We start from the raw sequence: 57,671 nt of genomic DNA on the forward strand, positions 1-57,671 counted from the left end.
TGTTCAAATGGCGATTCAGCGTTTAATTGGTTTTGGGAAAAAAGAAGAGTTTAAGGAAATTTTGGCAATTTTAAGAAAGCAGAATCCTGATAGGATAAGGGTTCTGTGAAATTTGTCGTGTACAGAGATAAATCTGATATTTTTCTTCTTTGGTAAGATGAGTGTAATTCATGATGCAATTTTGACTTTAGTCAGTCGGAAACAGCATGCTAGCTCATCTTGCATCTTTCAATGATTTAATCTCTGTTGCACTTCATTTGAGATTCTAAGTTATTTATGTTTGTTCAGAAAATACAGCAGAACAAGGTTCTGTAGAAATGCTGTTGATTTGTTTCCTAAGCTTATAAATATCTTTATAACTCTCTAGAATGCTAGAGAAATATGTATACAGCACAATATTGAAAAATTCAAAGAAAGACTTTTATAAATTGCTTTGATGTCAAAAAACACCTGATCACGCGGCTTAAGAAGAAAATTTCTATTCATATTCTGATAAAGAAAATTTGAATTTACGGGTCATTAAAGATCAATCCGGTTTAAAGAATAAATAACCTGATTTGCTCCAGCAGTATATAGATTTTTCTGAGTCATATCGAAAAACAGGAACCAAAAATTATGCAGCATCGACTTCAATATTTTCCTATAAAAATCGCATTATCCTGTCTAATCGCTTGTCTGACTCAGATGCTTTATGCCGAAAATGCGGTAACAGAAGTACAAAAACTTGCACCGATTATTGTGCAGGCGACCCGTACTGACCGGGAGCGTTTAAGCACACCCGCTTCAGTGTATTATCTCAATCAGGAACAACAGAACAGCCTGAATGTGAATCTTTCGGAAACCTTAAAGGGTGTTCCAGGGCTACAGCTCAATAATCGTGAAAACTATGCCCAAGATTTGCAAATTTCAATGCGTGGCTTTGGTGCCCGTTCCAGTTTTGGGGTACGCGGCGTGCGTTTATATGTCGATGGAATTCCGGCGACCATGCCGGATGGGCAGGGGCAAACCTCGAATATTGACTTGAACAGTCTGGAGCATATTGAAGTTTTAGGCGGTGCATTTTCATCGCTATATGGTAATTCTTCCGGAGGGACAATTTTAACCACCACACGGGAAGGGCAAGGTGCTGATTCGATCGAACTGGGTCATTCTGCCGGCAGTCAACATAAAGGTCAGACCAAGCTGGTTTTGCAGGGCGGTTCAGAAAATGCCAATGAGCCGAGCTATATGATCAGTTCATCCTATTTTGATACTGACGGTTTTCGGGATCATAGCGGTGCGCATAAAGTTCTGAGTAATGCCAAGCTGACTTGGGATCTGGAGGACGGCTCTAAAATTAACTGGATTAATAATTACGTTAAAATTGCTGCGGATGATCCCGGTGGTTTAACTCGCGAACAGTGGCAAGCCAATCCTAAACAGGTCGCTGAGAATGTCCTTTTATATAATGCACGTAAGGAAACTGAACAGCTGCAAACCGGGATAACCTGGAATAAACCGATCAATGATCAGCATGAACTCTACGGGATGGCCTATTGGGGACAACGGGCAGTGACCCAGTACCAGTCGATTCCTCGTACAGCGCAAGGTGGAGTCAATCATGCCGGTGGCGTGATTGATTTTGACCGTCATTTCTACGGCACTGACCTGCGCTGGACAGGTAAAGATATTTTTCCAAATACTAAACTGATTTCTGGTATTGCCGTGGATGCCATGAGCGAAGAGCGCAAAGGCTACCAAAACTTTGTCGGTGATACCTTGGGGGTAAAAGGTGAACTACGCCGGGATGAAGACAATCGCTTGTGGAATCTTGATCCTTATTTACAAGCATCCTATGCATTCTTGCCAAACGGGACATTCGATGCTGGTTTGCGTTATAGCAATGTGCATTTTAAATCTAAAGATAAATTCCTGTCCAATGGCGATAATTCCGGTAAAACCGATTATCAAAAGTTATTGCCCTCTTTAGCTTTAAGCTGGCAGCCCTTACCCGAATTGATGGCTTATGCCAGTTATGCCCAAGGTTTTGAAACCCCCACATTTACCGAAATGTCTTATCCGGCAAATACTGCTGAAAACCGCAGCTTGAGTTTAAAAGCAGCAGAAAGTGAAAGCTATGAAGTGGGTTTGAAATCTGCTAATGCTTGGGGGGATTTCACCGTAGCCGCCTTTCGGACCAGAACCGAAAATGATATTGTTTCTGCGGGAAATGAGGGTGGGCGCGCTACCTTCCGTAATGCAGATAAAACCTTAAGAGAAGGTGTAGAACTTTCCTGGAACAAAAACCTGTGGCGAGATCTGACAGCACAAGCCAGCTATAGCTATATTGATGCCACTTTTGATGCAGATATTCCTGAACTTCGGAATGATGAAGGAGAGGTTGTAGTATCTAGAGTAGCATCGGGGAACTATATTCCGGGGATTGCCAAAAATCAGGCATTTTTAAGTCTAGGCTGGAAGCCTGAAAATGGTTTAAGGGCTGGCTTTGATGTGCGTTACTCCGACAAGATTTATGTGAATGACTTAAATTCTGATACTGCACCAAGCTACACAGTCGCTGGTGCAAATATTGGCTATCACTGGAAAATGCAGGATTGGGCAGTGAATACTTTTGCACGGGTGGACAATCTGTTGGATAAAGACTATTCGGGTTCAGTCATCGTCAATGAAAGTAATGGTCGTTTCTATGAACCGGCAGAAGGGCGTCATTGGAGTGCGGGGGTGAGTATGACAAAAGTATTTTAATTCAAAGCATTAAAAGTTACTTTATTTTTATGTGTCTAGAAAATAAAAAAACGACAGGTGATTGGTATATTTTGAAATCTGGGTCAAAATATATAAAACTTGCCATTCGCATATTGATTATTTTAATAAGTCCATTTTTTACTGACCTGAAATAAATAAACTAATCACTAACAGTCTTTGCTTAACTTAATAAACGCTTTATATATTGCTTAAAAAAACAACTCAAACATTACACTGTTTTTAATCTAATTCACCTATTTTATAAAGGCAAAATTAATCAATAAAACCTTAAAAGGATGCCATTATGAAAGCTATTTTAATGAAGAAGATGATTCAGTGTGCTGCAGTCAGTGGTGTATTGGTTTTTGCTGCAGGCCAAACTATGGCAATGAATCAACAATCTAAGAATACTGCTCAACAGCATTCCCAAGTGTCGAATGACAGTCGTGTGACTTTAACTGACAGTCAGGTGATTAAGGTATTAAGTACAGCGAACAACGGTGAGATTAAGCAGGCAAAAACAGCCCTGCCTAAACTGAAGACAGATGAAGCCCGCAAGTATGCCCAAATGATGATTAATGATCATTCAGCAAATGAGAAAAAAGCTCAAGCCTTGGCAAATCGTTTAAATTTAACGCCACAAACCAGCACTCTCAGTACTGCATTGCAAAATGATAGTGATAAGGTGGTGGCCAAACTGAGTCAGTCATCCGTAACAGATAAGGACTATATGATGAGTCAAGTTGAAGTCCATCGTAAAGTGGTGACAATGCTCGACAAGCAGTTGATTCCAAATGCTAAAAATATAGAGTTAAAGAATATGCTGACGCAAACCCGTACTGCGGTTGCTGCACATTTGAAGAAAGCTGAACAAATCGTTGAAAAGATGAAATAATTTAATAATCATTCAATAAAAAAACCGCCATTAATGGCGGTTTTTTTATTCATAATATTTAATTAAAGTAGAGAAGAAGTAAGTAAATAGAAAATCTTTTTATTTCAATAGTCATTTGAAATATAGTATTTTTTCTATAGTGGAATGCTTATAATTTAACATGTAAATAACACGTAAAAAGAGATAATAATGCAAGGATCTATTTTAGATTATTCAGTGCAGCATAATACCGGTATTATTAGTGGGGATGATCAGAATCGTTATCAATTTACTGGTAGTGAATGGAGAGGCCAAGCGCTACCAGCACGTGGACAACGTGTAGATTTTGAGGTGTTAGGGCAGGGACAAGCCAAAGACGTTTATTTAGTATCGGCTCCTAATCCCTTTACCAATCAAGTCGGGCAAAAAAATCGAATTGTTGCGGCATTGCTCGCATTTTTCTTGGGTGGATTTGGTATACATAAGTTTTATCTAGGTCGTATCGGTTGGGGAATTGTCTATCTAATTTTCTTCTGGACATTTATTCCGGCAATCATTGCATTTATTGAGTTTATTATGTACCTATGTACTTCCGATGAAGATTTTGCACGAAAGTATGGTTAAGTTTTCATTGAGAGAAAGGGCGATATCGCCCTTTCTTTTTGGTCAAGTTATTTGGCAGGCTGCCCCCATTCATTGGTTTCTTGTTTGGTCTCTGTTGCTAGCCAGATAATTAATAAAATACTGCCAATAAGCGGGATAAGTGCAATTAAAAGCCACCAACCGGATTTATTAATATCATGTAAACGACGTATCGTTACTGCTAAGCCTGGAATAAATAACGCTAAAACTACTAAGGCATAAAGTACAAACTCAGTTCCAATGACTGCATCAATAATTTGAGCAATAATTAATAAAATAAATTGGACTAAGGTAAAAAACCAGAATTCTTTACGACGAGCACGCCCTATAAACGTCGCATAATTTTTTAAACACTTTACAAACCAATCAATCATATTGAATTGTTCTTCAGCTTTATTCTGATCAGAAATTTTGTCTAATTGCTTGGAAATATTTTGTACAGGATTGCTGTGACCTAATGCTGTAAAAATTTGAATGGCATTCCCTGTAGGATCGATATCGAAATCCACTTGATCTCCACGAGCAGGCGGATGCTGTCCACGCCATTCTGCACCGGTGAAATTGTACCGATTTTGGTCGTCGCCACTAATCACACCAGCATTATGCTGCACTGAATAATCTAAAATAACCCCTTTCATTTTCACCCTCTTTCTTTGTGTTTAAATTTATAAATTGTTTTTAAATTCATGTGGATAATATCATAATAGTATATTTAGGCACTTATTTTTTATAATATTTTTAATGTAGATGGTCGGTTTTTTTATGCATTGAATAGGCTATATTTCATATAAAAAATCCCGCTACTGGGGCGGGATTTCACTAAACTTTTTCTTTTTGACTTACCAGCTTAAAGCACCGCCGGTCTGATAATCCGTAACACGCGTCTCAAAGAAATTCTTCTCTTTACGCAAGTCCATCATCTCCGACATCCACTGGAACGGGTTATTCACACCAGCGAACTGTTCAGGCAAACCCAACTGCGCTAGACGACGGTTGGCAATAAACTTCAGATATTCTTCCATCATGCCCGCATTCATACCCAATACACCACGTGGCATCGTGTCACGTGCATATTCGATTTCCAGCATTGTGCCTTCAAGAATCATCTGAATGATTTCTTCCTGGAACTCGGTTGTCCATAGACCCGGGTTTTCGATCTTGATCTGGTTAATCATATCAATACCGAAGTTCAGGTGCATGGATTCATCACGCAAAATGTACTGGAATTGCTCGGCAACACCATTCATCTTGTTACGACGGCCCATCGACAGGATCTGGCTGAAACCGCAGTAGAAGAAAATCCCTTCAAGTACACAGTAGAACGCGATCAGGTTGCGCAGCAGGATCTGGTCATTTTCAGGTGTGCCGGTTTTAAAAGTAGGATCACTTAAAGACTGGGTATATTTCAGACCCCACGCTGCTTTACGTGCCACTGACGGAACTTCGCGGTACATGTTGAAGACTTCGCCTTCATCCATACCGAGCGATTCGATACAATACTGGTAAGCGTGTGTATGAATCGCTTCTTCAAATGCCTGACGCAAGATGTACTGACGGCATTCAGGGTTGGTAATGTGACGGTAAATCGCCAGTACCAGGTTGTTTGCAACCAGTGAATCGGCAGTCGAGAAGAAACCGAGTGAACGCATGACAATGGTACGTTCATCTTCAGTCAGGCCGTTTTCAGATTTCCAAAGTGCGATATCATGGTTCATGTTGACTTCTTGCGGCATCCAGTGGTTTGCACATCCATCAAGATACTTCTGCCAAGCCCATTCGTATTTGAACGGAACAAGCTGGTTCAAGTCGGCACGACAGTTGATCATCGCCTTGTCGTCAACCTGTACACGCTGTGCACCCATTTCAAGCTCTTCCAGACCTGGAGCAACATCAAGTTGTTCTAGGGAAGCAGATGCTCTTGCCAGCGAATCGGTTGGATTTGATCCTCGGTTTTGAGTGGCTCTAAGGGGTTGTGCAGCTGCCACATCCGGCGATGTGTTGCCTGCATCAGATACCACCTGTGAATTAGTCGCTTTTTGCGGCTCGACGGGCGCAGGCTGCTGTTCAGGAGCAGCCGGTTTTTGCGAATCATCTTCGAAATCGTCCCAACTTAGGATAGACATATCAATTCTCTCTACGTTGCTTTATATCTTTTATGAGACATTCAGCTTGGCTGAGATGTCTTACTATACGCTTAATTTGTGTAAGCAAAATTAAGTTTTGTCGATGAATGCTGTGAATTTATACAGCAGCGCTATCCCCACTACTTATTTTGTTTACGCTGCTGGCGTAATTTGAACCAGAAATAAGCAAGTGGTGCGTAAAAGGTAATAGCAAAGGAAATCAGCAATGCCGCAAGTCCTAACATGTAGTTGTGGGTCATATGGGGCATTGAGGTTTCCTTTGTTTTTAATTGAAGTTGAAATCCATTAATGAATTTCAACTAAATAAGCTTTTAAAAAAATATACACACCATCCAAATATGCTTACTCCATAGATTTTGTAAGCAAAGGGTGTTGTTAAACCCTTTAGGATGATCAAGCACATTACTAAAAAAACCATAACTGCTTGAAGAAAGTGCATTTCATTTTCGGAAAGTTGGTACTTCCAACCAAAGATATCTATTTTTTCTTTCATAATTATTTTTTCTAAATAACTATGCCAACGTAGCCTTACGTTTCAAAAAACAGAGAGGCTACAGGCGTAGCCTTTATTCTGACGTAGATACCTTTAGTTAATTACTGACAAGCCTCACAATCAGGGTTGTCAATTGAACATGCCATTGGCACTGGTGCTGCTTGCGCAAAACCATCTTCCTCTGCAGGAACTTCAGATTTTTTCGCTTCAACCACCGGAGCAACTGCCGCAGCAGGAGCAGCAACGGTGGTTGCTTTAACCGCATTCAAGGCGCCAGTATTAATAGTCGATTTTTCAGCAGAAGTTGCACCCAATGCACGTAGGTAATAAGTCGTCTTAAGACCACGTAACCAAGCCATTTTGTAAGTGATGTCCAGTTTTTTACCATTTGCACCAGCGATGTAAAGGTTCAGAGATTGAGCCTGATCGATCCATTTTTGACGGCGTGATGCAGCATCTACGATCCAACGTGTATCTACTTCAAATGCAGTCGCGAAGATGGCTTTAAGCTCTTCAGGAATACGGGAAATCTTCTGTACAGAGCCTTCGAAATGTTTCAGGTCGTTGACCATTACTGCATCCCAAAGGTCACGTTCTTTCAACGCACGTACCAGGTACGGGTTAATCACGGTGAACTCGCCAGACAGATTCGATTTCACATACAAGTTCTGGAAAGTAGGCTCAATCGATTGAGACACGCCACAAATGTTAGAAATCGTTGCAGTCGGAGCAATTGCCATCACGTTTGAGTTACGCATACCGTCTTTTTGAACTTTGGCACGTAACGTGTCCCAATCCAAACGTTGAGTGCGGTCTACTTCGAACATACGTTCAGGACGTGTTTTCGCAACCAGATCCAGTGAGTCGATTGGTAAAATACCCTGATCCCACAATGAACCTTTAAATGTCTCATAGGTACCACGTTCAACAGCCAAATCACTTGAAGTTGAAATCGCGTAGTACGAAATCACTTCCATTGATTCATCAGCAAACTCAACCGCCGCGTCAGAACCATAGGCCAGATTCATTTCGTATAAAGCATCCTGGAAGCCCATGATACCCATACCGACTGGACGATGTTTCAGGTTTGAATTACGTGCTTGTGGAACAGCGTAGTAGTTGATGTCAATCACGTTGTCGAGCATACGCACAGCCGTTTTTACTGTACGTGCCAGTTTTTCGCGATCCAGTACACCGCCTTGCACGTGTTGAACCAGGTTGATCGAACCTAAGTTACATACCGCGATTTCTTCTTTGCTGGTGTTCAACGTAATTTCGGTACACAAGTTAGAAGAATGCACTACACCAACGTGTTGCTGTGGTGAACGTAAGTTACATACGTCTTTGAAGGTGATCCATGGGTGACCAGTTTCAAACAACATCGACAGCATTTTGCGCCACAAATCTTTTGCACGGATTTTCTTGTGCAGCATGTTTGTTTCTTTGGCAATACCTTCGTAGTAAGCATAACGCTCAGCGAATTCTGCACCGGTCAAATCATGTAGATCTGGGGTTTCAGAAGGTGTGAACAATGTCCATTCCGCATCTTCAAATACACGTTGCATGAACAGGTCAGGAACCCAGTTCGCTGTGTTCATGTCGTGGGTACGACGACGGTCATCACCGGTGTTTTTACGAAGTTCCAGGAATTCTTCAATGTCCAGGTGCCAGGTTTCAAGATATGCACAAACTGCACCTTTACGCTTGCCACCTTGGTTGACCGCAACAGCCGTATCGTTCGCGACTTTAAGGAATGGAACTACACCTTGCGACTTACCATTGGTGCCTTTGATGTAAGAGTTTAAAGCACGCACTGGTGTCCAGTCGTTACCCAAACCGCCTGCCCATTTAGACAGCATGGCGTTATCACGCATTGCGCCATAAATATCATACAGGTCATCATCAATGGTGGTTAAGTAGCAGCTCGACAATTGTGGACGAAGCGTACCTGAGTTAAACAGGGTAGGCGTCGATGCCATATAGTCGAAGCTAGACAACAAGTTATAGAACTCGATGGCACGTTCTTCACGGTTTTCTTCATTGAGCGACAAGCCCATAGATACACGCATAAAGAACAATTGCGGCAATTCGAAACGTACGCCATCGGAATGGATGAAGTAGCGGTCAAATAAAGTCTGTAGACCTAGGTAGGTAAACTGGTTTGAGCGTTCTGGTTGAATCGCCGCTGCCAGTTTCGCCAGATCAAAGTTAAGCAGTTCTGGTGAAATAAGCTCAAGCTCAATCCCTTTTTTCAGGAAAGTTTCAAGTGCTTCACCTTCATGCGTATCCGTAGGTAGACCCAGGAATTTCAAACCAGTCGCCACCAGATCATCACGCAACAAACGTGCGGTCACATAGGTATAGTTCGGCTCTTGCTCGATCCGGGTACGGGTCGCCATCATCATAGTGGTGGAGATGTCAGACTCTTTTACACCGTTGTACAGGTTTTTCACGGTCTCATCGACAATGGCTTGTACATCAATTCCTTCAAGGCCTTCTGCTGCTTTAGTAACATGCGCAGTTAAAGCACTTAAATCAAGTGGCTTAAGTTGGCCTTCAGCATCGGTAATTTGCAGGGTCGGATGATGGTGTGCACCTAACTGTTTACGTGCTTCAGAACGTTGTTCACGGTAAATGACATAAGAGCGTGCAACTTTCTGTTCGCCCGTACGCATTAGCGCAAGTTCAACTTGGTCTTGAATTTCTTCGATATGAATCGTTCCGCCAGAAGGTAAACGACGTTTAAAGGTATTCAGTACCATTTCCGTCAGTTGCTCGATACGATCATGGATTCGGCTCGAGTCAGCGCTTTGCTGGCCTTCAACCGCCAAAAACGCTTTACCAATTGCGACAGAAATTTTTTCTGCATCAAAAGCGGCAACATCACCGGTGCGTTTAATCACCTGAAGTTGACCAGGAGTTGAAGTGATTACGCTCATGTTAGCATAGCTCCATTGTCATCTATTTTTATGTTTATGGACCGTTTGAACTGGGCAAGTTTCATGCACAGTGTTTGAGGAATAAACACAAGACCTAGTGGTTTTAAAATTAATTGAACACAAGATACGGGAAAATTTAGGGTAGATCAATATTGACATTTAGCTAAATATTTTTCTTAAGTTTTGCTTTAATCCTTGTAAAAATATCGCTATTTTTATTGATTTTTGTATAAGCCTTATCAGGCAAGGCATAGCATAACAAAGTCCCGGGAAAGTGCTTATAGATAACATTGTGGATAACTAAAAAGTGCTGAATCAAGCAGTCATATTTTGTTCATGTAATAGTTGTGTAAATCACAAATCAGATCTAAATCACTGTTTCAAGCATAGTTGCCCAAAAAATGCACGATAAAATATTACAAAATGCTATCTTGATGTATCAGTTTGGTGAACGTTATCTTGTTTACAATGTAAACGTGTGTATATTGCAAGCATATTAAAAACGTATCTATTGGATTTCAAAAGGATACGCCTATAGCGTAGATCCACCAAATAAGGGGCAATACATGAGCCAAGAAGAAAAGTTACCCAAGATTTTAATTGTTGAAGATGATGAGCGTCTTGCTCGTTTAACGCAAGAATACCTCATTCGTAATGGACTTGAGGTTGGGGTGGAGCCGGATGGTAACCGGGCCATTCGCCGGATTATCGCTGAGCAGCCAGATATGGTGGTGCTGGATGTGATGTTACCAGGAGCGGATGGTTTGACCATTTGTCGTGAAGTGCGCCCGCATTATCATCAACCGATCTTGATGTTGACTGCGCGTACTGAGGACATGGATCAGGTCTTGGGTCTGGAAATGGGTGCCGATGACTATGTCGCTAAACCGGTACAACCACGTGTATTGCTGGCACGTATTCGTGCATTACTGCGTCGTACGGACAAGGTGCCTGAAGATGAAGTGGCACAGCGTATCGAATTTGATGATCTGGTCATCGACAATGGTGGTCGTTCAGTCACTTTAAATGGTGATCTGGTTGATTTTACCAGTGCGGAATATGACCTATTGTGGTTGCTTGCATCAAATGCTGGCCGTATTCTTTCCCGCGAAGATATTTTCGAGCGTTTACGTGGCATCGAATATGATGGTCAGGATCGTTCAATCGATGTGCGTATTTCGCGTATCCGTCCAAAAATTGGTGACGATCCAGAGAATCCGAAGCGTATTAAAACCGTGCGTAGTAAAGGTTATCTATTCGTTAAAGAAACTAATGGTATTTAAGCAAATGTACGTTGTTGCTTGAACGAGCGGGATAAACTATAGGTGTTTAAACACAGTATATTTTTGCGTATATACGCAGGACTCGTCATCCTTGTCGTGTTGGTGGCTGTGTTCGGCTATCTGTTGGTACAGATTATCAACTATCAGCGTGCGCAAGAATATCGTGAGTCTCTGACTGATGGTATGGCCTATATCATCAGTGAGGGGGTCGCGCGCCAGCCAAATCTTCAGCAAAAGATGGATTGGGTTTCCGATGCTTCTGATTTGCTGGAATTGCCAATTCACTATGTAGAAGCCAGTAAGGTGGATATCACCCGTGCTGAAGGTCGCCGTATTGCCGATCGTAAAGCCGTGGTGCGCTGGGATGCCAAAACCGGCATTGCCTATATTGTGGTGGGGCTGCGCGATGACCCGAATCATTACCTGTATATAAAGGCCGACAGTATTACCGAGCGCCAGATGAAGGCGCTGCCGGTCTTTATTCTGGATTATCTGGTCTATTATCCGGGTCAGGAAAAAGAATATCTGTCCGCTATTCAGGATCATTTTTCTTATCCGGTATCGATTGAAAACGTACAGAGCTTACCTTTAGATTCCGAGCAGATCGGGCGCTTGCGTCTTGATCACAGTATTATCCTGTATCGGGATAGTGCCTCAATCCGTGGCACCACCATTTCAATTATTTCGCCAATTCCAGGTTCGACCTCACAAGTCTTGGTGATGGGGCCGGTGCCATTGTTTAACTGGATGCCATTCCAGTTAGCGACTGGTATTACCTTATTGAGCCTGTTTGTGCTGAGTCTGGGGGTGTATGGTTTGCTGGTGCCAATGCAGCGCAAGTTGCGTGAAGTCAGCTATGCCTTAAACAAAATGAAAACCGGTAATATGTCATTGCGTCTTCCTGTAGAAGGAAGTGATGAAATGGCAACGCTGGCCTCTAGCTTTAACAATATGTCTGATCATATTCAGCGCCTGATTGAAGCCCAGCGTGAATTGATGCGTGCGGTTTCACATGAACTTCGTACACCAGTGGCGCGGATTCGTTTTGGTGTGGAAATGATGGCAGATGAAGATGATTACGATTATCGTCTGCAACAGGTCGAACAGATTGATAAAGATATTGAGGCGCTGAATACCCTGATTGACGAGATCATGACCTATGCCAAGCTAGAACAGGGCATGCCTTCGATCGAGTTTGAAAAGGTCAATCTGTTTGAAGTGCTGAATCAGGTAGCTCTGGAAACTGAAGCATTAAAAACCCAGAAAATCATTGAGCTACATTCAATGCCTGATGTGGTGGTTGAGGCAGAACGCCGTTATCTGCATCGCGTAATTCAGAATCTGGTCGGCAATGCGGTACGTTATTGCGACAATAAGGTGCTGATCAGTGGTGGTCTGGATCAGGATGGTCAGGCTTATGTCTCTGTTGAAGATGATGGCCCGGGAATTCCGGAAGTGGATCGTGCCCGGGTCTTTGAAGCCTTTGCCCGGCTGGATGACAGCCGCACCCGTGCTTCGGGTGGCTATGGTTTGGGTTTATCCATTGTCAGCCGGATTGCATACTGGTTTGGTGGCAAGATTCATGTGGATCAAAGTCCGAGCTTGGGTGGTGCGCGCTTTATCATGAGCTGGCCTGCACAGCGTTATGTAAAGAAGAGCAAGCGCAAGTTGGCAGAAAAGACTGAGGAAATCAGTGATCATTCAGCTTGATGTTATATAAATGCTTTTGAGTTATAAAAAAAACGATGCCTGAGCATCGTTTTTTTATTGGGGAAGAATTTTATTCCTGAATGGTGGCATCCGGCTCAATCAATGGTTTGCCTTCTTTTAGGCCATGCAGGGCTTCAGGATTGAAGTCGATCATTAGCTTGGTATTTTTTCCATCAATGCTATAGCGCTGGATCAGCCTCTGATCACCAGATAAAGTTTCTACTTTGTATTCATCGGCAATATTCATGATGCCATCCAGATTAATGCTGGAAGAGGCATGATCCTCTTGAAACAGTGCATGGATATCGCGCAAGTCAAAAGCGACCTGACTTATATTGGGGTGTTTCTGGACATAATCTTGGATATGTCGCACCAGTAACTGGGCAAATAAAAAATAATTCGGCTTATGCGAGAAGCGTAGAGACATGCAAGGACTCCTTATTGTTACTTTATTAATGTCATTATGTGGCTTAGAAATACAAATAACATATTCTGAATCAGTCTGTTGGGTGTGTTGCAAAAAGATACAATTGCTTGCCTTGAGTGAGGCTGGGCTTAAAGTGCTTTAATCCAAGTTAAAATGTGAAAATCATGTTAAATATCAAATTAAATCAAAAGCTTTATACGCTGAAAGTTATGGATAGAATAAGTTTTTGTCTGATTTTTCTTTGCTTTGGCCGTGAAAGGGGCTATATCTAAGCCAGAGGCCAAGCAAGAATGATCTGAAATGGATTTATTTTTCAGGAATGCTGTTTATAGAAAAATTAATAGAAAATTAAAACTTAATCCAATAAAACGATTAAATCGGATGTTGAGAGATCAAACGCAAATTAAATGCTGAAATGCCTAAAAAATCATCCGAAAGACTAAGGCTTATAAACTAGCAAGTGAAATCCAAAATCAGGTACAATTGGCGGGATTAATTTTGTGTTTGGTGTATTTGAAGGCCAATACATACATTCTTTGTTAACAAATAGGCCTGCCAGGAGTTATCCCCGCATGAGTGCTATTACTCCATACGAATGGGCAATTATTGCCTTCGTGATCGGCGTTACATTTTTATGCGTCTTTATGCTGACCGTCCCATTACTCCTCGGGGGTAAATCATGGGGCCGTGCCAAGCAGGAGCAGTTTGAGTCAGGTGTTGTTGGTGCAGGTGGGGCTCGTATCCGCTTGTCTGCAAAGTTCTATTTAGTTGCAATTTTCTTCGTGGTGTTTGATTTAGAAGCACTTTATCTATATGCATGGGCGGTTTCTGTTCGTGAAGTAGGTTGGATTGGTTTTGCAACTGCAGCTATCTTTATTTTAGTTTTACTTGTTGGTTTGGTTTACGAATTATCCACAGGCGCACTCAACTGGGCACCTTCAGACAAACGTAAAGCCGCAGGAATTAAAGCTAAGATTGGTTCGCCAAATATGGATCTAGCAGAAATTACGCGCTTTAACTCAATTGAAGAATTGGTAATCGACCCTACAGGTCAAATCCCAGCTCAATCCTCTGGTCGTGTGAAAAGCTCACCGGCTAAATCATCTGATAAGGAGTAAGACGGGATGAAATATACATTAACCCGTGCGAATCCGGATGCTGATCAATATCCACTTCAAGAGCGTATCCTTGTAGAAGATCCGTTACTTGAAGAAGAAGTGAATAAGAATGTATTCATGACTCGTTTAGAGGATGTGGTACATACAGCAGTCAACTGGGGTCGTAAAAACTCAGTTTGGCCGTTTAACTTTGGTACATCATGCTGCTATGTAGAGTATGCGACGACCTTAACCGGTGTGCATGACTTGTCACGTTTTGGTGCCGAGGTGATTCGTGCTTCACCGCGTCAGGCGGATTTAATGATTGTGGCGGGTACCTGCTTTGTGAAAATGGCGCCTGTCATTCAACGTTTGTATGAACAGATGCTTGAACCGAAATGGGTCATTTCAATGGGGGCATGTGCCAACTCAGGTGGGATGTACGACATTTATTCAGTGGTACAAGGTGTGGATAAAATCATCCCGGTCGATGTTTATGTTCCCGGCTGCCCACCACGTCCTGAAGCTTTGATTCAGGCATTAATGCTGTTGCAAGACCAGATTCAACTCGAGCGTCGTCCGCTTTCTGCGGTGATCGGAGATGATCTTAAGCCAGTGTATAAGCCAAAGATGATGCCGGAACGTGACCGTAAGAAAGATCAGCGTGTTGCTGTGAAGAACTTGCGCTCTATGGATGAAATTAAATAATTTAAACGACTGGTCTTTTTTGCTGCACCCGCTATGGGTGTAATTGTCGTTTAGGTTGACTGAATTTGTATTAAATAGGAAGCCAAGCCAATGGCTGAAACTGACATTGCTATGCCAGAATCAACACCAGTTGATTCACGCCCAGCATTTGCCATCATTGAAGAACTCAAAACCAAATTTGGTGAGAACTTCTATGTGCAAACGACTTTCGAGGATTTCCCGACAGTCTGGGTTGAGCGCGCACGTGTACAAGAAGTTTTAATGTTCTTGCGTACAGTATCACGTCCTTACGTGATGTTGTTCGACTTGTCTGCGGTAGATGAGCGTCTGCGTACGCACCGCGACGGTTTACCTGCGTCTGACTTCACAGTGTTCTACCACTTGTTGTCGCTCGAGCGTAATACTGACATTCGTATTAAGGTTGCCTTAGCTGAAAGTGATCTGAATCTTCCGACGGCAACCAACATCTGGCCAAATGCCAACTGGTACGAACGTGAAGCTTACGATATGTTTGGGATCAATTTCGAAGGGCATCCAATGCTCCGTCGTATCTTGTTGCCAACCTATTGGGAAGGTCATCCGCTACGTAAAGAATATTCTGCACGTGCGACTGAATATACCCCGTATTTGCAAGACAAGGCCAAGCAGGACTACGAACAGGAACATCTGCGTTTCGTGCCTGAAGATTGGGGTATGAAGCGCGGTAATGCCGATGAAGACTTCATGTTCCTGAACTTGGGGCCTAACCATCCATCTGCGCACGGTGCATTCCGTGTGATTTTGCAGCTGGACGGCGAAGAAGTGAAAGACTGTGTGCCTGATATCGGTTATCACCACCGTGGTGTGGAAAAGATGGCTGAACGTCAAACCTGGCATTCATTCATTCCGTATACAGACCGTGTCGACTACTTGGGTGGTTGTGCACAAAACATGCCTTATGTGATGGGCGTGGAGCAAATGGCGGGCATTACTGTACCGGACCGTGCGCAATGTATCCGTGTGATGATGTCGGAATTGTTCCGTATCAATAACCACTTGTTGTTTATTGGTACTGCAATTCAGGATGCCGGCGGTATGACCCCAGTATTCTATATGTTCGCTGACCGTCAAAAGATTTATGACGCGATTGAAGCGATCACGGGTTACCGTATGCACCCAGCTTGGTTCCGTATCGGGGGTACTGCGCATGACCTGCCAAACAACTGGCAGCACCTCATTCGCGAAATCCTGGACTGGATGCCGAAACGCATGAATGAATACTACACAGCTGCTTTACGCAACTCGGTATTCATGGGTCGTACCCAAGGTGTAGCACAATATGACGCTAAATCTGCATTGGCTTGGGGTGTAACCGGTACTGGTCTTCGTGCAACAGGTATTGACTTTGACGTTCGTAAATATCGTCCGTATAGCGGCTACGAAAATTACGATTTCGAGGTTCCTTTAGAGTACGAAGGCGATGCTTATGCACGTGTCATGGTTCACTTCCGTGAAATCGAAGAATCACTGAAAATCGTCAAGCAATGTCTAGACAACATGCCGTCTGGTGCGTACAAAGCAGACCATCCACTGGCTGTTCCACCACCAAAAGACAAGACATTACAAGATATTGAAACCTTGATTACGCACTTCTTAAGCGTATCTTGGGGTCCTGTAATGCCGGCGGGTGAAGCATCTGTGATGGCGGAAGTGGTGAAAGGTGCGTCGAACTACTACTTGACTTCAGACAAGTCAACCATGAGTTACCGTACCCGTATTCGTACACCAACCTTCACGCATTTACAGCAAATGCCTTCTGTGATTAACGGCAGCCTCATGTCTGACTTAATCATTTATTTAGCGACCATTGACGTCGTAATGGCTGACGTGGATCGCTAAGGGGTAAACGCATTATGATGATTTTGACTGATAAAAAGCCACGTGTGAACGTTGAAGGAATTTTGACTGCGGACGAAATTCACGATATCGAACATCACATGGGGCACTATCCATACCCACGTGCGGCGTGTCTGGACGCGCTAAAGTGTGTACAACGCCGTAATGGCTGGGTAGATGATGCGCAAATGAATGCCATCGCGCAAATGCTGAGCATGAGCGTTGCAGATCTGGAAGGTGTGGCAACCTTCTATAACCGTATTTACCGTCAGCCGGTCGGGCGTCACGTAATTTTGTTATGTGATTCGATTGCGTGCTTCTTGATGGGTGCGGAAACTTTGGCAGAAGCATTCCAGCGCGAATTAGGCATTCAGTTTGGTCAAACGACTGCAGATGGTCGCTTTACCTTGTTGCCAATTTGCTGTCTGGGCAACTGTGACAAAGGCCCAACCTTAATGATTGATGAAGACACGCACGGTCTGGTTGAAGTGACTTCGGTGAAACAGCTGTTGGAGAAGTATGTATGAATACTGAACCAAAACCAATTTATGGCGACGGTAACCCGGAAACGCATCCACTCACATGGCGTTTAAGCAAACAAGCGAACGTACGTAATGCCGATGATTACGAAGCGCTCGAAGGTTATGCAGGCTTTAAAAAAGCCCTGTCGATGTCGCCTAAAGATGTATTGGACGTGGTGAAGGCAGCGACTGTTAAAGGTCGTGGTGGTGCAGGCTTCCCGGCAGGCATCAAATGGTCACTAATGGCGCCAAATGACAATTCAGGTCCACGTTACCTGATTTGTAATGCCGATGAGATGGAACCAGGTACCTTCAAAGACCGTTTGTTGATGGAAGATCTTCCACATCAACTGATCGAAGGGATGCTGATCGCGGGTTATACGCTTGAAGCAACCCATGGTTATATCTTTATCCGTGGCGAGTACATCGAAGCGGCTCAGTACTTAAATGAAGCGCTTGAGCAAGTTCGTGCCAAAGGTTACTTAGGGGATAACATTCTGGGTACTGGCTGGAACTTCGAGTTACACGTGCATACCGGTGCAGGTCGTTATATCTGTGGTGAAGAAACTGCATTGATTAACTCGCTTGAAGGCCGTCGTGCCAACCCGCGTACCAAACCGCCATTCCCGCAAGTTGCAGGTGCTTGGGGTCGTCCTACGATTGTCAACAACGTAGAGACCTACAACAACTTACCCGCCATCATGCTGCGTGGCCCTGAATGGTATATCGGCTTGTCTGCGGGCAAATCGAAAGATCCAGGTACGAAAATCTATGGTGCATCAGGTAAAGTGAAATTCCCGGGTCTATGGGAATTGCCTTTTGGTACGACTGCGCGTGAAGTGATTGAAGATCACGCGGGTGGTATGCGCGATGGTTTAACGCTGAAAGCATGGTTACCGGGTGGTGCATCAACGGACTTCCTGGCGGCCGAGCATATCGATCTTCCGATGGATGCGGAAAGCATCATGAAAGCAGGTTCTCGTTTGGGAACATGTCTGCTCATGGTGGTTGATGAAACCCAATGTATGGTTTCAGCAACACGTAACCTAGAAGAATTCTTTGCACGCGAATCATGTGGTTTCTGTACCCCTTGCCGTGATGGCTTGCCTTGGGCAGTGAAAGCGTTAAAAGCGCTGGAAAATGGCACAGGTAAACAGGAAGATATCGATCACTTACAAGAGTTAACGCGTAAGCTTTGGATCGGTAAAACTTTCTGTGCCCACGCACCGGGTGCAATGGAACCGCTCATGGGCGCACTCAAACATTTCCGTGGCGAATTTGAAGCGAAGGTGGTGAATGCCGCTGCTCAAGTTAGCTCCGTAGAACAAGCTTAAGGAATTCGACTATGGCTACAATTCATGTCGATGGCAAATCGTATGAAGTCAACGGCTCGGAAAACTTGCTACAAGCATGTTTGAGTCTTGGCATTGATATCCCATACTTTTGTTGGCATCCGTCCTTAGGTTCTGTCGGTTCTTGCCGTCAATGTGCCGTGACTCAATACGCGAATCCGGAAGATACCCGTGGTCGTTTGGTCATGTCATGTATGACGCCTGCATCTGACAATACCTACATTTCGATTGAAGACAAAGAAGCAAAAGATTTCCGTGCTTCGATTGTTGAATTCTTGATGACCAACCACCCGCACGACTGTCCAGTCTGTGAAGAGGGTGGTCACTGTCATTTACAAGATATGACCGTAATGACGCAGCATGACCGTCGTCGCTACCGTTTCACCAAACGTACCCATTACAACCAAGAGCTTGGTTCATTCATTTCTCACGAAATGAACCGTTGTATCGCCTGTTACCGTTGTGTGCGTTATTACAAAGACTATGCAGGTGGTACGGACTTCGGCGTGTATGCCAACGCATCACGTGTGTATTTCGGTCGTCCGGAATCAGGCACTTTAGAATCTGAATTCTCGGGTAACCTGACTGAAGTCTGTCCAACAGGTGTATTTACCGATAAAACTCATTCGGCACGTTATAACCGTAAATGGGACATGCAGTATGCGCCAAGCGTATGCCAAGGCTGTTCTTCAGGTTGTAACATCTCTCCGGGTGAGCGTTATGGCGAACTTCGCCGTGTCGAAAACCGTTTCAACGGTGAAGTGAACCAATACTTCCTTTGCGATAAAGGTCGTTTCGGTACAGGTTATGTGAACCGCGAAGACCGTCCGCGTCAGCCACAATTCCGTAAAGGTGCGACTGTAGAAACTGTTTCAGTAGATGCAGCACTTGATACGGTCATTGCAAATATCCAGGACAAAAAAGTTCTGGGGATTGGTTCACCGCGTGCATCACTTGAATCAAACTTCGCGCTGCGTGAGTTGGTGGGTCAAGAGAACTTCTCAACAGGTTTATCTCAAAAAGAGCAAAATCTGGTTGAACTTGCAGCTTCAATCATGCAAACCGAGGGTGTTTACAACCCGAATATGCGTGAAATTGAAAGCTATGATGCAGTTCTGATCTTAGGTGAAGACTTAACCCAAACTGCGCCACGTATGGCTTTATCTGTTCGCCAAGCTGCGAAAAATAAAGGCAAAGAGATGGCAGCGGAACGTCGTACCCAAGAATGGTTGGCTGAGCCGGTGCAACGTATTGCTCAAGATGCGAAATCTCCGATTTACATCCTGGCTGCGACACAAACCCGTCTGTCTGATGTTGCCGAAGGCGAAGTGGTTGCTTCTCCAAACGACATTGCACGTTTAGGTTTTGCTGTTGCTGCGGGCGTGAAGGGCGAAGCAATTCTCGGTTTAGATGACGATGCGAAAGCATTTGCACAAACGATTGCCGACACCTTAAAAGCTGCGAAAAAACCATTGATCATCTCGGGTACCAGCTTACAAGATGCATCAATCATGGAAGCTGCTGCACAAGTTGCACAAAATCTGGGTAATGCAGGCTTGACCTTGACAGTTCCTGAAGTGAACTCGATGGGTATGGCAATCTTCGGTGGTCAAAGCTTAGAGCAAGCCTTTGCACAAGATTATGATGCAGTGATCGTGGTTGAAAACGATCTGTATCGTCGTCTACCTGCTGCACAAGTGGATGCTGCACTGGCAGGCAAAGATCTGATCGTACTGGATCACTCTGAAACTGAAACAGTGAAAAAAGCCGACATCGTGCTTTCTGCTGCAAGCTTTGCTGAAGGTGATGGTACGGTGGTATCGCAAGAAGGCCGTGCACAACGTTTCTACCAAGTGTATGACCCGAGCTACTACAATCCTGAATTGGCAATCAAAGAATCTTGGCGTTGGTTACACGCTCTGGAAACAGGCGTGAAAGGCAAAGCGATTTCTTGGACGTTGCTGGATGATGTGATCGAGTCAGTTGCGAAAAACGTACCTGCACTTGAAGGCATTCTGGATGTTGCGCCTGATGCGGGCTTCCGTGTCCATGGTCTTAAAGTAGCACGTGAACCACGTCGTTACTCAGGTCGTACTTCGATGCGCGCGCCATTGTCTGTCCATGAGCCAAAACAGCCAGTGGACAAAGACTCTGCATTAACCTTCTCGATGGAAGGTTATGTCGGAACTCAAACACCTTCAGCACTGGTACCATTTGCATGGTCTGCCGGCTGGAACTCGCCGCAAGCCTGGAACAAATTCCAGGACAATGTCGGTGGTCATTTGAAAGGTGGTGATTCAGGCGTTCGTTTATTCGACCGTTTGGCAAAACTTCCGGCACGTACCTTTGTTGCACCGGCACCTGTTTTGGTTAATGCTGAAAGCTTCCGCCTAGTTCCAATGCACCATATTTTTGGTTCAGGTGAATTCACCGTAAAAACACCAGCAATGGAAACACGTATTCCTGAAGCGGTATTTGCAGTGGGTGAGCAGGATGCAGCACGCTTAAATGTTCAAGATGGTCAGACAATCACGGTGAAAGCAGGTGAGACGTCAATCGTTCTTCCAGTTCAAGTGATTGAATACTTACCGACAGGTTATATTGGCTACCCAATCGGTCTTGCACCGACGGTATCTCTGGCAGAGCCTGTTTCAGTCGCGGTTGGAGTGTAATTCATGGAACAAGAATTAATCCGTCAAACGCCGTTGTGGGCTGAAAACTGGCCAATCGCCTATTCAGTCATTCAAGCGATCGTGATCTTACTGGTTGTGGTATTGATCGCTGCGTTGATGTCTTTTATTGAACGCCGTTTACTCGGCTTGTGGCAAGACCGTTACGGTCCGAACCGTGTCGGTCCGGGCGGTATGTTCCAGATTGTTGCCGACATGCTGAAAATCATGTTCAAGGAAGACTGGACACCAAAATTTGCTGACAAACTGACTTTCCGTATGGCGCCAGCAGTTGCAATGGCAACTGCGGTGCTGTCGTTCATGGTTATTCCTGTTTCACCTTATCTAGGTGTGGCAGACATGAGCATCGGCCTGTTGTTCTTTATGGCAATGGCAGGTATTGCAGTCTATGCAGTACTGTTCGGTGGCTGGTCATCCAACAACAAATACGCCTTACTCGGTGGTTTACGTTCTGCGGCTCAGACCATTTCTTATGAAGTGTTCCTGGGGATCTCGCTGATGGGTGTGGTGGCAATTGCTGGCTCATTCAACATGCGTGAAATCGTTGAAGCACAACGTGATGTCTGGTTCGTGGTGCCTCAGTTCCTTGGCTTCCTGATCTTCGTGGTTGCGGGTGTTGCGGTGACGCATCGTCATCCATTTGACCAACCAGAAGCAGAACAAGAACTGGCTGAAGGTTATCATGTCGAATACGGCGGTATGAAGTGGGGGATGTTCTTCGTTGCGGAATACGTCAACGTAGTACTGATCTCTGCTTTAATCGTGACGTTATTCTTCGGTGGCTGGCTCGCGCCATTCAACCTTGAAATTCCGTTCCTTCCAGCAGCATTCTGGTTCATTATCAAAACAGCATTCTTTGTAATGATGTTCGTGTTGGCACGTGGTTCATTAATGCGTCCACGTTATGATCAGGTAATGAACTTTGGTTGGAAAATTTGCTTGCCATTAGCTCTAGTCAACCTGTTGGTGACTGGTGCCGTGATCTTGTGGTAAGGGCAGGGAGAACAAAATGTTTAAATTTCTAGCTGGATTTGGATCGATTGTTCGTTCGCTTTGGATGGTGTTTAGCCATGTAACGCGTAAACGTGACACGATTTTATATCCAGAAGTGCCGGCCGAAGAAATCGTGCCACCACGTTTCCGTGGTCGTATTGTATTAACGCGTGACCCTGATGGCGAAGAGCGTTGTGTCGCATGTAACCTGTGTGCGGTTGCCTGTCCGGTAGGCTGTATCTCATTACAAAAAGCAGAACGTGAAGATGGTCGCTGGTATCCGGAGTTTTTCCGTATCAACTTCTCACGTTGTATTTTCTGCGGTATGTGTGAAGAAGCCTGTCCAACCACAGCCATTCAAATGACCCCGGATTTCGAACTCGGTGAATATGTTCGTCAAGACCTGGTCTATGAAAAAGAACACTTGCTGATTTCAGGTCCTGGTAAATATCCTGACTATAACTTCTACCGTGTCACCGGTATGGCAGTTGCAGGCAAGGACAAAGGTCAAGCACAGCGTGAAAGTGCACCTGTTGATGTACGGAGTCTATTACCATGATGTGGCCATTTTATTTAATGGCCCTTGTGGCCATTGTCTCTACGGTTCGCGTGGTGACTAACGCGAATCCGGTACATGCTTTATTAAGCCTGATTGTATCCTTGCTTGCTGTTGCAGGCATGTTCATGATCGTTGGTGCGCCGTTCGCGGCTGCCCTCGAAATTATTGTCTATGCTGGCGCGATCATGGTGTTGTTCGTGTTCGTGGTGATGATGCTGAATCTGGGTGAACAAACCGTTGAACAAGAACGTAAATGGTTAACTTCATCGGCGTGGGCTTATCCGGCGCTGATGAGCTTCCTGATCGGTCTGGTACTGGTATGGGTATTAAACTCTGATTACGCACAGCCTTCACTGGTAATGGGTGTGGAAATGGTGGGCCCGAAAGCCGTGGGTCAAGCACTCTTTACGCAGTACTTGTTGTTGGTTGAAGTTGCCGCGATGTTATTGCTTGCTGCATTAGTAGCTGCATTCCATTTGGGTAAACGTGAGCCAGATGCAGAAGAGGAAAAAGAATAATGGGCAACATCCCTTTAGAGCATGGTTTGATCGTTGCATCTATTCTCTTTGCACTGGGTTTTTACGGTGTAATGGTGCGACGCAACCTACTATTTATTTTAATGAGCCTTGAAATCATGATGAACGCTGCTGCTTTGGCGTTCGTCCTGGCGGGCAGTGCATGGGCACAGCCAGATGGTCAGATCATGTTTATCCTGATCCTGACGCTTGCTGCGGCAGAGGCTTGTATTGGTCTTGCGATCGTCCTTCAGTTCTATCATCGCTTCCATCACCTGGATGTGGATGCTGCTAGTGAGATGCGCGGATGAGTTATTTATATCTAACAATTTTATTTCCGCTCATTGGTTTTGTCCTGTTAGCGGCGGGGCGCAACAAGCTTCCTGAAAATGTTGCAGCGATAATTGGTGTCGGTGCAGTTGGTTTATCGGCACTGTTTGCACTGATTGCAGGTCTGGACTTTGTTAACAATGGTAAAGAACTCTATGTTCAGCACCTGTGGACCTGGTTCAATGTCGGTGGTTTTGCACCGGGCATCAGCTTGCAACTCGACGGTTTGTCTTTACTAATGCTGGGCATGGTGACAGGTGTGGGTTTCTTAATTCACATCTTTGCATCATGGTACATGCGCGGTGAAGAAGACTTTGCACGTTTCTTCTCTTACTTCAACCTGTTCGTTGCAAGCATGTTGCTTCTCGTGCTTGGCGATAACTTGGCGTTATTGTTCTTAGGTTGGGAAGGTGTAGGTCTGTGTTCATACCTGCTGATTGGTTATTACTACCAGAACCCTGCAAATGGTCTGGCGGCAATCAAGGCGTTTACTGTTACCCGTATCGGTGACGTATTCCTGCTGATTGCCATGTTCCTGATCTTCCAGCAATTCGGTACTTTGAATATTCAGTACATCGTTGAAAATGCAGCGACTGTAATGACGCAAAGTTCTTCGCTGACCATCTGGACAGCATTGTTATTGTTCTTGGGTGCGGCAGGTAAATCTGCACAGATCCCATTACAAACATGGTTGGCCGATGCAATGGCAGGTCCAACACCTGTTTCTGCATTGATCCATGCTGCAACCATGGTAACGGCGGGTGTTTACCTGTGCTGCCGTCTGTTTGCAGTCTTTGAACTTGCGCCAGAAGTGATGGTGTTTATTTCGATCACAGGTGCGGTGACCTTGCTTGTAGCTGGTTTTGCTGCATTGGTTCAGACCGACATTAAACGTATTCTGGCTTACTCAACCATGAGTCAGCTCGGTTATATGTTTATGGCAGTAGGTGCTGAAGCATACCAGGCGGGTCTATTCCACATGCTGACTCACGCATTCTTCAAGGCACTCTTGTTCTTGTCGTCTGGTGCGGTGATTTTGGCTTACCATCACGAACAAAACATCTTCAAGATGGGCGGTTTGTTCTACAAGAACAAATTCCTGTTTGCATGTTTCGCGATTGGTGGCGGTGCCTTGGCAGCGATTCCATTCCTGACCATTGGTTTCTTCTCAAAAGACGCAATTCTTGCTGCAGTCTGGACGCAAAGTCATATTGCTGGTTTACCAGTGTATAACACGCTGTACTGGGTCGGTGTTGCAGGTGCTTTCTTAACCTCGATTTATACATTCCGTCTAATCTGGGTGGTATTCTTCGGCAAAGAAAACACGCCTTATCATGAAATCAAAGGTGCAACTTACTGGGCGCCACTGGCGATTCTTGCTGTCCTTTCGACAGGTCTGGCAATCGTACTGAAAGCACCCGTGATGAGCATTCTAGATGCAGCCCAAATTCCAGCCTTCATTATTCCTGAAGCGCTTGAAGCAGGTGCACATGGTGCTGAATACATCGCCATTGCTGTTGCATTGACGGGTCTTGTGGTCGGTGTGGTGCTGTTCGCTTTTGCTTACAATGCAGTCAAACGTTTTGCTGCCACTTCTGTAGGTGTGGGTCTGGTTAATATCTGCCGTAATGCATTAGGTTTCGACAAGCTTTATGACCTGATTTTCGTCAAGCCATATTTGCTGTTCGCTAAATTGTTCGGTCGTGATCCAATTGATGGCTTATGGCTGGTACTTCCTGCACTGGTCAAAAGTGGTCACAGCTTTACAAGTTCACGTCAAACCGGTTCACTGCGTGAATATGCATCTAGTATGGGGCTCGGTGTCGTTGTCCTACTGATGATCTTGATCGTGATTCAGGTCGTGGGGAAATAAAATGGAAGCTCCAAACAATATTATTTTGCCGGCTCTGATCCTCATTCCGTTCATTGCAGGTTTCATATGCTGGTTGGTCGATAAACTCGACCAACACTTGCCGCGTTATATCGCGCTAATCGGTATGCTGGTGACTTTGGTTCTGACCATCGTCCTTTGGCAAACTGGTACCTATAACTATGAATTAGGCGCTGCGACACCTTCGTGGGCTGCCGAATTCAAACTGCCTTGGATTCAGACCCTTGGCATTAACATTCACTTAGCCGTGGATGGTTTATCACTTCTTATGGTTGGTTTGACTGCACTCCTGGGTGTGCTGGCAGTCGGCTGTTCATGGGGTGAGATTCAAAAGAACGTTGGTTTCTTCCACTTGAACCTTTTATGGTCTTTGGGTGGTGTGATCGGTGTATTCCTGGCGATTGACCTGTTCCTGTTCTTCTTCTTCTGGGAGATGATGCTGGTACCGATCTACTTCCTGATTGCCCTTTGGGGTCATAAAGGGGCAGAAGGCAAGTCACGTGTTTATGCAGCAAACAAGTTCTTCATTTACACGCAGGTTGCCGGTTTGGTGATGCTGATTGGTATCCTGGGTCTGGTGACTGTAGGCTATACCATGACTGGCGAAATCCGTTTCGACTACAACTATTTATTAGGTGTGGCGAATACGCTTGACGCTCAGGTTCCAGCGCTTGCTTATGCATTCATGATCTGTTTATTCATCGGTTTTGCGGTAAAACTTCCAGTTTTCCCATTACACGGCTGGTTACCAGATGCGCATGCGCAAGCACCAACCGCGGGTTCTGTTGACCTTGCAGGTATCTTGATTAAAACTGCAGCGTACGGTTTATTGCGTTTCGTGATTCCGTTCTTCCCGGCAGCTTCGGCTCAGTTTGCAGATATCGCGATCATTCTGGGTTTAATCGGTATCTTCTACGGTGCCTGGTGTGCTTTCCAGCAAACCGACATGAAACGCTTACTGGCGTACACATCTATTTCTCACATGGGCTTTGTTTTACTTGCGATTTACGCAGGTAACATCCTGACCTTCCAGGGTCTGATGATCATGATGTTGGCACATGGTATTTCCTCTGCTGCACTGTTCATTATGTGTGGTCAGGTATATGAGCGTGTGCATACGCGTGACATGCGTTTGATGGGGGGTATGCGTGGTCAGTTCCCGTATCTTGCATTCTTCCTGATGTTCTTTGTCGCGGCGCTTGTCGGTATTCCAGGTCTGGGTAACTTCATTGGTGAGTTCCTGATCTTGATGGGTGCTTATGCACAATTCCCGGCGTTCACTATTCTTGCGGCAATCAGTCTGGTATTTGCAGGTCTGTATGGTCTGATCCTGATTCACAAAGCCCTGTTTGGTGTGCCAAACGAAGCGCAAAAACAGCACTATACACATCCGTTAAAAGATCTGAATGCACGTGAAATCGCGTTATTGTTGATCTGTGCGTTTGGTCTACTTTGGCTTGGTCTATACCCACAAAGCTTCCTTGATGTGTCTAACTCAAGCATGGCGTGGTTAGCGAATAGCTACATTCCAGTTCAAGAAGTGGTTGAAGTTGCTGATCAGGTAACGACTCAACTTGAAAATGTGGAGATCCAATAAGCCATGAACTTCACAATGTCTTTTTCTGAGCTTATGCCGCTCGCACCTGTGATGATCGTGTCGTTAACTGCGATCGTCGTGATGTTGCTGACGGCAATCAAGCGTAATCATAATCTTGTTGCGACGACGACTGTTGTTGGTCTGAACTTAGCAGCGTTCTATATCATTTTCGTTCTGTTGGCAGGCACATTTGCACCTGCTAATGTGATGAATCTGTTCATCGTAGATCCATTTACGATGTTGTACCAGTTTGTGATTCTGATTGCTGCACTTGCCTGTAGTACCTTGTCACACGCGTATATCGAAACTTATAAAGATAACCGTGAAGAGCTGTATATCTTGATGTTGATATCCGTCGCGGGTGCAATGTTAATGGTGGCAAGCTCGCACTATGCATCATTCTTTATTAGCCTTGAGTTGATGTCGATTCCTGTATACGGCCTGTTGGCATATACACATCAACGTTCTCAATCGCTTGAAGCAGGTGTGAAATATCTGGTGCTTTCAGCAACTGCGTCTGCAATGCTGCTGATGGGTATGGCATATATTTATGCCTACACAGGTACTTTAAGTTTCGTTGCTGAACCGGGCAAACTGTTTACTGTATTCAGTCAGCCAGCTGTGATAATTGGTCTGGCCTTAATTGTATTTGCTGTGGCATTTAAATTATCGCTGGCACCATTCCACAAATGGACACCAGACGTCTACGCAGGTGCACCAGCACCAATCGCGACTTTCCTTGCGACTGTGGCAAAAGTGGCGATGATTGGTCTGTTTGTTCGTTATGTTTTGTCTTCAGGTTTAATCCTGGCAGACAGCTTCGTAACGATCATTTCGATTATTGCAGTATTGTCGATTCTTGCAGGTAACTTGCTGGCTGTTCGCCAAGTGAACCTGAAACGTATTCTGGCATACTCTTCAATTGCGCACTTTGGTTATTTGCTGGTTGCCATCGTCAGTTCACGTAATACCGATTTCTTACAGGTTCAAGGTTTTGCGACTTTTGAAAGTGTAAACGTGTATGTGATTACTTATGTATTAACCACGATTGGTGCTTTCGGTGTTGTGACGCTGATGTCGAGTCCGTATAACAATACGGATGAAGCGGGTAGTCTGGCTGAATACCGTGGTCTGTTCTGGCGCCGTCCAGTCCTGACTGCTGTATTAACCGTAATGATGCTGTCTCTTGCAGGTATTCCTTTAACTGCCGGCTTTATCGGTAAGTTCCTGGTGATTAAAACTGCGGTTGCAGGCGAAGCCTGGTTCCTGACTGCAATGGTTATTCTGGGTTCAGGTATTGGTTTGTATTACTACCTGCGCGTGATGGTCGTGCTGTACATGACACCACCTGAAACACCACGTCTAGATGCGGTGAATCATTGGGGTCAAAAAGTCGGCGGTATCATGGTATTACTTGCTGCACTTGCGGTACTTGTGATTGGTGTTTATCCAGATCCAGTGATTGCGATTTCTAAATATGCGTTCTTCGCAATATCACCTGAATTACAGCAATTCATTTTCACTTTGGTTCAAAGTGGTTTTAACTAATATCTGCGAAGATTGACGTTATTACAAAAAAGCCTCCATGATTGGGGGCTTTTTTATTTATACAAATCAATAAAAGCCTTTATAATAGCGGAAATTTATCTTTAACCTTTTAGGTGTTCTCCTGTGGCAATCCATGAAATCCGTCATCCGCTCATCCGACATAAGCTCGGTTTACTCCGTCGTGCAGATATCAGTACCAAAAACTTCCGCGAGTTAGCTCAAGAAGTGACCATGCTTCTGACTTATGAAGCGACTAAAGACCTGCCAATGGTTGAACATGATATTGATGGCTGGAATGGTGCTGTCACAGTTGACCGTATTGCCGGTAAAAAAATCACGGTTGTGCCGATTCTACGTGCCGGTATTGGCATGCTGGATGGTTTCTTAAATCTGATTCCAAGTGCAAAAGTATCTGTACTCGGTTTAGAGCGTGATGAAGAAACCCTGGAAGCCCGTACTTATTATAAAAAACTGGTTCCAGACGTACAAAACCGTATCGCGATGATCATTGATCCGATGTTGGCGACAGGTTCTTCTCTTGTAGCTGCAATTGATGTACTCAAAGCCAGTGGCTGTAAAGACATTCGTGTTATGGTTCTGGTTGCCGCACCGGAAGGTATTAAGCGTGTAGAGGCTGCACATCCTGATGTGATCATGTTCACTGCATCAATCGACAGCGGTTTAAATGAAAATGGTTATATCGTTCCGGGTCTTGGTGATGCTGGCGATAAAATCTTTGGTTCAGTTCAGAAAGACTAATTTTTGAACAGGACGAAAAAAAGGGGCTACTACAGCCTCTTTTTTATATAATGTAGATCGGGCATTTTCAGCATAGGACAACAGCATGAAAGATGAATTATATCAGGGCAAAATCAAACAGTACGACCCTGCAAAAGGTTTTGGTTTTATTGGTTCAGCTGAGGGAGATGTGTTCTTCCATATTTCAGACTTTCCTGCGGCAGAAGGCGAGCCAAAACGCAATGAACGCGTGAAATTTAATGTGGTAGAAAATGGCGATAAGTATAAAGCCATTAAGATTGAACGTGTTGAGGATACTTCAAAGAAAGCTAAAAAATCTAAGGTCGCTGCACATAACCAGTCAATTACTTCCGCATTACTATCAAATCTCAAGCGTTAATTAACCGTGAATTTGACTAAATGAAGAGGCATTTTCGCCTCTTTTTTATCTGAAAATTCATGAACTATAGTCTTACCTCAGGTTTTGTAACTTAAAGCTTGTACTTCGTTACGCAAACAATAAAACGTCTACCAAAGCGCTACAATCATCTCTATTCCTTCTCACTTAAAATACTATCTGTTGATTTATAGGGATAAATGTCATGTTTAGGAATGGAAAAATTAAAACTTATGATTCCGAACGTGGTACAGGCAGCATTGAGTTAGCAGATGACGCTCAAGAACTAAGTTTTAGGCTACAGGATTTACCTTCACCTGAAATTGATCCTCAAATTGGAGAACTGCTTAAATTTAGAATGATTCCTCATCAGGAAACCATAATATTGGACAATATGGTACGTCTAGATGTCAAAGTACAGGACGAGTTTGTAGCGGAAGTTGTGGCATTACCATCTTTGGCACCCACAATATCTGTTCCGTTAAAGCGTTCAATTCTTTTTAGCCCAACGCTATGGTTGGCACTGGTATCCGCAGTTGGTTTTATAATTTTGGGTGAAGTATAAATTTAAACCAGAAATTTTTAATTTTCTATTTTTAACTCGGTATTTCTCTATTCTTCAATTTAAAAAAGCGCCTATAAGTGCTTTTTTGGTTTTTCTATTAAAGAATTTCATAAAAGCTTTTTGATGTATTTTTTATTACAATTATTAAAAATATCAAAGACAAGAGTGAATTATGTTTCAAGAGGGGAAAATCAAAACCTATCACGAAGCACGTGGTTTTGGTTTTATTCAAATCGAAGGGGAATCTAAAGACTTATTTTTTCACATTAAAGACTTTCCCAATCAAAATATTCCACTAAAAATTGGGGAAAAATTAAAGTTTTTAATGGTTGAAGATAATGGAAAGTTTAAGGCAGACCATATTGTCCGGCTGGATATTAAATCAAAATTGGTTATTAAGCAGAATAATGATTTATATGAAGATCCTGAAGTACATGTTTCTCCACGTTATGAAAAGACAAAATTATCAACTCGATCCAAACTAATCACAATATCGGGATTAATTATTATTGCGATTCTTGTTGGGCTTGTTTATAACAAATACCAAAGCTACCAAGTTCAAAAACAGCAGAAGCTTGAACAACTGATGGTAGAGCAGCAACGAATTGTAGTTGAGCAGCGAGCGGCACAAGGTGATTTAGCTATGGAGGGATTATCTGAGCAGGGGAGGAAGAATCTAGAAAATCGCGGTGCTGAGTTACCAAGCCAAAGTTACTCTATTAATCCGAAAACTTCAGAAACGGCTTTGCCATCTGTATCTCAATTTAAATGCGATGGTCGAGAACACTGTAGTCAGATGGGTTCTTACGAAGAGGCTTTATTTTTTATCCGGAACTGTCCAAATACTAAAATGGATGGTGATGGCGATGGCATCCCGTGTGAAAGCCAATTTTAAGATAGAATAAAAAAGCACCTTCAGGTGCTTTTTGATTGAAAAAAAATTTAAGCTTCACAGAAATTCATAAAGGCTCTCAGGCCTGGCCCCTGATATTTCTGGCGATGTACCAGCATAAACAATGGACGCGTTAGAGACCAGAACGGAGTATTGAGAATCACCAGTTGACCTTTCTCGCGTAAAGGCTCAATCGCAAGTTTGGAAATACAGGACATGCCGATTCCGCCGGCTACGATTTTCAAAATTGCTTCATTATGGCCAAGTGTCAGACGGATATTGGCATCCGGCACATCTTTCAAAATGGCATTATCAAAGACTTCGCGAGTACCTGAACCTTCTTCGCGCAGAATCCACTCTACAGATTTGAAATCTTCCGCGGTCAGCTCACGGTTCAATTGCGCTAGGGGATGATCCGGTGCACAGCACACCGCCAGCTCATCATCGCGCCAATGGATACATTGCAGTTGTGGCAGATGACAGGAGCCTTCGATCAAGGCCAAATCCAGCTGGAACTGATTCACCGCTTCAATCATTTGACGGGTATTACCAACTTGCAGCTGTAAATGCGCTTGAGGCTGAATTTTTAGAAAATCGGCCATCAGGTCAGGAATCAGGTAATCTGAAATGGTCAGGGTTGCACCTAAACGTAAATCGATACTTTGAAGCTCACCTTTCGCAACCTGTTCAAAAGATTCGCATCGACCTAAAATTTCCAGCGCTTGAGGGAGAAGAAAGCGCCCTAGGTCATTGAGCTGTAAACGTTTGCCTAGACGGTCAAATAATGGAGCACCCAGACCATCTTCCAGATCTGCTAAAGCCATACTAGCCGCACTTTGAGTAAGTTTGACGGCATCGCTAGCCTTCGTTACGGTACCCTCTTGTGCCACTGCTACAAAAACAGCCAATTGGCGTAAAGTCATGCGCATGAGTAGAGCCTTAACATTTAAAAAATATTAATAAATTATATTGCCATGCTACCATGAGCACAGTCTTTCATGCCACGTTGAAATCATGTCAATTGAAAAATTTAGCCAAGAAAAAGTTTTATCTGTACACCGCTGGACCAATACATTATTCAGTTTCACCATGACACGCCCGGCACACTTCAAATTCACTGCGGGGCAATTTGCGCGTATTGGCCTGCAAGTGGGAGATGAACTGGTGGTTCGTGCCTATTCGGTGGTGTCATCTCCTTTTGATGAAACTCTGGAGTTTTTTTCGATTGTGGTTCCAGAAGGTAAATTTACCTCCAATTTACAGCACCTTAAAGTAGGGGATGAGCTGTTTCTGGAAAAAATTCCGTATGGTTATCTGACGCTGGCCCGTTATCAGTTGCCCTTGCCCAAAGACTTGTGGTTACTGGGCACTGGAACTGGTCTGGCACCGTTTCTGTGTATGTTGCAAGACTTTGAAACCTGGAGCAAATACGAAAAAATCAATCTGGTATATAGCGTGCGTAGCCGGGCTGAACTCGCTTATGTGGAACGGATTCAGGAAATTGCCGAAACCTTTGGCGAAGGACATAGCGGATTTAAATTTATTCCGATTATTACCCGTGAGCCTGATGCACCTTTGCACGACCGCTTACCGGTGCTGATTGCCAATGGCGAGCTGGAAAAAGCCGCAGGTATGCAGCTCAATCCGCAAACCACCCATGTCATGCTTTGCGGTAACCCGGAAATGGTCGATGATACCAAAGAAGCCTTAAAAGCCCGTGGCCTGATCATGAACCGGCGTGGTGAAGGCAATATTGCAGTCGAGAATTATTGGTAAGTCTGAATTGCTGATTGTCAAAAGCTCATCCTTGGATGAGCTTTTTTATCTGCAAGGTGAATAATGACAGCTTAGTGCAGAATCTTGTTCAGGAATTGCTGGGCACGCTCACCACGCGCTGTATTAAAGAAATCATCTTTACTGCAATCTTCCACAATTTTTCCCTGATCCATAAAGATGACCCGGTTGGCAACCTGTCGGGCAAAGCCCATTTCGTGGGTGACACACATCATGGTCATGCCTTCTTTGGCCAGACCGACCATGACATCGAGCACCTCATTAATCATTTCAGGGTCAAGCGCAGAAGTTGGTTCATCAAACAACATGGCAATCGGATCCATGCTCAGCGCACGGGCAATCGCGACACGTTGCTGTTGTCCGCCAGAAAGTTGTGCCGGGAATTTATTGGCCTGTGCACTTAAGCCGACACGATCCAGATAGGCAAGTCCTTTCTGTTTGGCTTCGGCTTCAGAACGACCCAATACCTTGATCTGGGCAATGCTCAGGTTCTCGGTAATACTGAGATGCGGGAACAATTCAAAATGCTGAAATACCATGCCCACGCGACTTCTTAGTTTATTTAAATTGGTTTTCGGATCATTAATTTTAATTCCATCGACCAGAATACTGCCTTGCTGAACAGGTTCCAGACCATTGACAGTTTTAATCAGGGTGGATTTTCCTGAACCAGAAGGACCACAAACCACCACCACTTCACCTTGCCGAATCTGGGTGGTGCAGTCGGTCAGTACCTGAAAATCTTTATACCATTTACTGACATGCTGGAGGTCAATCATGACTTTGGCTTCGTTCATACAGTTAACCTCTGCTGTAATTTTTTAACAATATAGGTGGCGATCATACTGATGGTGAAATAGACCAAACCGGCAAAAATAATATATTGGGTGAGTAAGCCCATCAGGTCACCACGCACATAATTGGTGCGAAAAAAGTCCAACAGGCCAATTGCATACACCATGGTGGAATCCTGAAACAAAATAATGGTCTGTTGTAATAATAGCGGTGTCATTTTGCGAAAGGCCTGAGGCAGTACAATCAGGCGCATGGACTGGCCATAGCTCATGCCGAGGGCAGAGGCCGCATCTGTTTGTCCCTTAGGAATAGACTGGATTCCGGCACGGACAATTTCGGAAAAATAGGCGGCTTCAAACAGCATAAAAGCCACAATACTGGACACCAGTGCCGTATCCACGGTCAGATATTTTCCAGTCACCCCAGTATAGATAAAAGGCACAGCGAAGTAGAACCACATCAGTACCAACAGCAGGGGAATTGAACGGAACAGGTTGACATAACCCTTGGCAATCCAGTTCAACACCTTGATTGAAGACAGCCGCATCAATGCCAGTAAGGTGCCAATAAAGACCCCGCCAATGGTGGCAAAAAATAAGACTTTTAAAGTAATACTCAGACCATGCCATAGGGCAGGTGCGGATAATTGTAAATCCTGAAAAAATGCAGTGAACCATTCCATTATTTAGTCCCCGCAATCAGACCGGGCACCTGAAGGCGCTTTTCCAGAAAGTTCATCAAGCCAATCAGGCAGACATTGATCAGGATAAAAATCAGGGTGACATAGGTGTAAATCTCAATGGTATTTTGCGTATATTCGCTGATGGTTTTCATCTGGGAAATGAGTTCCGCAACCCCGACCAGTGAGGCCACCGAGGTGTTCTTGACACAGTTGGTCAGCTCAGAACTTAAGGGAGGTAAGATCATGCGAAAAGACTGCGGTAAAATCACATAGCGATATAATTGTGTGGTGCTAAACCCCATAGCATAGCCGGCATTGATCTGCCCGGGTGGAATGGCTTCAATCCCGGTACGCACCTGCTCACAAACCCGCGCTGCGGTAAACAGTCCCAAACCAATACTGGCTGAAATCAGCGCCGTGGTATTGGCTCCCAGATCATTGATCCACCAGCTTTGAATGCTGTTCGGCAGAAAATTCGGAACCACATAGAACCAGATAAATAACTGGATCAGTAAAGGCACATTCCGAAAAATGGTGACATAAGCGCTACCAATCGCCCGGGCCGTTGGGCTGGGCAAGGTGCGCATGATGCCCAGCAGGCTACCCAAGAGCATGGCAATCGACCAGGCTACAATCGCAATGACCGCTAACCAGCCGAGGCCAGTCATGATCCAGTTGAGATAGGTGCTATCACCAATCCCGGTCGGTTGTAATAAGACACCCCAATTCCAGCTGTAATTCATGATCACTCCAAAATGGGCTTAAACAGATGATGCTTAAGCAGATGAATAAGACTCAGAATCTATTGATCGCGGTCATGCGGGGTGCTGATCAGGGCCTTCAAGTCATCAGACATGGCAAAGTTCAGGTTGATATTTTTCGGTGGAATCGGCGACTGGAACCATTTCTGGTACATGCTATTGATTTCACCGGAGCTATATGTGGCTTTAATCGCGTCATCTACCACCTGCTTAAATTCGGGGTCTCCCTTACGTAACATACAGCCATAGATTTCATTGATGGGCGCTGTACCCACAATGTGCCATTGTTGCGGATTTTTAGCCTTGGATTTTTCTCCCGCCAGTAAAATGTCATCCATCATAAATGCAGCAGCACGGCCACTTTGCAGCATTAAAAAGGATTCTGCATGGTCTTTGGTCGAAATAATTTCACCAAGGCCCAATTCTTTTTCATGCTGACGAATATAGCGTTCCGATGTGGTGCCGGCAGTGGTCACCAGTTTTTTGCCTTTCAGATCGCTAAAATCTTGAATACCAGAATTGGTTGCGGTTAATAGACGGGAACCTACTTGAAAAAAGCCAACAGAGAAATCGACCTGTTGCTGGCGTTCCTTATTATTCGTCGTCGAGCCACATTCCAGATCAACCGTACCGTTGGAGACCAGTGGAATCCGGTTCTGGCTGGTCACCAGGTTGTAGCGGATTTTTAAATCAGGAAGATTCAGCTTTTGTTTGACGGCTTCGACCACTTTTAGTTGCAGGTCATGGGCATAGCCGACCGGCTGATTCGGATTATCAGCGATATAAGAAAATGGAATCGAGGAGTCACGATAACCTAATACAATCGTGCCGGACTGTTTGATCTTATTGAGCGTGCCAGAAGTATTCTCGTTGCCTTGCTGATTGCTTGGTGCCTGATTATCACTACAGGCACTCAGTCCCAAGGTCAGGGCACTGGCACACAGCAGCGTAGCGAATTGAGTCTTTGCTTTCATCGTGAAACTCCATTTTTCATTTTCAATTATTATGAGTACGCCCGTTTTCAGGCGCTGCTAAGACAATATTCTGATTATTGCTATAAAGTCTAAGTATTCGTTTATATTCATCTTAGTTGATGATTCAAGCATGACTCAAGCTGAATTTATTGCTGAAATGTTACTGAATCAGAAAAGGAAATCTGCGAGATGCTCAAAGGAATGCAAATAAATAAAGAGATTGAATTACAAGCATAAGAAAGAAAAAGTCATAAAAAAACCTCCAAACTGGAGGTTTTTTTATCGGTTCAAGCTTAATGCACAAACATATCCATCGATTCACGAATTTCTTGAATGGCCGTTTCGACATCGGAACTGAGCCAGGTCGGTTCAAAGAATCCAGCGTAATGCTCAAGACGATCCGCAGGGACGACTAAGCGTACCGGACAATCCTCTTCCAATAAACGCCATGGAATAATTGGCACTTCATTGTCAAGCCATGCTGTTACATCTCGGATATCGATAATCATTGCGTTGACACAGTCCGGGAAAGGCATCACGGAAAACTCTTCAGTACGACGACGGAAATACTCCAGGTCTTGCCAGCGCAGTGCAAAACTCGGTTTACTGAATTCGATAATCCCGATCAGATGCTGATCGCGAGTATGATGCAAAGTGCATTGGTGGGTGACATCAGTGTCAAGATCCAACGATACACTTTGTTGACGATACGCCATAGAGCTCGATGAAATAAAAAAATGAGGGACACATTATAGCCCATTTTATAGAAACTGAGCAGTGCTATTGTTTAGCGCAAATTTTAGTGTTGGTTCTGCCCTGAGGTCGCGTACTGAAGCTCTTGAATTTCAAAGGACTGCATATCACTCAGGCAACTCAAGCAAACTGGGATTGGAAAAGAATGGAGAAGCTAAACCTCATTATCAGCGTGATTATAGAGCCTTTTTCTTTTCTGGTACGCTTTATATAGCTCTATAAAAAGGTTTAAGCGAATAGTGTTGCAATTATTCAAGCAATTAGATGTGTTGATCTGCCAGTAATTTTCTATGTCATTCACATGAGGGAAAAATGAATAGCAGCATAATGCTGAGTTAAACCTGTTTACCATCAACCAGTAGCGATCAGTGAATTAAAAATGAACACGATTTCTTAAAGATTATTCTAAATATTATTCATACATATAACTTACATCCCGTCACCATCTCACCATGTTTTGTCACAGAAGCTGTTTTAACTGCTTGTTATGCTAAAAATCTACTTATGAATAACAAAGAGTGAGGATGGTTATGGTCGATGATTTCAATAAAAAACCACCTTTAGATCATCAGGCAGAAGTGACGCAAAAAAAGCGTATTCCTGTTTATATCTTGATTTTGGTAGGTATCTTTTTACTGGCATTACTGTTCTATATGTTTGCTGACATGAATCCAGACGCAAATGATGCACCTGCTGGACATCCAAACCCTAATGTGCAACCTGCGACACCAAACAATACGACTCCAGTCGGTGAACCTACAGAAGCTACTGCAACGCTAGGTGATGGAACAGAAGCAACAGCAACTGCGACAGATGATGCACAGGCGGCTCGATAACTCAGACATATATCAAAAGCTCTAGTGAAACCACTGGGGCTTTTTTGCAATATATTGTGATGTTTAAGCTAATGATAGCTAGCTGGTTTAAATCTAAAAACATCAAATCTGAAGGTGAATCCGAAAGAAGAAGGGGCTGAATGTTTCAAGGATAGGCTCCCGATTTCAGATAAATAGCTTAATAACAAAGAGGGTAAAACAACATGAATGATTATATGAGAAGTCCGCGTGGCGGCTTCGACGCCATGTATTATTGGGATCAGTTTCATCCCATTCTGAGTGCAATTGCCATATTAGTCATTGGTTGGATCATTGCATTACTGGTTTCGGCAGCAGTCAAGAAAGTCTTGCAAAAACTTGGAACCAATACACACTTAAATACGGCGACAGGCCATCGCTCTAATATCGAAAGTATTATTGCCCGGGTGGTGTTCTGGATTATTCTGATTATTGCCGTAATTGGTTCACTGAATGTACTCAACCTGACCAGTATCAGTGGTCCTTTCAGTAATATGATTCAGCAATTCCTGTTATTTATCCCGCAGTTACTAGGTGCAATTGCAGTCGGATTCATAGGGTGGATTGTCGCCAACCTGGTGAAAATAGGGCTACAAAAGCTACTTGACCGAACCCAACTAGACGAAAAACTCAGTGCTGAAGTGGGTGTCAGTCCCATTAGTCAGAACATCAGTGAAATTGCTTACTGGTTAATTTTATTACTGTTCTTGCCAATCGTACTGTCTATTCTGGGACTCAACGGTCTGTTGTTACCAGTTCAGAATATGCTGACTGATGTCGTAAGCTACTTACCAAATATCTTTATTGCTGCAGTGATCATTTTTGTCGGTTATATTCTGGCAAAAATTGTTCGCGGTATTGTTGAAGGCCTATTAAACAGTCTGAATGTACAACAACAAGCTGAAAAAGTAGGTATTTTCAAAAATTCCAATGTGGCACAGGTGATTGGTTCATTCATCTTCGCTGTCGTGATCATTACTGCATTGATTATTGCTTTTGAAGCATTGGGTGTCGAAGCGATTTCTCAGCCTGCCACGGCGATGCTGTATGAAATCATGAATGCCATTCCGAATATTATTGCTGCTGCCTTAATTCTGATTCTGGCTTATGTGGTCTCTAAACTGGTCGCACGTCTGGTGGTTGAAGTGGTATCGGGTACAGGTGTTGATGAAATTCCTGCCAAACTGGATGTACAGCGTTTTTTAGGCACCACTAAACTTTCGAGTGTGGTCGGTTATCTGATCGTATTGTTCACCATGTTATTTGCAGTGTCCGAAGCAGCAGACCGTCTCGGCTTTGAACAGGTGAGCGGCCTGATTGCGATGTTTATTTACTTCGGCGCCAACATCTTGCTCGGTGCCGTGATTCTGGTGATCGGTTTCTGGCTGGCAAATATTGTCGCGAACATCGTACAACGCGGTGAATATAACAGCTCACGCTGGTTAGCGAATCTGGTGCGTGTCCTGATTATGGGCTTGGTCGTTGCCATGGGTCTACGTGCCATGGGTATTGCCGACTCGATTGTGAACCTGGCATTTGGTTTAACGCTGGGTGCTGTCGCAGTAGCATTTGCTCTGGCTTTTGGTCTGGGTGGTCGTCAGCCTGCGGAGCGAGTTTTAACAGATCTGATTGATAAAGCAAAACGCGAAGCCAAAGAACCGAATCCAGTCAAAGATCAAGCTGAAAACAGCATATTTTCAGGATTAGGTACTCAGAGTACTTCAAGTACAACGGACATGGCAGGCACGACAGGTGCAGCGATGGGGATGGGTTCTACAGATACATCAATGGGACAATACTCCGACCGTTCACAAAACATGACCGGTACTACTGATTCTTCAACCACTACGCCAGGAGCAGGTATTGTGCCAAATCAAGATTCAGACGCAGAGGGTACTACGCCAATGAGTACGGACTTATCGCATACCACACCGGCAATCCTCACCACTGCACCGCAGGATGATGAATCATTGGGTATTGATCCGGTCAATCCGGATGCGGATCAAGCCGTACCTGATTCAGTAAAAGTCGATCCGACTCATCCGCCAGTCAATAATCCATTTGGTTCAACCGGAGAAAAAGAACCAAATGTCGATATTGATCGTTCCACTCAGAAAAAAGATGACCTGAAATAACCTGTCATTTTTAACCAAAATCGGCCACGCTCATGTGGTCGATTTTTTTCAGTCACGAGGAAAAATAAATGAATAGCAAGAAACCCAACAAAGTTCTGGCTCCTTTGGTTATCGCGGGAATTACCATTGGCTTTTTTACCGCGGCCTATCGATTTATTTTTGTGAAGAGCAAACAGGACGAGCAGTCAGAGCGAGCGCTGGATAGGAAAATACCTGATACAGACGAATTTAACTGAAAGAATTCTGCTGAATAACAAACAATAGAATTTGGCCTTTAAGAAATATATAATATTCAGGTGAATACCAAAACGATTTTGGTATTCTTCTTGCATTAAAAATATAAAAAAGGAGATCAACATCATGTGGCAAACACTATCATATACATTCAAGAACACTTCAACAGATGAAGCACCGCCATATTTGCGAGAAGCCACTCGAAAAATGCAGCTGACGATTGACCGTTTAGGAAATACGACCAATCTCAAGCTGTTTAAAACAGATTATCTGGAATGAACTAAATATCAGTCTTGATGATCTATTGATTAAACATATTCCGATGCGGCATGCGCGGATGACCATGCCCATTGGAAATTATAGCCGCCCAAATGCCCGGTAACATCCAGCACCTCACCAATAAAATACAGGCCTTTCTGCTTTTGACTTTCCATGGTTTTTGAAGAAACCTCACTGGTATCCACACCGCCCAAAGTCACTTCCGCAGTACGGTAGCCTTCTGTTCCGGATGGTTTCACTTCAAAACCATGCAGCCGTGTCGCAATCTGCTCCAGTTGATTATCACTGATATTGCCAATTGGGTTTTCTGCGACGTCAGTCCAGATTAGACCCTGTAATTCAGCCACGACACTTTTCGGTAAAAATTCATTGAGTAAAGTGCGCAATAATACTTTGGGCTGGCTTTGTTTTTTGGCTTTAAAGAAATCCAGCAAATCTACACTTGGTAAGAAATCGACTTGAAAGCTTTGACCGACATTCCAGTAATTGGACAATTGCAGGGAGCTTGGGCCACTTAAACCACGATGGGTAAACAGCAGTGCTTCGGTGAAACTGTTGAGCTCATTGGAGAGTGTCGCTTCTACGGCATTGCCACTCAAACGAGTCGTCACCTCCTTAAATCCATCAGAGAAAGTGAAGGGCACCAAACCGGCACGGGTTGGATAAACATGATGTCCAAACTGTTTTGCGATGTCATAGCCAATGCCCGAACCACCCAGCGTCGGGATGGACAAGCCACCCGATGCCACCACCACAGATTCAACCTCAAAATATCCAATTGACGTGGCGACTTGAAATCCTTGATCATCGACTGGATTGACTGCTTTTACTTCGCAGCTGGTTTTAAGATCGACCAGACCGGTTTTATCACATTCTGCCAATAGCATTGACAGAATATCTTTTGCACCATTGAGGGTAAACAGTTGTCCATGTTTGCGCTCTTCATAAGCAATGCCATATTCACAGACCAGGCCAATAAAGTCCCAATTGCTATAACGCGTTAATGCTGAAATCACGAAATGTGGATTATGCGAAATATAATGGCTTGGTTCGACCTCCAGATTGGTAAAATTACATTTACCTCCGCCAGACATCAGGATTTTTTTGCCAACTTTAGTGGCTTTTTCCACCACTACGACTTTACGCCCACGTTGTGCAGCCATATACGCCGTCATTAAACCTGAAGCACCGGCACCTATGACGAGAACATCGTATTGCTTGGAAGACATAAAACACTCGAGGGAGAACAAAAGGAAAGCATTATAGACAATTTTATTTCCGCTTTCTCTATTCCTGAACAATCAACAGGCTGATTGCCAATCCGTATTAGAGTTTAAACATAAAATATTTGTAAGTCGGCTTAAAATAATGCATAGTTTTTGTACAGTTTTACAAAAGTCACAATAATAAGGCAGGGCTTATGGAAACGTCAGAGGATCTAAAACAATACAACCTGATCAGTTATATTCTTTATATTCTGGGGTTTTTTCTGGGTGTGACCCCATTTATAGCCATTATCATGAACTACATTAAACGTGATTGAAATGCGCGGCACCTGGCTGGAAAGTCATGTGGACTGGCAGATTAAAACCTTCTGGGTCAGTTTGCTGGGTTATATTGTTGGTGGTTTATTGACCGTCATATTGATCGGATTTCTAATCATCTTTCTGGTCTTTATCTGGCATATCTACCGCTTGGTCAAAGGGATGATTGCGCTGAATAATAATCAACCGATTCAGGCTTAAGCAATTGTAGAAATAGTATCAATATTACGGCCTTGCAACCCGCCGCTATGAATCACCAGCAGTCTAGATCCTGCTGGGAAATAATCTTTTTCAATCAAATCAAAGATGCCCATCAACATTTTAGCGGTATAGACCTGCTCTAGTGGAATTGCAAATTCGGTTTCAAAATCCCGAATAAACTGTATGAGGGCTGTGCTGGTTTTGGCATAGCCGCCACAGCAATAATCATCCAGAATAGTCCAGTTGGTTTTGCTGGTTAGTTGCGCGACTTCATCTTTTAAAAATGAGCCTTGCAGCGCTGAAAATCCTAAAACCTGCTGATGCGCCTGACTGGCTTCGATCAGACCGGTGATGGTTCCACCAGTGCCTACTGCGCAGCAAACCACATCAAATTGAGTATCTTGCGGGCTTAAAATTTCCTGACAGCCCTGAATGGCCAAAGCGTTGGTTCCACCTTCAGGAATGAGATAATGCTCAGGAAATTGTTGTGCGAGTTCGGCCAGATACTCAGGCTGTTGCTTGCGACGATAGTGTTCACGACTGACAAAATGTAGCTGCATCCCCAACTGCCGTGCGGTGGCTAAAGTCGGATTGAGTGGTCGATGGGCCAGCTCCTCACCCCGAATAATCCCCACACTCTGAAGACCAAACTGCTGTGCGGCAAATGCAGTGGCCGCAATATGATTGGAATACGCACCACCAAAGCTGAGAATCTGCCGATAACCCTGTCTTTGTGCTTCCAGAAAATTGTATTTCAGTTTAAAAAACTTGTTGCCTGAAATTTGCGGATGTACCAGATCCAGACGACGTATTGTTAAAATAATATCGTGAAAATTAATCTGTTGATCGGGAATATTTTGGGCAATCTCTGCAAACATAAAAATTAACACAGTCAGTTATTCGGCCATTATAGCGAAAGCAGTAAAGATCAGGGATTGAGAATAAGTCATTTTCAGGCATGAGATAAAAAATTGACGCAGAATGTCACAAATATTTTGCTGATTATTTAAGCAGGAATGCTAATCTAAGCATAGGAAACCCTTGAGGAGGGTAGAATAATGAAAATATTGTCCTATGCTGTTTTGGTTGGTGTAATGCTCAGTTTGTCGGGTTGTGATGATGCGATGAATAAACCTAAAACAGAGACCCGTACCATGATTATTGGTGGTGTACCGGTACATGATCAGGATTACCAACTGTTAGACACGCAATTCATTGCTCAGGATCAATTAAAACAGTAAGCCATTACAGTAACTAAAATTCCTGACCAATACTGAAATTTTTAAAGCAAATCATCCGGTTTTTGCTTAAAATAATCCTTCAATTTTTAAGTCAGGTTATCTCGTGGAATCATTCTGGATTTTAGGCTCAATTGCTGTTGCCCTGATGTTAGGTGCAATGAGTCCCGGGCCGACTTCTATTTATGTGGCAAAAAATTCAATTGCGATTTCACGTAAACATGGTTTATTTACTGCACTGGGAACTGGTCTAGGTGCAGCAATTTTCGGTTTGCTGGCAGTATTGGGTTTGCAGGCATTTTTGCTGGCTGTGCCTTCGGCTTATCTGGCCTTAAAAATTTGTGGGGGGCTATATTTACTTTGGCTGGCTTTTAAAATTATTAAGCATGCCAAAGATCCGATTGAGGCAGATTCGAGCATTACCAAACAGATGTCTTTACGTCGCGCTTTTACCACAGGTTTAATCACGCAGTTGTCGAATCCAAAAATTGCGATTGTGCTGGCCAGTATTTTTACCGCCTTATTACCAAAAGAAATTCCGAACTATTTCTACTTTGCTTTGCCCATTTTATGTTTTTTTATTGATGCTGGCTGGTGCTCACTGGTGGCCATTGCACTTTCTGCTGAAAAGCCGCGCCGTGTGTATTTAAAGTTTAAGGCATTGTTTGATCGGGCAGCAGGTGTGGTGATGACCGTGCTCGGATTAAAACTTATTTTCGGGATGAAATAGTTTCAACACTTGAAGTCATCATCCTTGGAAAGTGATCATTCTTACTAGCTTTCCAAGGGACAGCTGATCATTTGAACTTAATCTTTAAAATGCACGGGAATCCATTGATAGCTTTTAGCATCTTTAGAATAAACATGCCCAATTCCCGGAAATGGTAAATGTGGTGCTGCCACCGTCTGGCCATTCTTTGCATATTCCGCAAAATACTTTAAGCGGGTTTCAACCGCTTTTTTCGGATCGATATCAAAATCTATAGCGGTCTGTGGACGGTCAAACTGAATGGTATGGGAGTGTACAATATCCCCAATAAATATCATCTCCTGACCCTTGGATTTTAAGCTAAATCCAAAATGCCCCGGTGTATGCCCCGCTGAACTGATCACATCAAAACCATGGATTTTATCGCCAGCTTTAAAGGTCTTTAACTGACCTTTGGCCTGATAAGGTGCGATGGCTTTCTTGATTTTATCGACTGTACCCAAAAAACCGGCCTGTTTTGCTTTTGGTAATTTTTCTACACTTTTAGGATTCATCCAGAAATCCAGTTCGGCTCGCGATACATAAATATTCGCATTGGCAAAATTGGTGACGCCGTTATTACTGATGCCGCAAACATGATCAGGATGTAAATGCGTTAATAAGATCGTATTGACTTGCTCAGGCTTTTGTCCAGATGCCTGTAAATTTGAATAAATAGACCCAAAGTTTGGCCCATTACAGCTAGAAGCACCGCTATCCACCAAGACCAGTTCTTTGCCTGTATTTACCAGAAAGGCATTCACGGAGGTTTGGATGCCTTTAGCTTGATCGACGTAGTATTTTTTCAAGATTTGGTCGGCTTGGGCTGCTGGGATATCTTTAAATAAGGCTTTGGACAAATAATTGGTCCCATCTAGTAGGGCAGTAATCTGGTAATCCCCGAAGTTATGTTGATAATAACCGGGAACCTGTTTTTGTTGTTGGGTGCTAGAAACGGTTTGTGCATGGGGTTGAGAGATACCCGCCATTGAACCTAAAGCAAGCAGTGACATGACGAGAGAAGAGGTAAAGTATTTCATGGCTATTCTTATGTAATTAAAGTCAATTCTATTTATTAGCACGGATGCCAGCAAAAAAGAATATGAATATATTTACCATTTTTTTTAAATCGAAATGGCGATTTGGCATCTGTACTAAAAATTCAGTCTGAATCTGTATATTGATTTTTTGAAAGTTAAGAACCTGCTTTTTATTAAAATATTATTATAAATAAAATGCTTAGATATATTTCACTTTTTATGAAAAGCTCGTTAACATGGGGTATTACGAATAAGCTTTGGGTGTCGCGATGAGTTTTTGGAAAAGAAAAAACAATGCCAGCTTTGTATTTTTCATTATTACCTTATATTCACTACTGGGCTTTGGACTGGGCTATGTGATTTGGGAATTTGTGTTGCAAGGCTAAGTGACCCAGCAATAAAAAAGCCTCTAGAAATAGAGGCTTTTTTATTGCTTAAGCCTTTAAGCATAGATAGATTTAAGTAGTTTGTACTATCGAGTAGGGCGGTGATTTGGATATTACCAATTTGATGATGGTGGTAACCCGCGACTTATTTTGGGGCTTAGATGGTATTGGGTTCAGGAGCTTGAACAGGAGAGATAGTTACTGTGCTGAGGGTTAGAGTGATGAATAAGGGTTTTAAATTCATTATCAAATTTTTATTTTTTAAGTATTTGGTTTTGTTGGGGAATTACAAATATTTTGAAAGTATGTTAGCTTAATTATTAATATAAAACATTAGTAATGCTTTAATGGATACAGATGAATTTTCAAAGAGAGAATGGCTGCTAGTTATACTTCTTATTATGATTGTGCAATTCATTGTGCAATGTATTGCGTTTCTTTATGCTGGTAGTGGTTCAGCACTGAATTACATTTCCATTTCAGGAACAATTGTTTCAATAGTACTAGCCCTACTAGCAATTATTTATTCTTACTTCCAATCAGCTTCTCAGGTTAATACAAGCACATCTTTAAATACACAAATAGAAAAGCTAATTTCAATCGTAGATATAGTTAAAGAATCTAAAAGTGATTTTGCTAATGAGTTAAAAAACCTAGAAAATATTCGTGAAAATATTGAATCTAGTATAAATATTCAATTGAGCTCTCATTCAAAGGTTAATGAAATCTCAGAAGCATTAGATGTTCTTGTAGAAAATAATATTACAAATTATGCAGGAAATAATGGAGCAAATACTTTTTCGAAGCTAGTTTCAGAGGGTAATACTATAGTCCATTTAGTATTGTTAGTACTGCATGTATCTATAAAGGAAGGTATGCCATTCCGAAAAATTTTCCCTCAAATTGTTAACCCACTTATAGAAGATCTCAAAGAGGAATTAACGAGACAAAAAATTAGTGAGGAATTTTATCAGGGAGCTATAGTTGCAATATTAAATTTATTTGAAGCATTAGATTTTATTGAAGTAGAAAATGAATCATTAGTTCCTACTGTTAACAGTCAGATTGAAAAAGAGTTAGCTGATTTTTACGAGTTTATTACATCAAGAGAAGAAATGTTTTACAAAATTATCATAAATAGATTGAATCAAGTTAATGGTGAATAATAATGGCAATCATTAAATCTTACTTATTAGAAAATGTTGAATCATCATTGCAGTGTGATTTAAAGATAAAAAAACTTAATAAACTTCCAATGGATGTGAAATTAAGATATTTGGTACTTAAAACATTTATTGATGACAAACCGATTTTTTGTTGCTTGGCTGGTGGAAAAATGATTAATGGAGAACCACATTTGACACCACTAGGGGAAGCTACACTAGCAGCTTTATGTAATATTACATCTTCAAGTAAAGAAGTTCTAATTTTTCAAGAGGTTAAAATTGGACAAACCCCATTGAAAATTAAAGTTAAAAAATGGTTGAAGAAAGTACCACGTAATAGTGTAATTTGTTTTGTAGGTGATATGACAAAAGAGCTAGATGGTGTGCTATTACCTATTCTAAATCTCAAAGGGACTTTATCAGTATAAAATAAAAAAGCCCCTACATCAGTAGAGGCTTTTTCTTATTTTCGATCTTGATTTTAAGACACTTTATCACCCGGTTTAGCACCAGATTCAGGTGAAATCACCCAAACCCCTTCGCCATTACCCGCAGCTAAAACCATGCCGTTAGAAATACCAAAACGCATCTTACGTGGTGCAAGGTTCGCCACCATTACCACCAATTTGCCTTTTAAGTCTTCAGGTTGGTAGAACTCACGAATACCACTGAACACATTACGTGGTTCAGCTTCGCCTACATTTAAAGTCAATTGAAGAAGTTTGTCAGAACCTTCAACCGTTGCAGCTTCCAAAACCTCAGCCACACGCAGGTCAACTTTCATAAAATCATCAATATTAATAATTTCAGCTTCGCCGACTTTAGCTTCAGGCTTCGTCGATGCTTTCTTCTCTTTTTTCTTTTCCGTTTTTGCTGTTTCAGCAGGGGCAGCCAAAGAATCTTTAGACGCATCGACCATTGCGGCAACCGCTTTTGGATCTACACGTTGCATTAATGGTTGGAACAATGCAATTTCATGACCCAGCAGAATCGTTTCACGAGAAGCGAAGTTGAAAGATTCTAATTGCAAGAAATCTTGAACTTGTTGCGCCAGTGTTGGCAACACCGGAGCCAAATAAACAGCCAATTGACGGAACAGGTTAATACCGACAGAACATACGTCATGTACTTGTTGTTCCTGGCCTTCCTGCTTCGCCAGCGCCCAAGGCTTTTTCTCATCGATATATTGATTGGCTTTATCTGCAAGTGCCATGATTTCACGAATCGCAGCAGAGAACTCACGTGACTCATATTGCGCTGCGATTGAATCACCCGCATCAATGAAGCTTTGAACCAATTCAGGCTCTGCACAAGTTGCAGATAATTTATTGTCAAATTTAGTATTGATGAACTTCGCACAACGGCTGGCAATGTTGACCACTTTACCAACCAAGTCAGAATTTACTTTCTGCACAAAATCATCCAGATTCAAGTCAGAATCTTCAACTTTATCCGAAAGTTTCGACGCGAAGTAGTAGCGTAAATATTCAGGGTTTAAATGCTCTAAATAGGTTTCCGCTTTAATAAATGTGCCGCGAGATTTCGACATTTTCTGACCATTTACAGTCAAGAAACCGTTTACAAATAACCCTGATGGCGTACGGTAGTTAGCACCTTCTAGCATTGCCGGCCAGAACAGCGCATGGAAATACACAATGTCTTTACCAATGAAGTGATACACCTCATTTTTAGAATCTTTTTTCCAGTAGTCATCAAAGCTTAAATCAGGACGTTTGGTTTTGATATAGTTTTCAAAACTCGACATGTAGCCAATTGGCGCATCGACCCACACGTAAAAGTATTTGTTGGGTGCGTCTGGAATTTCAAAACCGAAATATGGCGCATCACGCGAAATATCCCAATCATTCAGGCCATTTTCAAACCATTCATCTAACTTGTTGGCAATCGAGACCGGTAAGCGGCCTTCATCACGTGTCCATTTTTGCAGGTATTCACCAAAATTCGGCAACTTAAAGAAGTAATGGTCAGATGATCTTTCGACGGGTGTTGCACCGCTTAAAGTCGAATGTGGGTTCAATAATTCGGTTGCATTATAAGTTGCACCGCAAACTTCACATGAATCGCCATATTGATCTTCTACTTTACATTTCGGGCAGGTGCCTTTAATGAAACGGTCGGAGAGGAACATGCCTTTTTCAGGATCGAAAAGCTGGGTGACAGGACGAACCGCGATATTGCCGGCATCACGGTTTTTGAGATAGATTTCAGATGCACGTGCACGGTTGGTATCGCTATGGGTAGAATCATAATGATCGAAGTGCACCGCAAAACCGTCAAAATCACGGATATGTTCTTTTTGCACATTGGCAATTTGTGCTTCCGGTGAAATTCCGTTGGCTTCAGCACGTAACATGATGGCTGTGCCGTGAGCATCGTCCGCGCAGACATAAGTCACATCATGACCCATTGCACGCATCGCACGTACCCAAATATCAGCTTGGATATAACCGAGTAGGTGACCCATATGAATCGGGCCATTGGCGTATGGAAGGGCGTTAGTGACTAAGATATTACGCACGGATATGACTCTCTCATTCGTATATTATGCAAGGTGGATGATTTTACCTGATGCAGGTCCGAATACAAAGCAATCCTTTAAGCGAATCAATTCCATTTCACCGGGAATTCGTGTCGAAAGGTCTTTGTATTTACAGAATGTCTTGGAAATGTAGATTTCCCTATATTGCGTTGCCAATAACAGTGATAATAGGCCATTGATCTAAAAGCTTTGAGCTAGAAAACCATGATTGACGAAGATGATTTTGATTTTGACCAACCTGTCACGCGTATTAAACAAAATGCAGCGAGTCAAAAACAGTTGGGCAGTCAGATTTTAAAAGATGCAGAAGCTTATCTTGAAGACATCTCGGCAGATGAACATACACTTTTAATCAAAAACTTATCGGGTTTAGTCGCGCAAGATGCTTATTTCCAAGTGCTGGCAGATCAGCTCGATCAACCGATTGGCGCAAAGTTTGCCAATGATGCTTTAAATTTGATGCATTTTTGGCCGGCCACTCACCAGTTTGAAGATATTGAGCAATTTAAGCTACTCGATATGATCAATAGCGAATATTTCCAAACTGAAATGCTGAAAGCCTTTGATGCCTTAGAGATTGATGAAGACATCAAAGCCAAGCGCCGTTTGGTGCTGCTTGAAAGCTTGAAAATGTACAAACTTGGCTTTTACAGCGGTTGTATTCCAAATGTCTATGCGCAGCTCGAAGGTATTTTGACAGATATCCTGATCAAAGCAGGTTTCCTCAAGCAAAATGGTACCAAGTTTGTCGATGTCTATAAAATCGTACCGGGTTTAAAAGGCAATGAAATTAAAAGCCTGTGGCATAAGTCTAAAATTGCGATTGAACTGAATCCGTATTTTGCTGAACTTGCTGCCTATAAAATGGATTCAAGCTCGAATGTGACCATGAGCCGTCATAACATGCTACATGGCACAGATGTCGACAACTTCAATCAAGCACGCAGCTTCATTCTGTTGATCTGGTTGTTCTCTGCGGTCAGCTTTATGAGCACCTTGCGTGTCTGACTTGAAATAATATCTCCTGATGCATTTGCATCCTATAAACATCTGCTGTGAATTGGCAACACTGACTCTTTGGCTTTGGACATTATGCTATGACGGCATTTGAATTGGGCAGCCAAAGAAAATGTGCTGACAGGCTTACCAAGCCAGACTTTGTCGAAACCCCAAGTAATCGATTGACTTGAATCGCCAGAATCCAAAAGAGTTGGATTATTGATCTTTGCAATACTGATTGGGCGCAGCTCATGCTACAGACTGCAAACAATAGCAACAACATGTACAGGCTTTGTTGCAGTTTGCTTACTGCGCCCGATTTGCCCCACGCTTTGTGCTAAAAAATGGCTGATTGTTTATATGATATGCCTAAGGAGGGTACCTCATGACTCAGCAGAACCAGAGCAATAGTTCAAAGCAAAATCAAGACAAAGAACAACATGAGAAACAATTAAATCAGAAAGCCAAAGAAGAGCAAAAGCAAAACCAGAATGATCAGAAGCACAATCAGTCGCATGATACACAAGATACAAAGCCACACCAGACTGATGAAAATTCTGATAGCAAACAAAACTCTAAAGATACAGGCGCTGACTCGGAATCGAAGGATGAAGCCTCTAAAGAGCAGCCATCTGATCAAAAAGATAATTCGAAAAATGAGCAATCAGATAACAAAACTGAAAGCTTTAAGATGGATGATTTAAAAGCGAAGGCCATTGCGATTGGTGAGGAGCTATTACAAAAAGGCGAAAAACTTCTGAATGAGCTAAAACATGGCAAGTCCAACGGTCAGAAAAATGATGATCAAGGTTCAGATGACGCAAAAAAGGCAAAAGCTGATCATAGCACTGAAGATAAATCATCGAATCAGTCAGATAAACAAAATGCTAAAGAAGCTCAGACCGATCAACAGGCAAGCATGGCCAATTTAAAAGATGAGGCTGTACATAAGTTTGAAGATACAAAACAGAAGATTACTGAGTTAGTCAGTGAAGCCTCTACCAAGCTGGGTGAGCTGAAACAGATGGCGGCTGATAGCATGAATAAAATGAAAGAAAATCAATCTCAGGGCAATGATTCTGATCAGCAAAAAGATGCCAAAGCTCAAAATTCAGAATCGAAATCAGGTCAGTCTGACAAGAGTGAATCTAAAGAAGATCAGGATAAAAATGCCAAGGATCAGCAGCACAAGTCTGAAAATAATAAAAATCATAAATAGACTGTGATTATTGTAGAGCCACTTTAATCAAAGAAGGTTAAAGTGGCTTGCTACACCTAAAATCAATAAAAATTCTTTTCACATCAAAAAGAATCCAGTTGGCTTTACTTTGATTGATTCACTTTTAGCATGCCTATCCGCTACAATCCAACAAAACCAAGTAAAATGGTTGGAAATTGCAGATATCTCCTCGATCTTCTCGGCAGAGTGCTTAACCTTAAGCGAAAACCCCGTTAAACTATGCCATTCGGATATCTATCTATAGTTTTGGAGTAACCTATGTCGTGGCTTTCTTCGCTCAAATCGGTCTTTTCACCTTCGCAGGAGGTGAACGAAGAAGCTGTGCAAAAAGTATTGCAAAACTATCTGTTGCCAAATTCAAATGATCCGCTCAAACAGCGTATTACTCAGGTCAATGTTCAAGCTGAGATCCTACAAATCACCTTAAATACTTATCCTGAAGAAAAACAAGATCTGCAACAAATCCATGATGAACTGGCGCAAGCTTTGCAAAAATGTGGTATTCAAGAACTGAATATGCATGTGATTCAGCAAAAAACTGGGTCTAAAAGTCATAAATCGGATGGCTGCGGGCATAAGCATGCCAAAGGTGAAAGCTGTTCCAGTCAGCCTAAAGCAGAAGCAAAACCCAATCTTCCCCCTGTGGTGGATGCCTCCGCCCAGCCTGCAAAACAAGAAGAAGCTGATCCCAATAATCCACCGATTCAAAAAGCTGCACCTCAGCAACGTGATGTACCAAAACATCCACGTATTCAAAATGTGATTCTGGTGTCATCCGGCAAGGGCGGTGTAGGTAAATCGACGACTACAGTGAATCTGGCACTGGCTCTGCAAAAATTAGGCTTAAAGGTCGGTGTGCTGGATGCCGATATTTATGGTCCGAGTATTCCGACCATGCTCGGTAATGCGGGCAAAACGCCGATGATCGAAGCGGAACAGTTTGTCCCTATCGAAGCCTATGGAATGGCAGTGTTATCGATTGGCCATTTAACTGGTGATCACAATACTCCAGTGGCTTGGCGTGGACCGAAAGCCACCGGTGCATTGATGCAATTATTTAACCAGACCTTATGGCCAGATCTTGATGTTCTGATGATTGATATGCCACCCGGTACAGGTGACATTCAGTTGACATTGGCACAGCGCATTCCGGTAACCGGTGCAGTGATTGTCACCACACCACAAAACGTGGCCCTACTTGATGCGACCAAAGGCATTGAACTGTTTAACCGTGTGCAAATTCCGATCATGGGCGTGATTGAAAATATGTCGACTCATATCTGTTCAAATTGTGGTTTTGAAGAGCAGATTTTTGGCACAGGCGGTGGAGATAAGCTGTCTGAGCAATATCATATTCCATTATTAGGTCGCTTACCTTTAGACGCGAAAATTCGTGAAAATGCCGATGCTGGCACACCTTCAGTCATTGCCGGAGATGATGCAGCCGAAAGCTATATGCTGATTGCAGAAAAAATTGCAGCGCAGCTACCTAAGGCCGAAAAAGATCAGAGCCGAATTTTCTAATTGACCCATTAAATAGAGAGTTCACATATTTAAGCCCTAATTCAAGTTAGGGCTTTTTTATTAATAATTCACGGAAATAAACAGCTTTAAATTAAGAAAATTGACTGAAATGACTGTTGCGTATTGGTTCCCAAAATGGTTTCAAGTGATTGAATTAAATTGATTTAATTCAGTGTGAATTCTGATTATATGTTCTCTTACAATTATTTTTTTGCAGCATTGACCGAACTATTCTATGCTACGCGGATTAGAGCGAGGTCAAACTATGATTTCATGGTTTTTTATTGGTTTAGTGGCAACCATTCTTTTAACACCAGGCCCAACCAATACCTTATTGGCATCTTCAGGCATACAGGTCGGATTTAAAAAAACATTTCGTTTAATTCCTGCTGAAGCCTTTGGCTATCTGATTGCCATTAGCTTTTGGGGCATTCTGATCGGAAAAATTTCCGTTCATCTTCCGCTTTTGCCGACCATTCTCAAGCTGTTTAGTGCCGGCTATATCCTTTTTCTGGCTGTGAAATTATGGCGCACGGCAGAACTCAGTGAAAATTTTGAAAATGTCTCGATTCGTGCACGAGAACTATTTCTGGCAACCTTGTTAAATCCTAAAGCACTTTTATTTGCTTCAGCGATCTTTCCGGTGATTGTCTGGAAAAGCAGTCAGCACTATGTGACTCATATGTTAGTATTCCTGGTTTTGCTGATTCCGATTGCATTCTTCTGGACTTTCCTCGGCTCAATACTGGCCAGAAAAAACAGTCGCTGGCTCAATCAAAAAAACCTGCAAAAAACCGCATCACTGGTGTTAATGAGCTTTTCGATTCCTTTAAGCTATTCTGCACTTTTAAGTTTATAAGCTGATATCTATCAGCAATTTTTTATCCACTGTGGCTGCAAGCGCTTCACTTATTTTCATTGGGGGCAATTTCAGTTAAAGTACGTCGCAATAACTTGTTTTTAAGATTTTTGGATTATATCAATGGCAATTAAGTCTGATCGTTGGATTCGCGAAATGAGCGAAAAACACGGCATGATTGAACCGTATGCAGAAAACCAGGTACGTTTGGATGAAAATGGTCAAAAGCTGATTTCGTATGGCGTATCGAGCTATGGTTATGACGTGCGTTGTGCACGGGAATTTAAAGTATTTACCAATGTGCATTCTGCAATTGTCGATCCGAAGAACTTTGATGAACGCAGCTTTATTGATATTGAATCGGATGTTTGTATTATTCCACCGAACTCATTTGCATTGGCCCGTACCATCGAGTATTTCCGTATTCCACGTAATGTACTGACGGTTTGCCTGGGCAAGTCGACTTATGCGCGTTGCGGTATCATTGTCAACGTCACTCCGCTTGAGCCAGAGTGGGAAGGTCATGTAACTTTAGAGTTCTCAAATACCACCAACCTTCCTGCGCGTATTTATGCAGGGGAAGGTGTCGCACAAATGCTATTTTTTGAGTCTGATGAAGTGTGTGAAACGTCATATAAAGATCGTGGCGGAAAATATCAAGGCCAAACTGGCGTTACTTTGCCGAAGACCTAAGCAGTTTAAAATATTGAATAACGGGACTATATGTCCCGTTTATTTTTTTGAGATTTTCATTCATCGGAAACTCAGGTTTTTACTTCAATTGACTTTGGCATCTGTATTAAAAGTCAGCATAATAGATTCCGAATAACCATAAAAAAGATGCAATGCATCATAAAAAACAAAATGTAGCGGCTGGGAAGCTGAAACATAAAGATGCGGAGCATCGGATAAAAAGGAAAGAGTGAGATGACTCAGATAAAAGATCTATTTAAATTTCGCAAAAATTATTTAGCAATGACAATTGGTTTAATCCTGTTGCCTTCTGCGCATGCGATGCAGGAATTATCAGATTCTTCTCTTTCTGACACCACGGGTGAGGGGGTTGCGCTCGTACTTGATGATTTTAAAATGGTGTTTCAAGGCCCTAAAGATATTTCTGCTGGTTCCAGTTATGCCAGAGGTATTGAAAATCCGGGACAGGCGGATACAGGTTTTATTCGCATTATTCCAACTGGTGAAAACTATGAAAAGCTAGGGGAGCGTTTATACGATAAAGTTTATAGCAATACTTACCATAATGCTTATCTAGCTGAACGTGCGAGAATCTATAACCATGTATATGGAGATACGTATGCATCAAGCCGAGATGCTTATATTACAGACAATCGCACCCGCGTAGCGAGTGAAATTACAGCTGAATATGCTGCTAGCTATCGTGGTAGTCTAGTCCAACAATATCTCGATTCACCAATTATGAAACAGTATTATGATCAGCGTTATGCTGATTATTATAATGGTAGTTCAGCTGGCTTGAATTTTGTAAATGATGGTACAACAAAAGAGTCAATTACCCCATGGTTAACTGATCGGTCGAAAGCAGCTGCACTTAAAAATACTCTGGAAATGATTGAATTGTTATACGGAAATAATTATGCAGCGAATCTTCCAAATTCACCTTTTTACCAAAGTTTTAAACAGCAGTTTCCAAGCTATGTTCGTGCAAATGTCATTAAAAATACAGTAGATAGTCAGCTTGCAGCCAAGACCACTGAAATGCTAAATCAGTTGGCTGCAGATTATGCGAAAGAACAGGCAACAACAGCCAGTAATACCGTGCATGATGAAGTTGTACGAAATGCAATAAATATGGCAAAAGCTGCTGCACAAAATGCCAATATTGGAAGCCTGCGTACCAAGGCAGATGTTTTCATTTATGGTCTGGCATTATCAAAAAGTGATGACTCGCTGAGCACGCGATACAGTAATCAGGGTTTTAGTTGGGGATCTGCAGATAATCCTTGGTTATTCCGGGCAGGAACTGAAAGCGTCAAACAGTTTAAGGACGCTGCTAAAGATGTAGGCTATATTGCTCTAGAAGCGCCTCTTGCCAAGATTGCTCCAGATGAAAGTGATAATAATATTAAATTGGGGTTTTGGAGTGATATTTTTGCACGTGAGCTTAATTCCTCTAATGTTGTCGATCCTATAACAGGTGGGCCCACTTCAGGGCTTGATACAAATTACCGATTAAGAACGCAATTTGTTGCCAATGGTCTCAGTTTAAATGGTTCGCAAGTTCGGTTATTCCAAACCTTGGAATCGGATAATAAGGACTATAATCAAACTTTAGGAATGGCAAGTATCGTTCGTTTAAATACCAATGATCGGCCAGAAACTCTAAGCAGTAGCGATAGCAATCTTAACAGTAAAGGTATTCGTCTAAGTACCGCAGCAAAAACAGATGCACTTGATGGTAATGTCCCGACCCCAGCCTTAAACGGAAGTGCTGCTCCCATATTTCATGATTCTGAGGGTTTATATTTATATAGTCCAAATATTAACCTGGTGCTCGGTAATATGTATCAGCCTTTTGTGGTCGGTTCAGAAGGCAATAATATTATTTTAGAAGTGACACGTATTCCAAATATTCCTGCTATCTATAATCAAATTTATCAGAATTATGGGGGTGGACTAGGAGAATCTGATTTAAAAGGTTCAACCTGTAATGTCTATAGTTGTGGTACGCCGATTAAAAATAATGCTTCAGATGCGACCGTGCTTTATCAAGGCCGTAACGCCACTCACAGTAGTATTTCAATAGGGACTACAGAGCGTATCCCAGGAACAAATTTGCTGCGCGCCAAAGATGGCCCCAACTCCACGGGAGTCGTATTCAAGAGTACTGATGGTATAAGTAAGAATTTTGGGTCTGCAGTCATTGATGGCGTACTGATTCAGCATTTAAAAATTAGAACAACTGGTCTGTAAGGGAGTATAAAAATGTCCAAATTATTGACCCTCTGCGCATTGATATGTACCTCTATGCTCAGTCAAGCCGGATTGGAAGTCCTTAATCAGCAAGAGTTAACTGAGACAGTAGGACAGGGCGGAGCAGACCTTAACTGGACTTTATCCTTAAATCATATTTACGCCACAGATTTAACCAAAGATACAATTTCTCGACTTGATGGAAATGATAATCCACTAGAAGTATTTTATGTTTTAGATCCGACAACATGTGGTGCAACAAAACAGTTTTGCCGTTTGGCAATAGCCCCAAATAATCATGTCGATGCCAATGGGAATAAAAAATGGTTAGTATTTAAAGGTATTCAGGGCACGATTCAGATTGACAAGTTTTCTATCGATGGAACAACCATCATTAATCATCGTAATGAACCGCAAACAGCGATGAAAGT

General features: G+C 42.9%; 54 protein-coding genes and 1 pseudogene (1 of these 55 running past the window's edge). 40 read left to right on the top strand and 15 right to left on the bottom strand.

Going from position 1 to position 57,671, the window contains the following annotated elements; genetic code table 11:
• Positions 1–615: 615 nt before the first annotated feature.
• The 3 genes from FTV29_RS08360 to FTV29_RS08370 all read left to right on the top strand — a co-directional run bounded on the left by FTV29_RS08360 (position 616) and on the right by FTV29_RS08370 (position 4,243).
• A complete protein-coding gene (locus FTV29_RS08360; RefSeq protein ID WP_180075352.1) occupies positions 616–2,745 on the top strand; it encodes a TonB-dependent receptor in 2,130 nt (709 codons plus the stop codon).
• Between the two features lie 304 nt (positions 2,746–3,049).
• Positions 3,050–3,640 (top strand): DUF4142 domain-containing protein, encoded by a 591-nt coding sequence (locus FTV29_RS08365; protein ID WP_180075353.1) that lies wholly within the window; start codon positions 3,050–3,052, stop codon positions 3,638–3,640.
• A 189-nt stretch (positions 3,641–3,829) separates the two neighbouring features.
• Complete coding sequence (locus tag FTV29_RS08370; protein ID WP_005169598.1) at positions 3,830–4,243, top strand: TM2 domain-containing protein; 414 nt, start codon at positions 3,830–3,832, stop codon at positions 4,241–4,243.
• Positions 4,244–4,290: 47 nt separating this feature from the next.
• Here the strand turns inward: FTV29_RS08370 and FTV29_RS08375 are convergent, their stop codons facing one another.
• The 4 genes from FTV29_RS08375 to FTV29_RS08385 form a co-directional block, all read right to left on the bottom strand.
• A complete protein-coding gene (locus tag FTV29_RS08375) occupies positions 4,291–4,899 on the bottom strand; it encodes a DUF805 domain-containing protein (RefSeq protein WP_005169600.1) in 609 nt (202 codons plus the stop codon).
• A gap of 201 nt (positions 4,900–5,100) precedes the next feature.
• Positions 5,101–6,384, bottom strand: coding sequence for a ribonucleotide-diphosphate reductase subunit beta (locus tag FTV29_RS08380; protein ID WP_180075354.1), 1,284 nt, complete (start codon positions 6,382–6,384; stop codon positions 5,101–5,103).
• 140 nt (positions 6,385–6,524) lie between these two features.
• A complete protein-coding gene (locus FTV29_RS15295; protein WP_005169615.1) occupies positions 6,525–6,653 on the bottom strand; it encodes a hypothetical protein in 129 nt (42 codons plus the stop codon).
• A 346-nt stretch (positions 6,654–6,999) separates the two neighbouring features.
• Entirely contained in the window at positions 7,000–9,837 is a 2,838-nt protein-coding gene (locus tag FTV29_RS08385; protein WP_180075355.1) for a ribonucleoside-diphosphate reductase subunit alpha, read from the bottom strand.
• Positions 9,838–10,403: 566 nt separating this feature from the next.
• Between FTV29_RS08385 and bfmR the strand changes: the two genes are divergently transcribed.
• Positions 10,404–11,120 carry a response regulator transcription factor BfmR gene (bfmR, locus tag FTV29_RS08390; RefSeq protein ID WP_005097931.1) on the top strand — a complete coding sequence of 239 codons (717 nt, stop codon included), beginning with the start codon at positions 10,404–10,406 and terminating at the stop codon, positions 11,118–11,120.
• Between the two features lie 42 nt (positions 11,121–11,162).
• Positions 11,163–12,830, top strand: a complete 1,668-nt coding sequence (gene bfmS, locus FTV29_RS08395; RefSeq protein WP_005097929.1) for a sensor histidine kinase BfmS — start codon at positions 11,163–11,165, stop codon at positions 12,828–12,830.
• 70 nt (positions 12,831–12,900) lie between these two features.
• Here bfmS and FTV29_RS08400 read toward each other — a convergent pair whose 3' ends face one another.
• Positions 12,901–13,257, bottom strand: coding sequence for a hypothetical protein (locus tag FTV29_RS08400; RefSeq protein WP_100329152.1), 357 nt, complete (start codon positions 13,255–13,257; stop codon positions 12,901–12,903).
• 572 nt (positions 13,258–13,829) lie between these two features.
• On the opposite strand from FTV29_RS08400, the gene ndhC reads away from it, so the two are divergent.
• From ndhC to FTV29_RS08485, 17 genes are all read left to right on the top strand, one after another.
• Positions 13,830–14,375: an NADH-quinone oxidoreductase subunit A gene (ndhC, locus tag FTV29_RS08405; RefSeq protein WP_005097926.1), complete on the top strand. Its 546-nt coding sequence runs from the start codon at positions 13,830–13,832 to the stop codon at positions 14,373–14,375.
• Positions 14,376–14,381: 6 nt separating this feature from the next.
• Complete coding sequence (locus FTV29_RS08410; RefSeq protein WP_005097925.1) at positions 14,382–15,062, top strand: NADH-quinone oxidoreductase subunit B family protein; 681 nt, start codon at positions 14,382–14,384, stop codon at positions 15,060–15,062.
• 90 nt (positions 15,063–15,152) lie between these two features.
• Complete coding sequence (gene nuoC / locus FTV29_RS08415; protein WP_005097924.1) at positions 15,153–16,940, top strand: NADH-quinone oxidoreductase subunit C/D; 1,788 nt, start codon at positions 15,153–15,155, stop codon at positions 16,938–16,940.
• A 14-nt stretch (positions 16,941–16,954) separates the two neighbouring features.
• Positions 16,955–17,464, top strand: a complete 510-nt coding sequence (nuoE, locus tag FTV29_RS08420; protein ID WP_004280775.1) for an NADH-quinone oxidoreductase subunit NuoE — start codon at positions 16,955–16,957, stop codon at positions 17,462–17,464.
• On the top strand, positions 17,461–18,792 hold the full coding sequence (nuoF, locus tag FTV29_RS08425) for an NADH-quinone oxidoreductase subunit NuoF (protein WP_005097923.1): 1,332 nt from the start codon (positions 17,461–17,463) through the stop codon (positions 18,790–18,792). The genes nuoE and nuoF overlap by 4 nt, the downstream gene beginning before the upstream one ends.
• Positions 18,793–18,803: 11 nt before the next feature.
• Complete coding sequence (nuoG, locus tag FTV29_RS08430) at positions 18,804–21,482, top strand: NADH-quinone oxidoreductase subunit NuoG (protein ID WP_180075356.1); 2,679 nt, start codon at positions 18,804–18,806, stop codon at positions 21,480–21,482.
• Positions 21,483–21,485: 3 nt separating this feature from the next.
• A complete protein-coding gene (gene nuoH / locus FTV29_RS08435; protein ID WP_005097920.1) occupies positions 21,486–22,493 on the top strand; it encodes an NADH-quinone oxidoreductase subunit NuoH in 1,008 nt (335 codons plus the stop codon).
• Between the two features lie 16 nt (positions 22,494–22,509).
• Complete coding sequence (nuoI, locus tag FTV29_RS08440) at positions 22,510–23,052, top strand: NADH-quinone oxidoreductase subunit NuoI (protein WP_005097919.1); 543 nt, start codon at positions 22,510–22,512, stop codon at positions 23,050–23,052.
• Positions 23,052–23,570 carry an NADH-quinone oxidoreductase subunit J gene (gene nuoJ / locus FTV29_RS08445; protein ID WP_171063341.1) on the top strand — a complete coding sequence of 173 codons (519 nt, stop codon included), beginning with the start codon at positions 23,052–23,054 and terminating at the stop codon, positions 23,568–23,570. The genes nuoI and nuoJ overlap by 1 nt, the downstream gene beginning before the upstream one ends.
• Positions 23,570–23,878: an NADH-quinone oxidoreductase subunit NuoK gene (gene nuoK, locus FTV29_RS08450; RefSeq protein WP_004280769.1), complete on the top strand. Its 309-nt coding sequence runs from the start codon at positions 23,570–23,572 to the stop codon at positions 23,876–23,878. The genes nuoJ and nuoK overlap by 1 nt, the downstream gene beginning before the upstream one ends.
• Complete coding sequence (nuoL, locus tag FTV29_RS08455; protein WP_180075357.1) at positions 23,875–25,770, top strand: NADH-quinone oxidoreductase subunit L; 1,896 nt, start codon at positions 23,875–23,877, stop codon at positions 25,768–25,770. Before nuoK ends, nuoL begins: the two co-directional genes overlap by 4 nt.
• 1 nt (position 25,771) lies before the next feature.
• On the top strand, positions 25,772–27,385 hold the full coding sequence (nuoM, locus tag FTV29_RS08460; RefSeq protein ID WP_100329150.1) for an NADH-quinone oxidoreductase subunit M: 1,614 nt from the start codon (positions 25,772–25,774) through the stop codon (positions 27,383–27,385).
• 3 nt (positions 27,386–27,388) lie between these two features.
• Entirely contained in the window at positions 27,389–28,933 is a 1,545-nt protein-coding gene (gene nuoN, locus FTV29_RS08465; RefSeq protein WP_074383461.1) for an NADH-quinone oxidoreductase subunit NuoN, read from the top strand.
• 123 nt (positions 28,934–29,056) lie between these two features.
• Complete coding sequence (gene upp / locus FTV29_RS08470) at positions 29,057–29,692, top strand: uracil phosphoribosyltransferase (protein WP_005097912.1); 636 nt, start codon at positions 29,057–29,059, stop codon at positions 29,690–29,692.
• Between the two features lie 85 nt (positions 29,693–29,777).
• On the top strand, positions 29,778–30,071 hold the full coding sequence (locus tag FTV29_RS08475) for a cold shock domain-containing protein (protein WP_005097911.1): 294 nt from the start codon (positions 29,778–29,780) through the stop codon (positions 30,069–30,071).
• A 202-nt stretch (positions 30,072–30,273) separates the two neighbouring features.
• The gene (locus FTV29_RS08480) at positions 30,274–30,633 is read left to right on the top strand and encodes a hypothetical protein (RefSeq protein ID WP_005097909.1); all 360 of its coding nucleotides are present in this window, start codon (positions 30,274–30,276) and stop codon (positions 30,631–30,633) included.
• A 172-nt stretch (positions 30,634–30,805) separates the two neighbouring features.
• Entirely contained in the window at positions 30,806–31,528 is a 723-nt protein-coding gene (locus FTV29_RS08485; RefSeq protein ID WP_180075358.1) for a cold shock domain-containing protein, read from the top strand.
• A 47-nt stretch (positions 31,529–31,575) separates the two neighbouring features.
• On the opposite strand, the gene gigC is transcribed toward FTV29_RS08485, so the two are convergent.
• The gene (gene gigC, locus FTV29_RS08490; protein ID WP_005169640.1) at positions 31,576–32,454 is read right to left on the bottom strand and encodes a LysR family transcriptional regulator GigC; all 879 of its coding nucleotides are present in this window, start codon (positions 32,452–32,454) and stop codon (positions 31,576–31,578) included.
• 85 nt (positions 32,455–32,539) lie between these two features.
• Here gigC and FTV29_RS08495 point away from each other — a divergent pair, with 85 nt between their 5' ends.
• Positions 32,540–33,301 carry a ferredoxin--NADP reductase gene (locus FTV29_RS08495; RefSeq protein WP_100329147.1) on the top strand — a complete coding sequence of 254 codons (762 nt, stop codon included), beginning with the start codon at positions 32,540–32,542 and terminating at the stop codon, positions 33,299–33,301.
• Between the two features lie 71 nt (positions 33,302–33,372).
• On the opposite strand, the gene FTV29_RS08500 is transcribed toward FTV29_RS08495, so the two are convergent.
• From FTV29_RS08500 to FTV29_RS08520, 5 genes are all read right to left on the bottom strand, one after another.
• Complete coding sequence (locus tag FTV29_RS08500) at positions 33,373–34,098, bottom strand: amino acid ABC transporter ATP-binding protein (RefSeq protein ID WP_171063342.1); 726 nt, start codon at positions 34,096–34,098, stop codon at positions 33,373–33,375.
• A 14-nt stretch (positions 34,099–34,112) separates the two neighbouring features.
• Positions 34,113–34,796, bottom strand: coding sequence for an ABC transporter permease subunit (locus FTV29_RS08505; RefSeq protein WP_005169642.1), 684 nt, complete (start codon positions 34,794–34,796; stop codon positions 34,113–34,115).
• Positions 34,796–35,539 (bottom strand): amino acid ABC transporter permease, encoded by a 744-nt coding sequence (locus FTV29_RS08510; RefSeq protein ID WP_074383457.1) that lies wholly within the window; start codon positions 35,537–35,539, stop codon positions 34,796–34,798. The genes FTV29_RS08505 and FTV29_RS08510 overlap by 1 nt, the downstream gene beginning before the upstream one ends.
• Before the next feature lie 59 nt (positions 35,540–35,598).
• Entirely contained in the window at positions 35,599–36,531 is a 933-nt protein-coding gene (locus FTV29_RS08515) for a transporter substrate-binding domain-containing protein (RefSeq protein ID WP_180075359.1), read from the bottom strand.
• A 293-nt stretch (positions 36,532–36,824) separates the two neighbouring features.
• Complete coding sequence (locus tag FTV29_RS08520; RefSeq protein WP_005097893.1) at positions 36,825–37,247, bottom strand: hypothetical protein; 423 nt, start codon at positions 37,245–37,247, stop codon at positions 36,825–36,827.
• Between the two features lie 567 nt (positions 37,248–37,814).
• On the opposite strand from FTV29_RS08520, the gene FTV29_RS08525 reads away from it, so the two are divergent.
• From FTV29_RS08525 to FTV29_RS08540, 4 genes are all read left to right on the top strand, one after another.
• Positions 37,815–38,120 (top strand): hypothetical protein, encoded by a 306-nt coding sequence (locus tag FTV29_RS08525; protein WP_180075360.1) that lies wholly within the window; start codon positions 37,815–37,817, stop codon positions 38,118–38,120.
• A gap of 203 nt (positions 38,121–38,323) precedes the next feature.
• Entirely contained in the window at positions 38,324–40,273 is a 1,950-nt protein-coding gene (locus tag FTV29_RS08530) for a mechanosensitive ion channel (protein WP_074383455.1), read from the top strand.
• A 68-nt stretch (positions 40,274–40,341) separates the two neighbouring features.
• Positions 40,342–40,509 carry a hypothetical protein gene (locus tag FTV29_RS08535; protein WP_005097883.1) on the top strand — a complete coding sequence of 56 codons (168 nt, stop codon included), beginning with the start codon at positions 40,342–40,344 and terminating at the stop codon, positions 40,507–40,509.
• 124 nt (positions 40,510–40,633) lie between these two features.
• Positions 40,634–40,786, top strand: a complete 153-nt coding sequence (locus FTV29_RS08540; RefSeq protein ID WP_171294244.1) for a hypothetical protein — start codon at positions 40,634–40,636, stop codon at positions 40,784–40,786.
• A gap of 29 nt (positions 40,787–40,815) precedes the next feature.
• Here the strand turns inward: FTV29_RS08540 and FTV29_RS08545 are convergent, their stop codons facing one another.
• Complete coding sequence (locus FTV29_RS08545; RefSeq protein WP_180075361.1) at positions 40,816–42,015, bottom strand: NAD(P)/FAD-dependent oxidoreductase; 1,200 nt, start codon at positions 42,013–42,015, stop codon at positions 40,816–40,818.
• Between the two features lie 191 nt (positions 42,016–42,206).
• On the opposite strand from FTV29_RS08545, the pseudogene FTV29_RS08550 reads away from it, so the two are divergent.
• A pseudogene (locus FTV29_RS08550) lies at positions 42,207–42,531 on the top strand (DUF4870 family protein).
• On the opposite strand, the gene FTV29_RS08555 reads toward FTV29_RS08550, so the two are convergent.
• Positions 42,528–43,409 carry a 1-aminocyclopropane-1-carboxylate deaminase/D-cysteine desulfhydrase gene (locus tag FTV29_RS08555; protein WP_180075362.1) on the bottom strand — a complete coding sequence of 294 codons (882 nt, stop codon included), beginning with the start codon at positions 43,407–43,409 and terminating at the stop codon, positions 42,528–42,530. The pseudogene FTV29_RS08550 and the gene FTV29_RS08555 sit on opposite strands and share 4 nt — an antisense overlap.
• A gap of 180 nt (positions 43,410–43,589) precedes the next feature.
• Between FTV29_RS08555 and FTV29_RS08560 the strand changes: the two genes are divergently transcribed.
• Entirely contained in the window at positions 43,590–43,772 is a 183-nt protein-coding gene (locus FTV29_RS08560; protein ID WP_005169654.1) for an NF038215 family lipoprotein, read from the top strand.
• Between the two features lie 103 nt (positions 43,773–43,875).
• Positions 43,876–44,499, top strand: a complete 624-nt coding sequence (locus FTV29_RS08565) for a LysE family translocator (protein ID WP_180075363.1) — start codon at positions 43,876–43,878, stop codon at positions 44,497–44,499.
• A 77-nt stretch (positions 44,500–44,576) separates the two neighbouring features.
• Here the strand turns inward: FTV29_RS08565 and FTV29_RS08570 are convergent, their stop codons facing one another.
• Positions 44,577–45,557, bottom strand: coding sequence for an MBL fold metallo-hydrolase (locus tag FTV29_RS08570; RefSeq protein WP_180075364.1), 981 nt, complete (start codon positions 45,555–45,557; stop codon positions 44,577–44,579).
• A 269-nt stretch (positions 45,558–45,826) separates the two neighbouring features.
• Here FTV29_RS08570 and FTV29_RS15300 point away from each other — a divergent pair, with 269 nt between their 5' ends.
• The 3 genes from FTV29_RS15300 (at position 45,827) to FTV29_RS08580 (ending at position 47,537) form a co-directional block, all read left to right on the top strand.
• Complete coding sequence (locus tag FTV29_RS15300) at positions 45,827–45,943, top strand: hypothetical protein (protein ID WP_086044934.1); 117 nt, start codon at positions 45,827–45,829, stop codon at positions 45,941–45,943.
• A 347-nt stretch (positions 45,944–46,290) separates the two neighbouring features.
• A complete protein-coding gene (locus FTV29_RS08575) occupies positions 46,291–47,109 on the top strand; it encodes a hypothetical protein (RefSeq protein WP_257224497.1) in 819 nt (272 codons plus the stop codon).
• Between the two features lie 2 nt (positions 47,110–47,111).
• A complete protein-coding gene (locus FTV29_RS08580) occupies positions 47,112–47,537 on the top strand; it encodes a hypothetical protein (protein WP_180075365.1) in 426 nt (141 codons plus the stop codon).
• Between the two features lie 53 nt (positions 47,538–47,590).
• On the opposite strand, the gene metG is transcribed toward FTV29_RS08580, so the two are convergent.
• Complete coding sequence (gene metG / locus FTV29_RS08585) at positions 47,591–49,648, bottom strand: methionine--tRNA ligase (RefSeq protein ID WP_180075366.1); 2,058 nt, start codon at positions 49,646–49,648, stop codon at positions 47,591–47,593.
• A gap of 225 nt (positions 49,649–49,873) precedes the next feature.
• Here metG and FTV29_RS08590 point away from each other — a divergent pair, with 225 nt between their 5' ends.
• The 7 genes from FTV29_RS08590 to FTV29_RS08620 all read left to right on the top strand — a co-directional run.
• Positions 49,874–50,677, top strand: coding sequence for a hypothetical protein (locus FTV29_RS08590; protein WP_159516134.1), 804 nt, complete (start codon positions 49,874–49,876; stop codon positions 50,675–50,677).
• A gap of 376 nt (positions 50,678–51,053) precedes the next feature.
• On the top strand, positions 51,054–51,887 hold the full coding sequence (locus tag FTV29_RS08595) for a hypothetical protein (protein WP_005097864.1): 834 nt from the start codon (positions 51,054–51,056) through the stop codon (positions 51,885–51,887).
• Between the two features lie 279 nt (positions 51,888–52,166).
• Complete coding sequence (gene apbC, locus FTV29_RS08600) at positions 52,167–53,432, top strand: iron-sulfur cluster carrier protein ApbC (RefSeq protein WP_180075367.1); 1,266 nt, start codon at positions 52,167–52,169, stop codon at positions 53,430–53,432.
• A 265-nt stretch (positions 53,433–53,697) separates the two neighbouring features.
• A complete protein-coding gene (locus tag FTV29_RS08605; RefSeq protein WP_100329137.1) occupies positions 53,698–54,291 on the top strand; it encodes a LysE family translocator in 594 nt (197 codons plus the stop codon).
• Positions 54,292–54,414: 123 nt separating this feature from the next.
• Positions 54,415–54,984: a dCTP deaminase gene (dcd, locus tag FTV29_RS08610; RefSeq protein ID WP_004280726.1), complete on the top strand. Its 570-nt coding sequence runs from the start codon at positions 54,415–54,417 to the stop codon at positions 54,982–54,984.
• 234 nt (positions 54,985–55,218) lie between these two features.
• On the top strand, positions 55,219–57,240 hold the full coding sequence (locus FTV29_RS08615) for a hypothetical protein (protein ID WP_159138282.1): 2,022 nt from the start codon (positions 55,219–55,221) through the stop codon (positions 57,238–57,240).
• Between the two features lie 12 nt (positions 57,241–57,252).
• On the top strand, positions 57,253–57,671 hold the 5' portion of the coding sequence (locus FTV29_RS08620) for a hypothetical protein (protein WP_180075368.1). Its footprint extends 304 nt past the window's final position; 419 of the gene's 723 nt are visible here — the first part of the coding sequence; the start codon lies at positions 57,253–57,255; its stop codon lies off the right edge, out of view.

This window comes from Acinetobacter sp. YH12254 (genome assembly GCF_013417415.1).
GTDB classification, from domain to species: Bacteria; Pseudomonadota; Gammaproteobacteria; order Pseudomonadales; family Moraxellaceae; genus Acinetobacter; species Acinetobacter pseudolwoffii.

Excerpts from the sequence above, each read along its gene's own strand:
- FTV29_RS08360 (WP_180075352.1), top strand. The coding sequence starts at position 616 with ATGCAGCATCGACTTCAATATTTTCCTATAAAAATCGCATTATCCTGT.
- FTV29_RS08365 (WP_180075353.1), top strand. The coding sequence starts at position 3,050 with ATGAAAGCTATTTTAATGAAGAAGATGATTCAGTGTGCTGCAGTCAGT.
- FTV29_RS08370 (WP_005169598.1), top strand. The coding sequence starts at position 3,830 with ATGCAAGGATCTATTTTAGATTATTCAGTGCAGCATAATACCGGTATT.
- FTV29_RS08375 (WP_005169600.1), bottom strand. The coding sequence starts at position 4,899 with ATGAAAGGGGTTATTTTAGATTATTCAGTGCAGCATAATGCTGGTGTG.
- FTV29_RS08380 (WP_180075354.1), bottom strand. The coding sequence starts at position 6,384 with ATGTCTATCCTAAGTTGGGACGATTTCGAAGATGATTCGCAAAAACCG.
- FTV29_RS15295 (WP_005169615.1), bottom strand. The coding sequence starts at position 6,653 with ATGCCCCATATGACCCACAACTACATGTTAGGACTTGCGGCATTGCTG.
- FTV29_RS08385 (WP_180075355.1), bottom strand. The coding sequence starts at position 9,837 with ATGAGCGTAATCACTTCAACTCCTGGTCAACTTCAGGTGATTAAACGC.
- bfmR (WP_005097931.1), top strand. The coding sequence starts at position 10,404 with ATGAGCCAAGAAGAAAAGTTACCCAAGATTTTAATTGTTGAAGATGAT.
- FTV29_RS08400 (WP_100329152.1), bottom strand. The coding sequence starts at position 13,257 with ATGTCTCTACGCTTCTCGCATAAGCCGAATTATTTTTTATTTGCCCAG.
- ndhC (WP_005097926.1), top strand. The coding sequence starts at position 13,830 with ATGAGTGCTATTACTCCATACGAATGGGCAATTATTGCCTTCGTGATC.
- FTV29_RS08410 (WP_005097925.1), top strand. The coding sequence starts at position 14,382 with ATGAAATATACATTAACCCGTGCGAATCCGGATGCTGATCAATATCCA.
- nuoC (WP_005097924.1), top strand. The coding sequence starts at position 15,153 with ATGGCTGAAACTGACATTGCTATGCCAGAATCAACACCAGTTGATTCA.
- nuoE (WP_004280775.1), top strand. The coding sequence starts at position 16,955 with ATGATGATTTTGACTGATAAAAAGCCACGTGTGAACGTTGAAGGAATT.
- nuoF (WP_005097923.1), top strand. The coding sequence starts at position 17,461 with ATGAATACTGAACCAAAACCAATTTATGGCGACGGTAACCCGGAAACG.
- nuoG (WP_180075356.1), top strand. The coding sequence starts at position 18,804 with ATGGCTACAATTCATGTCGATGGCAAATCGTATGAAGTCAACGGCTCG.
- nuoH (WP_005097920.1), top strand. The coding sequence starts at position 21,486 with ATGGAACAAGAATTAATCCGTCAAACGCCGTTGTGGGCTGAAAACTGG.
- nuoI (WP_005097919.1), top strand. The coding sequence starts at position 22,510 with ATGTTTAAATTTCTAGCTGGATTTGGATCGATTGTTCGTTCGCTTTGG.
- nuoJ (WP_171063341.1), top strand. The coding sequence starts at position 23,052 with ATGTGGCCATTTTATTTAATGGCCCTTGTGGCCATTGTCTCTACGGTT.
- nuoK (WP_004280769.1), top strand. The coding sequence starts at position 23,570 with ATGGGCAACATCCCTTTAGAGCATGGTTTGATCGTTGCATCTATTCTC.
- nuoL (WP_180075357.1), top strand. The coding sequence starts at position 23,875 with ATGAGTTATTTATATCTAACAATTTTATTTCCGCTCATTGGTTTTGTC.
- nuoM (WP_100329150.1), top strand. The coding sequence starts at position 25,772 with ATGGAAGCTCCAAACAATATTATTTTGCCGGCTCTGATCCTCATTCCG.
- nuoN (WP_074383461.1), top strand. The coding sequence starts at position 27,389 with ATGAACTTCACAATGTCTTTTTCTGAGCTTATGCCGCTCGCACCTGTG.
- FTV29_RS08475 (WP_005097911.1), top strand. The coding sequence starts at position 29,778 with ATGAAAGATGAATTATATCAGGGCAAAATCAAACAGTACGACCCTGCA.
- FTV29_RS08480 (WP_005097909.1), top strand. The coding sequence starts at position 30,274 with ATGTTTAGGAATGGAAAAATTAAAACTTATGATTCCGAACGTGGTACA.
- FTV29_RS08485 (WP_180075358.1), top strand. The coding sequence starts at position 30,806 with ATGTTTCAAGAGGGGAAAATCAAAACCTATCACGAAGCACGTGGTTTT.
- gigC (WP_005169640.1), bottom strand. The coding sequence starts at position 32,454 with ATGCGCATGACTTTACGCCAATTGGCTGTTTTTGTAGCAGTGGCACAA.
- FTV29_RS08495 (WP_100329147.1), top strand. The coding sequence starts at position 32,540 with ATGTCAATTGAAAAATTTAGCCAAGAAAAAGTTTTATCTGTACACCGC.
- FTV29_RS08500 (WP_171063342.1), bottom strand. The coding sequence starts at position 34,098 with ATGATTGACCTCCAGCATGTCAGTAAATGGTATAAAGATTTTCAGGTA.
- FTV29_RS08505 (WP_005169642.1), bottom strand. The coding sequence starts at position 34,796 with ATGGAATGGTTCACTGCATTTTTTCAGGATTTACAATTATCCGCACCT.
- FTV29_RS08510 (WP_074383457.1), bottom strand. The coding sequence starts at position 35,539 with ATGAATTACAGCTGGAATTGGGGTGTCTTATTACAACCGACCGGGATT.
- FTV29_RS08515 (WP_180075359.1), bottom strand. The coding sequence starts at position 36,531 with ATGAAAGCAAAGACTCAATTCGCTACGCTGCTGTGTGCCAGTGCCCTG.
- FTV29_RS08520 (WP_005097893.1), bottom strand. The coding sequence starts at position 37,247 with ATGGCGTATCGTCAACAAAGTGTATCGTTGGATCTTGACACTGATGTC.
- FTV29_RS08525 (WP_180075360.1), top strand. The coding sequence starts at position 37,815 with ATGGTCGATGATTTCAATAAAAAACCACCTTTAGATCATCAGGCAGAA.
- FTV29_RS08530 (WP_074383455.1), top strand. The coding sequence starts at position 38,324 with ATGAATGATTATATGAGAAGTCCGCGTGGCGGCTTCGACGCCATGTAT.
- FTV29_RS08535 (WP_005097883.1), top strand. The coding sequence starts at position 40,342 with ATGAATAGCAAGAAACCCAACAAAGTTCTGGCTCCTTTGGTTATCGCG.
- FTV29_RS08540 (WP_171294244.1), top strand. The coding sequence starts at position 40,634 with ATGTGGCAAACACTATCATATACATTCAAGAACACTTCAACAGATGAA.
- FTV29_RS08545 (WP_180075361.1), bottom strand. The coding sequence starts at position 42,015 with ATGTCTTCCAAGCAATACGATGTTCTCGTCATAGGTGCCGGTGCTTCA.
- FTV29_RS08555 (WP_180075362.1), bottom strand. The coding sequence starts at position 43,409 with ATGTTTGCAGAGATTGCCCAAAATATTCCCGATCAACAGATTAATTTT.
- FTV29_RS08560 (WP_005169654.1), top strand. The coding sequence starts at position 43,590 with ATGAAAATATTGTCCTATGCTGTTTTGGTTGGTGTAATGCTCAGTTTG.
- FTV29_RS08570 (WP_180075364.1), bottom strand. The coding sequence starts at position 45,557 with ATGAAATACTTTACCTCTTCTCTCGTCATGTCACTGCTTGCTTTAGGT.
- FTV29_RS15300 (WP_086044934.1), top strand. The coding sequence starts at position 45,827 with ATGAGTTTTTGGAAAAGAAAAAACAATGCCAGCTTTGTATTTTTCATT.
- FTV29_RS08575 (WP_257224497.1), top strand. The coding sequence starts at position 46,291 with ATGGATACAGATGAATTTTCAAAGAGAGAATGGCTGCTAGTTATACTT.
- FTV29_RS08580 (WP_180075365.1), top strand. The coding sequence starts at position 47,112 with ATGGCAATCATTAAATCTTACTTATTAGAAAATGTTGAATCATCATTG.
- FTV29_RS08590 (WP_159516134.1), top strand. The coding sequence starts at position 49,874 with ATGATTGACGAAGATGATTTTGATTTTGACCAACCTGTCACGCGTATT.
- FTV29_RS08595 (WP_005097864.1), top strand. The coding sequence starts at position 51,054 with ATGACTCAGCAGAACCAGAGCAATAGTTCAAAGCAAAATCAAGACAAA.
- apbC (WP_180075367.1), top strand. The coding sequence starts at position 52,167 with ATGTCGTGGCTTTCTTCGCTCAAATCGGTCTTTTCACCTTCGCAGGAG.
- FTV29_RS08605 (WP_100329137.1), top strand. The coding sequence starts at position 53,698 with ATGATTTCATGGTTTTTTATTGGTTTAGTGGCAACCATTCTTTTAACA.
- dcd (WP_004280726.1), top strand. The coding sequence starts at position 54,415 with ATGGCAATTAAGTCTGATCGTTGGATTCGCGAAATGAGCGAAAAACAC.
- FTV29_RS08615 (WP_159138282.1), top strand. The coding sequence starts at position 55,219 with ATGACTCAGATAAAAGATCTATTTAAATTTCGCAAAAATTATTTAGCA.